Source organism: Streptomyces sp. NPDC107546 (assembly GCF_055639175.1).
In genome coordinates, this window is record NZ_JBVKBA010000046.1 from 1 (window position 1) to 42053 (window position 42053).

At 68.4% G+C, this 42053-nt stretch carries 39 protein-coding genes, 5 pseudogenes and 1 other annotated feature; of the genes and pseudogenes, 23 read left to right on the plus strand and 21 right to left on the minus strand.

Annotated features, from left to right (window positions below):
• On the plus strand, positions 1-446 hold a 446-nt coding region (locus ACZ7L1_RS35695), incomplete at its 5' end, for an IS110 family transposase (RefSeq protein WP_471443392.1).
• 19 nt (positions 447-465) lie between these two features.
• Here the strand turns inward: ACZ7L1_RS35695 and ACZ7L1_RS35700 are convergent.
• The 4 genes from ACZ7L1_RS35700 to ACZ7L1_RS35715 form a co-directional block, all read right to left on the minus strand.
• Entirely contained in the window at positions 466-807 is a 342-nt protein-coding gene (locus tag ACZ7L1_RS35700; RefSeq protein WP_471443393.1) for a hypothetical protein, read from the minus strand.
• A gap of 326 nt (positions 808-1133) precedes the next feature.
• The gene (locus ACZ7L1_RS35705) at positions 1134-1454 is read right to left on the minus strand and encodes a hypothetical protein (RefSeq protein WP_471443395.1); all 321 of its coding nucleotides are present in this window, start codon (positions 1452-1454) and stop codon (positions 1134-1136) included.
• Between the two features lie 526 nt (positions 1455-1980).
• Complete coding sequence (locus ACZ7L1_RS35710; protein WP_471443397.1) at positions 1981-2304, minus strand: hypothetical protein; 324 nt, start codon at positions 2302-2304, stop codon at positions 1981-1983.
• Positions 2305-2371: 67 nt separating this feature from the next.
• Positions 2372-2662 carry a hypothetical protein gene (locus tag ACZ7L1_RS35715; RefSeq protein WP_471443399.1) on the minus strand — a complete coding sequence of 97 codons (291 nt, stop codon included), beginning with the start codon at positions 2660-2662 and terminating at the stop codon, positions 2372-2374.
• On the opposite strand from ACZ7L1_RS35715, the pseudogene ACZ7L1_RS35720 reads away from it, so the two are divergent.
• A pseudogene (locus ACZ7L1_RS35720) lies at positions 2661-3883 on the plus strand (IS3 family transposase). The gene ACZ7L1_RS35715 and the pseudogene ACZ7L1_RS35720 overlap by 2 nt on opposite strands.
• Positions 2939-3052 (plus strand) — a sequence feature (AL1L pseudoknot). (Overlaps the previous pseudogene by 114 nt.)
• A gap of 129 nt (positions 3884-4012) precedes the next feature.
• Here ACZ7L1_RS35720 and ACZ7L1_RS35725 read toward each other — a convergent pair.
• On the minus strand, positions 4013-4531 hold the full coding sequence (locus ACZ7L1_RS35725; RefSeq protein ID WP_471443401.1) for a YfbM family protein: 519 nt from the start codon (positions 4529-4531) through the stop codon (positions 4013-4015).
• A gap of 296 nt (positions 4532-4827) precedes the next feature.
• Between ACZ7L1_RS35725 and ACZ7L1_RS35730 the strand changes: the two genes are divergently transcribed.
• Complete coding sequence (locus ACZ7L1_RS35730; protein WP_471443402.1) at positions 4828-5016, plus strand: hypothetical protein; 189 nt, start codon at positions 4828-4830, stop codon at positions 5014-5016.
• Positions 5017-5240: 224 nt separating this feature from the next.
• On the plus strand, positions 5241-5555 hold the full coding sequence (locus tag ACZ7L1_RS35735) for a hypothetical protein (protein WP_471443405.1): 315 nt from the start codon (positions 5241-5243) through the stop codon (positions 5553-5555).
• Between the two features lie 445 nt (positions 5556-6000).
• Here ACZ7L1_RS35735 and ACZ7L1_RS35740 read toward each other — a convergent pair whose 3' ends face one another.
• The 4 genes from ACZ7L1_RS35740 to ACZ7L1_RS35755 all read right to left on the minus strand — a co-directional run bounded on the left by ACZ7L1_RS35740 (position 6001) and on the right by ACZ7L1_RS35755 (position 12223).
• Positions 6001-6390 (minus strand): XRE family transcriptional regulator, encoded by a 390-nt coding sequence (locus tag ACZ7L1_RS35740; RefSeq protein ID WP_471443407.1) that lies wholly within the window; start codon positions 6388-6390, stop codon positions 6001-6003.
• Between the two features lie 496 nt (positions 6391-6886).
• The gene (locus ACZ7L1_RS35745) at positions 6887-7567 is read right to left on the minus strand and encodes an RES domain-containing protein (protein ID WP_471443408.1); all 681 of its coding nucleotides are present in this window, start codon (positions 7565-7567) and stop codon (positions 6887-6889) included.
• Between the two features lie 269 nt (positions 7568-7836).
• Positions 7837-10116 carry a WD40 repeat domain-containing protein gene (locus tag ACZ7L1_RS35750; protein WP_471443409.1) on the minus strand — a complete coding sequence of 760 codons (2280 nt, stop codon included), beginning with the start codon at positions 10114-10116 and terminating at the stop codon, positions 7837-7839.
• Entirely contained in the window at positions 10109-12223 is a 2115-nt protein-coding gene (locus ACZ7L1_RS35755) for an AAA family ATPase (protein ID WP_471443411.1), read from the minus strand. Before ACZ7L1_RS35755 ends, ACZ7L1_RS35750 begins: the two co-directional genes overlap by 8 nt.
• Positions 12224-12241: 18 nt before the next feature.
• On the opposite strand from ACZ7L1_RS35755, the gene ACZ7L1_RS35760 reads away from it, so the two are divergent.
• From ACZ7L1_RS35760 to ACZ7L1_RS35770, 3 genes are all read left to right on the plus strand, one after another.
• Positions 12242-13729, plus strand: a complete 1488-nt coding sequence (locus ACZ7L1_RS35760; protein WP_471443413.1) for an esterase/lipase family protein — start codon at positions 12242-12244, stop codon at positions 13727-13729.
• Between the two features lie 33 nt (positions 13730-13762).
• Positions 13763-14630 (plus strand): IS5 family transposase gene (locus ACZ7L1_RS35765; protein ID WP_471443415.1). Its coding sequence is split into 2 segments (ribosomal slippage): positions 13763-14122 and positions 14124-14630, totalling 867 coding nucleotides; the frame shifts between segments, so codons are not numbered across the junction.
• Between the two features lie 17 nt (positions 14631-14647).
• Positions 14648-14794, plus strand: coding sequence for a hypothetical protein (locus tag ACZ7L1_RS35770; protein WP_471443416.1), 147 nt, complete (start codon positions 14648-14650; stop codon positions 14792-14794).
• Between the two features lie 76 nt (positions 14795-14870).
• Here ACZ7L1_RS35770 and ACZ7L1_RS35775 read toward each other — a convergent pair whose 3' ends face one another.
• The 5 genes and pseudogenes from ACZ7L1_RS35775 to ACZ7L1_RS35795 form a co-directional block, all read right to left on the minus strand.
• On the minus strand, positions 14871-15548 hold the full coding sequence (locus ACZ7L1_RS35775) for a hypothetical protein (protein WP_471443418.1): 678 nt from the start codon (positions 15546-15548) through the stop codon (positions 14871-14873).
• Between the two features lie 259 nt (positions 15549-15807).
• Positions 15808-16269, minus strand: a complete 462-nt coding sequence (locus ACZ7L1_RS35780; RefSeq protein WP_471443454.1) for a hypothetical protein — start codon at positions 16267-16269, stop codon at positions 15808-15810.
• A gap of 60 nt (positions 16270-16329) precedes the next feature.
• Positions 16330-16593: pseudogene (locus ACZ7L1_RS35785) on the minus strand (hypothetical protein); the annotation flags it as partial.
• Between the two features lie 353 nt (positions 16594-16946).
• Positions 16947-18263: a tetratricopeptide repeat protein gene (locus ACZ7L1_RS35790; protein WP_471443449.1), complete on the minus strand. Its 1317-nt coding sequence runs from the start codon at positions 18261-18263 to the stop codon at positions 16947-16949.
• 143 nt (positions 18264-18406) lie between these two features.
• On the minus strand, positions 18407-20107 hold the full coding sequence (locus ACZ7L1_RS35795; protein ID WP_471443420.1) for a hypothetical protein: 1701 nt from the start codon (positions 20105-20107) through the stop codon (positions 18407-18409).
• Positions 20108-20307: 200 nt separating this feature from the next.
• Between ACZ7L1_RS35795 and ACZ7L1_RS35800 the strand changes: the two genes are divergently transcribed.
• Positions 20308-20445 carry a hypothetical protein gene (locus ACZ7L1_RS35800; RefSeq protein ID WP_471443421.1) on the plus strand — a complete coding sequence of 46 codons (138 nt, stop codon included), beginning with the start codon at positions 20308-20310 and terminating at the stop codon, positions 20443-20445.
• 292 nt (positions 20446-20737) lie between these two features.
• Here the strand turns inward: ACZ7L1_RS35800 and ACZ7L1_RS35805 are convergent.
• Positions 20738-20961: pseudogene (locus tag ACZ7L1_RS35805) on the minus strand (transposase); the annotation flags it as partial.
• Between the two features lie 280 nt (positions 20962-21241).
• Between ACZ7L1_RS35805 and ACZ7L1_RS35810 the strand changes: the two are divergent.
• Positions 21242-21316, plus strand: a pseudogene (locus ACZ7L1_RS35810) (AbfB domain-containing protein); the annotation flags it as partial.
• An 87-nt stretch (positions 21317-21403) separates the two neighbouring features.
• On the opposite strand, the gene ACZ7L1_RS35815 reads toward ACZ7L1_RS35810, so the two are convergent.
• From ACZ7L1_RS35815 to ACZ7L1_RS35830, 4 genes are all read right to left on the minus strand, one after another.
• Positions 21404-22228, minus strand: coding sequence for a DciA family protein (locus ACZ7L1_RS35815; RefSeq protein WP_471443422.1), 825 nt, complete (start codon positions 22226-22228; stop codon positions 21404-21406).
• Complete coding sequence (locus tag ACZ7L1_RS35820) at positions 22228-23973, minus strand: hypothetical protein (protein WP_471443424.1); 1746 nt, start codon at positions 23971-23973, stop codon at positions 22228-22230. Before ACZ7L1_RS35820 ends, ACZ7L1_RS35815 begins: the two co-directional genes overlap by 1 nt.
• 1259 nt (positions 23974-25232) lie before the next feature.
• A complete protein-coding gene (locus ACZ7L1_RS35825; protein ID WP_471443426.1) occupies positions 25233-25919 on the minus strand; it encodes a YdcF family protein in 687 nt (228 codons plus the stop codon).
• Positions 25916-26710, minus strand: coding sequence for a GntR family transcriptional regulator (locus tag ACZ7L1_RS35830; protein ID WP_471443428.1), 795 nt, complete (start codon positions 26708-26710; stop codon positions 25916-25918). The genes ACZ7L1_RS35825 and ACZ7L1_RS35830 overlap by 4 nt, the downstream gene beginning before the upstream one ends.
• 373 nt (positions 26711-27083) lie before the next feature.
• On the opposite strand from ACZ7L1_RS35830, the gene ACZ7L1_RS35835 reads away from it, so the two are divergent.
• The 3 genes from ACZ7L1_RS35835 (at position 27084) to ACZ7L1_RS35845 (ending at position 28736) form a co-directional block, all read left to right on the plus strand.
• A complete protein-coding gene (locus tag ACZ7L1_RS35835; RefSeq protein WP_471443429.1) occupies positions 27084-27860 on the plus strand; it encodes a hypothetical protein in 777 nt (258 codons plus the stop codon).
• Positions 27861-28047: 187 nt separating this feature from the next.
• Positions 28048-28482, plus strand: a complete 435-nt coding sequence (locus ACZ7L1_RS35840) for a hypothetical protein (RefSeq protein WP_471443431.1) — start codon at positions 28048-28050, stop codon at positions 28480-28482.
• Entirely contained in the window at positions 28482-28736 is a 255-nt protein-coding gene (locus tag ACZ7L1_RS35845; protein WP_471443433.1) for a WhiB family transcriptional regulator, read from the plus strand. The genes ACZ7L1_RS35840 and ACZ7L1_RS35845 overlap by 1 nt, the downstream gene beginning before the upstream one ends.
• Before the next feature lie 51 nt (positions 28737-28787).
• Here ACZ7L1_RS35845 and ACZ7L1_RS35850 read toward each other — a convergent pair whose 3' ends face one another.
• Entirely contained in the window at positions 28788-29807 is a 1020-nt protein-coding gene (locus tag ACZ7L1_RS35850; protein WP_471443434.1) for a hypothetical protein, read from the minus strand.
• Positions 29808-29859: 52 nt separating this feature from the next.
• Between ACZ7L1_RS35850 and ACZ7L1_RS35855 the strand changes: the two genes are divergently transcribed.
• The 10 genes and pseudogenes from ACZ7L1_RS35855 to ACZ7L1_RS35900 all read left to right on the plus strand — a co-directional run bounded on the left by ACZ7L1_RS35855 (position 29860) and on the right by ACZ7L1_RS35900 (position 40663).
• Positions 29860-30648: a tyrosine-type recombinase/integrase gene (locus tag ACZ7L1_RS35855; RefSeq protein WP_471443436.1), complete on the plus strand. Its 789-nt coding sequence runs from the start codon at positions 29860-29862 to the stop codon at positions 30646-30648.
• Between the two features lie 760 nt (positions 30649-31408).
• A pseudogene (locus tag ACZ7L1_RS35860) lies at positions 31409-31654 on the plus strand (DUF5999 family protein); the annotation flags it as partial.
• A gap of 328 nt (positions 31655-31982) precedes the next feature.
• Positions 31983-33665 carry a DUF2637 domain-containing protein gene (locus ACZ7L1_RS35865; protein WP_471443438.1) on the plus strand — a complete coding sequence of 561 codons (1683 nt, stop codon included), beginning with the start codon at positions 31983-31985 and terminating at the stop codon, positions 33663-33665.
• Positions 33666-33812: 147 nt separating this feature from the next.
• Complete coding sequence (locus ACZ7L1_RS35870; protein WP_471443440.1) at positions 33813-34322, plus strand: hypothetical protein; 510 nt, start codon at positions 33813-33815, stop codon at positions 34320-34322.
• The gene (locus ACZ7L1_RS35875) at positions 34322-34540 is read left to right on the plus strand and encodes a hypothetical protein (protein WP_263235254.1); all 219 of its coding nucleotides are present in this window, start codon (positions 34322-34324) and stop codon (positions 34538-34540) included. The genes ACZ7L1_RS35870 and ACZ7L1_RS35875 overlap by 1 nt, the downstream gene beginning before the upstream one ends.
• Positions 34541-34661: 121 nt before the next feature.
• Positions 34662-36761: a hypothetical protein gene (locus ACZ7L1_RS35880; protein WP_471443441.1), complete on the plus strand. Its 2100-nt coding sequence runs from the start codon at positions 34662-34664 to the stop codon at positions 36759-36761.
• Positions 36762-36782: 21 nt separating this feature from the next.
• Positions 36783-37187, plus strand: coding sequence for a hypothetical protein (locus ACZ7L1_RS35885; RefSeq protein WP_263235257.1), 405 nt, complete (start codon positions 36783-36785; stop codon positions 37185-37187).
• Positions 37188-37303: 116 nt separating this feature from the next.
• Positions 37304-39778 (plus strand): DNA translocase FtsK, encoded by a 2475-nt coding sequence (locus tag ACZ7L1_RS35890; RefSeq protein ID WP_471443451.1) that lies wholly within the window; start codon positions 37304-37306, stop codon positions 39776-39778.
• A 111-nt stretch (positions 39779-39889) separates the two neighbouring features.
• Positions 39890-40078, plus strand: coding sequence for a hypothetical protein (locus ACZ7L1_RS35895; RefSeq protein WP_471443444.1), 189 nt, complete (start codon positions 39890-39892; stop codon positions 40076-40078).
• Between the two features lie 21 nt (positions 40079-40099).
• Positions 40100-40663: a DUF6197 family protein gene (locus ACZ7L1_RS35900; RefSeq protein WP_471443446.1), complete on the plus strand. Its 564-nt coding sequence runs from the start codon at positions 40100-40102 to the stop codon at positions 40661-40663.
• A 16-nt stretch (positions 40664-40679) separates the two neighbouring features.
• Here ACZ7L1_RS35900 and ACZ7L1_RS35905 read toward each other — a convergent pair whose 3' ends face one another.
• Positions 40680-40853 (minus strand): hypothetical protein, encoded by a 174-nt coding sequence (locus tag ACZ7L1_RS35905; protein WP_471443447.1) that lies wholly within the window; start codon positions 40851-40853, stop codon positions 40680-40682.
• A 418-nt stretch (positions 40854-41271) separates the two neighbouring features.
• Between ACZ7L1_RS35905 and ACZ7L1_RS35910 the strand changes: the two genes are divergently transcribed.
• Complete coding sequence (locus ACZ7L1_RS35910) at positions 41272-41736, plus strand: hypothetical protein (RefSeq protein WP_471443453.1); 465 nt, start codon at positions 41272-41274, stop codon at positions 41734-41736.
• Positions 41737-42053 lie beyond the last annotated feature (317 nt).

Here is a 42053-nt window from a genome sequence, read left to right on the forward strand (position 1 = left end):
CCCCTGGCCAGGGCCCTCGCATCTGTCCCGTCATCCGCGACAGCAGACAAGAGGACAACTCGATGGTGACAGTGGGGATCGACCCGCACAAGCACATCCACGTCGCAGTGGCTGTCGACGCCGACGGCAGGCGGCTGACCAGGCCGTTGACCGTCAAGAACGACGCAAACCTGATCGGCGTTCTGCTCAAGTGGATCCGCACGATCGCCGACGGCGCCCCCGTCACCTGGGCCATCGAGGACGGCCGCGGCTTCGCCCGCCGCATGGCCGACGGCCTGCTGCTGACCGGCCACGAGGTGGTCTGGGTCCCCACCCGGCTGATGTCCGCCCACCGCAAGCTCCACGCCGCCACCGGCTCGAAGTCCGACCCCGTCGATGCCGCCGCGGTCGCCCACGCCGCGATCGCGACACTGACGGTGTGTCTGAACCGGCGCAGGCCAGGCTGAAAAGGCTCATTGTGTGCTGTCAGCCCGGGAACACGAGTGTCCCGTCCTGGTCGATGTGTGGGCCCACCGGCGAGTGCAGGCCCACCGCTTGCCACAGGGCATGGGCCGCCGCGAACTTCACATCCCCCGGGCCGGTGTCCGCGGCGCGCTCGACGATCTCGGTGATGACCACCCGCACGCACGGCAGTTGGTCGGCCAGGCGGTGCAGGGCATACCTACTGCCCTCGACCGCCTCGTTGCGAAGAGCGTTGTCACAGGGGCACTGCCATGCCTGCGGACCATACAAGGTGCGGCGCCAGCCGAACGTCTCAGCGCCGACCTCCACAAGGGTCTCCGGCGCCAGCGTCACGTGAACGGTCACGCGGGCGAAGCGAGCACACCTGCTCGTCTGTAGCCGAAGCTCGAAGGTCCCCTGCACAACACAAGTATCGTGCGGGACTTCACCTCGCTCGATAGCCGGTCCACCAAAGGAAGCGACCTGTTAGCGCCCTGATGCTCGCGGACTGGCACCGCAACGACATGAAATCTTCCGCAGCTGTGTTTGCGCTGTGGAGGACTTCCTTGTTTCATCCGGGTTGCTATGGGATGGACTCCGCAGAGCCCCGCTTACAACTGCCAGGGAGAGGTGCGTCTGCGCTGGCTGGCCGGGCTACTGACTCCCCGGCCAGGCAACTCTTGCAGCCAGCCCTACTTGCGGGCTGCGGCCTCGTACCGGTCCACCTGTTCACGCAAGAGCTTGGTGGCCGTGTCGGCTCCCGCGTCCGCGACGCCGCCGGTGCCAACGTTGATCAGGGTGGGACCGTCGAGGGTGAACTGCTGGAGTGCCGTGGCGCCGTCGCTGTCGATGCGTACACCCAGGGACCGGTCGCCAAGCTTGTACACGCTCATCGGCGAGTACTTCAGCACCGACCCCTGGTAGGTCTCCTGGTGACAGGACTCGAGTGCCTTCTCCATCGCAGTGAACGACGCGGCGGCATCTCTCGCGCTCGCGTACTGCCGAATGCCCACAGACGCTACCGTGGCCGTCAGCCCTCCGCCCTTTTGGAAGGTGTGAGAGACCTGAACCTGCGCCTTGTGCGGCTGGCGGTAGTTGCAGAACGTCTTGTCGCCTGTGCTGGAGCTGCTATCGGTTGACCAGCCAGCAGGCATCTGCGCCAGCGACAGCAGAGCTGATGTGAGCTGCGCCTTTGTGAGGAGCGCAGCCTGCGGAGTCGGAGAGGAGGATGCCGGGCTGGATGCGGCGACGCTAGGCGACGCGGCAGGCTTTGCAGCTGTGGGCGCGGCGGTGTTGCTGCAGGCAGCGAGGGCCACGGACATGGCAGCCGCGCCAAGCGCGCCGAAGTATTGTCGGTGAAACACGGAGATCGTTCTCCTGAGGGGTGTGAAGAAGCAGCGGAGAGTCCGGATGCTGTGTGAAGCTTATGCGCTCATGAAAGCTGCATTACTTCCCGGTGGGCCCTGGCAGGCAGGGTGACCGGGCCTCGACCAATGCACACACTGCCGAGTTGGTTACGGGGAGTAGCGGGCGGAGACCTCAGCGCACCATCTGCCCGTATGTCTCCGGGCCCGCTTCCTGAGGGAGGAGGTACAGCCCCAAGTGTTGGTGGAGAAAGCCCTCCAACCGTGGAAGCTCGATCGCGTCGGCCGGAAGGTCACCGCGACGGGGACGGTAGAACTCGACCAGCCGGGCCATCAACTCTTCGTTGAGCAACGGCACCTCATAACAATCAATCGTCCCCAAGTAGAACAACCAGCTGAACAGCCGGTTGGCCGGGCAGTGCCCTTGACCCGCGTGCAGGTTCTCCGGCTCGTGTTCGTCCCCCCAGGAACCGACGTACAGGTAGGAGGCGCGACGCAAGCCCTCATCCAGAGTCGGCGTCGGATCGTCCTTACAGCAGCTAACAGAATGGGTCCCGCAGGCTGACCTACAGAGATCCCGGCTCGCCGTCGGCGACGAACCGCTTCAGGGATCGCTCCAGCAGTTCCAGAAACTGCCGCAGGTCATCGGCCACCTTGTCGAGCTCCGGTTCGTCCAACGACGCTGTCCGCGTCCGGTGAACCGACCCATCAGGGCCCAAGACGTAGGACAGGCCGCCGCCGTTCGAGCCGATGACCAGACCCTGGACCTTCTGGTCCGCGCCGAGGTCGACAACGCCGTACTCCTGAACCGTTCCGGGTTCGGTAGAGGGCGCTGATCCTTGGAAGGATGCGTCCATGCCTGCCCAGCGGAAGTACCCACCGGAGCTGATCGAGCGAACGGTGCGGATGGTCGCAGAGAAGCAACGTGAGACCCCCGGGCGGCCGGGGATCATCCGCGAGGTCGGCGACTTGCTCGGCATTCATCCCGGAGCCTTGCGGCACTGGGTGAAGAAGCACGAGGCCCTGGCTGACCCGCAGGCTGCTGCCGCCGGTGATGGGTCCGAGCGGATCCGGCAGTTGGAGAGGGAGAACGCCGAGCTGCGGCGGGCGAACGAGATCCTCAAGGCTGCGGCTGCTTTTTTCGCAGCGGAACTCGACCCCCGACCGCCGCGCTGATCCGCTTCATCGACGCCCACCGCGACCGGTTCGGTGTCGAACCGATCTGCCGCACCCTGGCCATCGCCCCCTCGACGTACTACGCGGCCAAGCGCCGTCCGCCTGCGGCCCGGTCCGTGCGCGGCGCCGAGCTGACCGCCGAGATCCGGCGGATCCACCAGGCCAACTACGGGGTGTACGGGGCGCGCAAGGTCTGGCACCAGCTGCGGCGTGAGGGCATACCGGTGGCCCGTTGCACGGCCGAGCGCCTGATGCGGGCCGAGGGCCTGGCTGGAGCGGTGCGGGGCCGCAAGGTCCGCACCACCGTTCCCAGCCGGGACGGGCGACGGGCGGGTGACCTGGTCAATCGCGACTTCCATGCGGCGGGCCCGGACCGGCTGTGGGTGGCGGACTTCACCTACGTGCCCTGCTGGGCCAGCACCGTCTACGTCGCGTTCTGCGTCGATGCCTTCTCCCGGCGGATCCTGGGCTGGAAGGCATCGATGAGCAGGCACACGAGCTTGGTCCTGGACGTGGTCGAACAAGCCCTGTGGCAGCGAGGCTACCGGCCCAATGACCAGGTCACCGGGCTGGTGCACCACTAGGACGCGGGCAGCCAGTACACCTCGATCGCCTTCACCGAGCGCCTCGCTCAGGCCGGCATCGCCCCCTCGATCGGCACTGTCGCCGACGCGTACGACAACGCCCTCGCCGAGGCCACCATCGGTCTGTTCAAGACCGAGCTGATCAACCGCCGCGGGCCGTGGAAGACCTTCACGGACGTCGAGTTCGCCACCGCCGAGTGGATCGACTGGTACAACCACCGCCGACTCCACGGGGCTCTTGGCCACACATCACCAGCCGAGTACGAAACCGCCTACCATCACCACCACACCCGCGCCAACGAACCCGTCAGCGCGTGACATCCCAGCTCTCCACCGAACCCGGAACGGTTCAGACTGGAGACCCCTCCCTCGACCTCCCGAATCTTGGTCCCACACTTGTTTGACTCAGCCCACGCCGTCCTCCTGGTCGCCGACAGGCAGAGGCGATCAGTCGAGCCACACGAGCATGGCGTCATCCGCCGCCGCGGCAGCCTCGAAGAACTGCGTCAGGCCGTCGTACCAGTGACGCCCCCACTCAAGCGCTCCAGGCTCTTCCCACCCGAGGGGATACGCCCCGGCCAGGGGATACACATCAGCCTTGGTCAGATCGGCCGGATTCACGCCGCTAACGAGCTGGTCATACGGGGTGGCACGCAGCGTCCGCGCCGCAAGGCGCATCCGCTCTGAGCGCAGACACCTCGGCGGCCCGTAACCCCAGTCCTCATCTTCGGCAAACGGCTCCTCACCATGGATGACGTCCACCGGGAAGTCGGCACGCGTCAAGAGGAAGCCCAGCATGTCCCAGGTCTTGGACGTGCTGAAATGACGCGCTTCGGTCGGCGCAGGTTCTGACTCCTCCTCGGCGTCCTGGACCTCTTCGGCGAAATCCAGCGCCCAGTCCGGGTCCTGAATCGCCCGGTCGAGCTCAGCAGCCGTAACGCGCAGGTACTCACCGATCATGCTCATGGCCGGAGACTAGGCGAGGCCTCTGACAGCGGTGGGCGGGCAGACCGTCTCAGTTTCCGTCTCATCCAGCCCCGTTCAGCAATGTTCATGTGAGCCGTCGTACCGGTTCCGACCTGCTCGCGAGCCGCCCACGAACCCAGGTGAACGCCTCTGCATACACCCCGCCACCACAGTTGGAAAGCGTGTAGGCCGACAGTTGCATACTCTCTCGCCTGTCGGCCGAAGCCCACGTATGGTCATGCATCGGGACCGAGACGCTGAAGCACGGCACGATCGGCGCCGGGAACGGGGGGACCGTGAGCAGGAGACGCTACGTGGCCCGGGGTGTGCCAGGTGGCTACCGAGTCTGGGACAACCGAGGACGTCGGTGGTGGGGCGATCTGTACGAGTTGTGTCCTGACGATCTCGTGGCCGAGCTCAACGGCCAGGCGGACCACGCACGGATCACTGCCCTGATGAAGCGCTACAAGGCACAGAAGCGATAGGCGCCGCCGAAGCAGGGACGACGCATGCGCGCACACAAGCACACCCTATCGAGCGGAGAATAGCGAGGAATCACGGTGAAGGCAGCCAGCCCGACAAGGCGTAACCCCGACCGTTCGCCCACGCCTACAGGGCTGGCTCAACGCTGCTTGATTGCCAGCAAGGTCATGCAACGTCGATTGGGTCACGGCCGACCGCCGGCGGAGACGCCAGAGGGCCGACCGGCGTGAACGAAGTCGCCGTACTCGTCCTGGACAACGTTCTCGTTGACCCACCGGCCCCGCACGGCTCCAGTGCGCTGTTCGGCAACGACCAGCGCGGCCAGCGGGTCCTCAGCCGCGCCCAGGAGTTGGCCGAACTCGCCGGCCTCATCGTCAGGATCGAACGGCGGGAACTCACCCAGGTCCAGGAAGCTCTCGCTGCCGACATCCTCGACCGTGTGGAGATAGACCTCAAACGGTCCCTTCGTCGCACGAACCTCGACATAGCGCACACCAGGCCGTTCTGCCGAGCCGCACGACCCAAGGAACTGCTCGACTGAATGGCCCCGCCGCAAGGCCCCAAGAATGAACGACTCCGCCAAGTACCGCACCCGGCCACGATACGGCGCTCACCCCACCCGCGGGGCTTGACGATCAATAGGAGCAACCCGCGGAGACGAGGTGCCGGTGCCAACCGAGGGAAAAAGCATGGTGAGCGCGCCGAACGACGGCAGCGAACCGCGGGGACCACCCCCGCGGGTGCGGGGGGGCAGAATCTCAGCACTCCGCCTGGCCTCCAGGCCCCGGGACTAACCCCGCGGGTGTGGGGAGCAGCCCAACGGCGACGGCGCAGGAACGCGATATTCCGCGATTCGCCGTCGGCTGCGTTTGCGAACGGGAGCCGTCTCACGGCAGCAAGCCGCGGTTGCGAAGGCTCCGGCTCGATACAGAGACCGACTCGCGTCCGAATTCACACTGTTTGTCTGATGTCGGGGCCCGGAGGGTCTACAAGTCGCCGCGTTGGAAGGAGCGGGCTGCGGCCATGACTTCCTTGTAGCGTCCCTCGCGGATTGCCTCGATGGGCGAGTCGTCCTCGAGTTGCGGGTTCATGCCCATCATCCATGCCCGGGCAATGTGTGGGTTCTCGCAGCTTGCGATGAAGTTGAAGACTTGGCAGGCTGCGCGCAGGCGGACCTCGGAATCGATGCGGGGGGTGTTCTGTTCCTTTGCCCACCGGCCGACTTGCTTGTGGTCTTCTACGCCCGCGATGAAGGCGGCGACTCGCTGGCTGAACGTGTCCTGCAGGAAGCGGGCCATCTGGGCGGGCGTCTGCTCTGCGGTGTCACGGAGCGCGCGGGCCTCGGCTTCTGCGGTGGTCTCTCGCTGAGTCTGCATGGTCTCCTCGATTCCTCGCTGGCCAGCGGGCTGCAGCGAAGGACGGATCGCGCTCAACGCGCTAAGGCCTTGGGTGTGTTCATGCTCGGACGGAGACTTCGACGGCTGTGGACGGTGCCGTGGTTGCTCGTGTCCGGTTGGCTGCTCGGGGCAGCACACCACGTCGGCTTCGAGGAGGCGTTGACGATCGGGGACGTACTCGTTCCGCCTGGCTGGCGCCGGGGTGCTGATCCGCGTAAGAGCCGGTCTATGACTGGGGTGGCGGTGCTCAACATGCCTGCTCCTCCTGTGTGTTGCTGCCAGGGTACCCGTTTAAGGAGTGCTTACTCCACAGTTTTCCCCCTTAAAAACACCCTTAAATCCCACCTGCGGATGCTGTGGCAGTGCCGTGAGCTGCAGGTTCGCATCCGTGCACCAAGTTGCAAAAGCGTGACGTCAGCCGCAGCGAGACGACCTGAACGGGCGACAGTACGTACGGCCAGACGACCCAATTAGCTCACCTGATGGTCAGGCCGTACTCGAGGGCGACCTCACGAAGCGAGGGATCTTCGACTTGGATCGGGCGCCGCTCAACTTCCTTCAGCTCGGTGTCGCGCAGAATCGCCCAGCACCGGCGGCCGCCGTAACTGGAGCGATAGGTGATGCCCTGCACAAGCAGATGGCCGGCCTCATTGCGCTGAGCAACCGCCCACGCGGCGATCTGACGGGTGATGCGCCGGTCCTTGCCGCGGAGGTGCTCGTCCGTCAGTGGCCCCTCCACGCCGAAGGCGCGCAGTTCAGCGCGGAGATCCCTGGCCAATACATCACGGGTTTCTTCCGTTTCGACGTCGAGGAACTGCGCCTGATGCACGGGAACGAGACGAACCAGGATGCGGCTGTCGCGCCAGCTGGAGGCGATGTCCCTCAGCGCCATCTGCCCCGGGCCGATGGCAGCGCCCTCCATGAGCTCACGAACCTTGGGGGCGAGTCGGAAGGGGGCGAGCGCCTCGGCGTAGCACCCGGCCGGGGCAGAGGCGCAGTAGAGCATGCCGTAGGAGAACAGACTGAAGCGGCCGGCTGCTGAACCGTCGAAGGTTTCCGGCTCCACCTGGTTGTAACTGATGGCGTCTTCCGCCCATCCCAGACGCCACACGCCTTCCTTCGGGGCAGCCGTCAGGGTGACTGGTGGAACGGTCATCGCTGCTGCCCCTCCTGCACGCTGGTCCTGAATCTTCCGGACGGTGTGGTGTCCGCGGCCGGCAGACAACGGGCAGGTGGGGTGGGCGGGCTGGCTAACTCAGCAGTCATGAATCCTCGCTTTGCGCAGTGACAGGACAGTCAGGGCCCAGGGGCCTGACCGGCGTGACTGAAGATTCTCTCGTTACCGGCCTTGTCGTGCCCGCCGCCGTCGGCCGACTGGTGCGGCGCACGGATGGAGCGTTGAAGCACGTGGACGGCGCATGGCTCTCACAGCCGGTTGTGGTGCAGCCGGAAGGCCATGGTTCCTGCCTCGCCGGAGGCGAGCAGGATCGAGGACGCCACGTCATGAGGGTCCTGCACCGTCTTCAGGGAACGCAGCGGTGAACCGGTCACTATCTGCAGCAGCGGTCGCTCGGTTGTGGCGTCCCACAGGTGGATGCTGGTCTTTCCCGCTGCCGCGAGGGCTTTCCGCTCCAACGGCAGCCGCAAACCGGTGACCGATCCCAGTTCACCGTCGTTGCAGTCCAGGCTCCGCACCGGTCGCGCCGTCTGCACATCCCATAGCTTCAAGGTGCCGTCCTGCCCGGCCGCGGCGATGAGCACTCCGCCCTCGTCCGGGGCGATGAACGCCAGATCATTGATGATGTCCTGGTCGCATTTGATTGTGGTTCCGTACTGTCTGAGGGAGTCGGCATCCCAGATCCTGACGTTGCCATCGCTGCCGCCGGACGCGAGAAGGTTCACGCCGGCACCTTGGTAGGTGGCAAGGCACCGGACAGTGAGGTTGTGGTCACGGAACTGGGCCACAAGCTCTCCTGTGGACGGCTGCCACACGGAGACCCGGCCGTCGGCGCTGCCGCTTGCCAGCAGGTCACCTTGTGCGGAGGGCACGGTCACCAGCGCGCGGACAGGCAGGTAATGCCCCCTCATTACAGGGCTGGCCTTGTGTTTGGTGTCGGGGTCGACGCAGATAATCGTGTTGTCGTTCAGGGCTGCTGCCAGCAGGAGCCGTCCGCGGACACGCAGCCAGGCCAGAGCGGTGACGTTGTGGCCTTTGAGTAGCGTGCGCTGCCTGTTGCCCGTCAGGTCCTTCACGATGACCCGGGATGCCCGGGCTGCGGCAAGCAGGTGCGGCGGCGACGGGGACAGTGCACTGGCAGTGACCTGGTTCCACGCTTTGGACGGTTGCCCGAAGGTCTGCTGGTCGACGGTCCAGCTCCGCACGATGCGGTCCGCCCCACCGGACAGGACACGGTCGGGGTCGCCGCCACCCACACAGGTCATGGCAGTCACCGGGGCGGTATGCGCCGACAAGGCACCGTCGACGGGAGTCAATGCGGAAAGCAGCCAAAGCCGCAGGGTGCCGTCGCCTGCGGCAGACACGAGAGCCGGCCGCTGCTCGTAGGAAGTCAGCAGCAGCCCGGTGACAGGCGCCGCATGACGCGCCACTGCACTGACCGCCCCGGGGGCGGTCAGGTCGCACACGGAGACGTTGCCGCTCTCGTCGGCCACCGCGTACTGACCAGGGCGGGGCAGTGCCAGGACAGCACGCACACGCCCGGCGTGCTGGGAGTGCATGGATGCTGTCTGCCCGTCGAAGTAGTACACGGTGTCTTGCTCGGTGAAAAGCAGCCGGCAGCTTCCGTCGGGCATTTCAATCCCGCACAAGACTGCCGATCGGTCTCGCAGTGTCGGCAGCGGGATCTGATGTCGCAGGAATCGGCCGGCGTCGAACGCTTCGATCGTGCGGTCACTGAACGCTGCGAGCAGCAGCGGAAGCTGCCCGTTGGGCCGGTAGGAGGTCAGGGAGCTCACCCATGTCTGCTTCCGGCACACGATGACCTTGCGGACGAGTTTCCCGTTCACCGCGTTCACCGCAGCCACGCATCCGTCAGTGCCTGCGGTGATGACAAGACCGCCCTTCAAGGCGATCAGATGGGTGATGGCCCCTAAGTGGACGCTGATCGGGACGTGGGCCAGCCTGCCGTCCAGCCGCAGGATGCGCAGGGTGCCGGTGTTGTCGCCGGCCGCGATGGCGGTCGCCTCGCCGGCGGCGTTTTCCACTGTGGCCATCGACGTCACTGCTTCAGGGCTCGTCGTCCACGCGGGAGTCGGGGTGGCACAGTCGCTCCACAGCGGCGTCACCGGTGCCGTGCTGATCGGCTGTGGCGGAGTCGGCTCAGCACGAGACTGAGTCAGCGCGGCAAGGGTGTATCGGGCCAGCCGAAGGCTGGACAGACGCGAAACAGGGTCCGCGGTGCGGGCGAACGGCTCCAAAGCAGCCCATGCTTGCAGCCACTGCCTGCCTTCGGAGCCGGCAGCACCGGCCGCCAGGAGGCGCCGCACGTCTGAACTGCTCTCCCAAGCAAGCAGGGCCGGAGGCACATGCTCGTCATCCAGAACGTTGCCCTCCGCGGCATGCTCGGCAAGATGACGACGCAGGTAAGGATGCGGCGGAATGCTGGGATCACTGGGAACGAGTTCCGCTAGGGCAGCGGCGATCTGACGGTGGATCTCAGCGTGCCGACCGTCCGTCACGTCAGGCATGCAGACCCCCCGAGTCCAGCAGGTCCGCGTCCATGTCGAGCAGCACGTCGGCCAGCTCCTCATGCGCTGGCCGATAGACCCGCCTGTCGTCTTCCACTGCATGCGCCAAGTAGCCGCTCAGCCGACCCCTCAGCAGTCTTTCGATCATTCTGTCCCATTCCTCAGCACCCAGCCGCTCAGGAAGGAGGAACACGCCAGCGATAGTCGGCCACACCTCGCCCCACGGCACACCCTGCCCCTTCGCATAGGCGGCTGCCTTCAGCAGCGCCAAAGCGGCATCGGGTGGCAGTCCGTCGCTGCGGACCAGCTGCAGGTCCCGCTGCAGCAGACCCCGGATGCCGCGGGTGAGCGTGGTCTTGTACCACTCCTCACTACGCGCCAAAGCCAATGGATCTTTCGCACTGCGTAACTGATCTCCGGCCAGCCGAGCATCTATGAAAGACGGCCATACAGCCTTCACCACCAGCGGCACCACGTCCTCGACCGTGTCACCGTCGATCGTGTCCGCGATCAGGGCCTTTAGATAGAGCGCCATGTCCTCTTTGCTGGTGGTGCTGTCTGTGTGCTCCACCTGGGCCGTCGGGAAGACGTTCCACAGAGCGTGCAGCAGGCCCAGATCCTTATCAGATAACGCGCGCGGGGCATCGTCGGCGGTCCGGCTCGAGCGGGCTCCGATCAGCAGCCGCACCGCGGGAGGCACGTGATTACCGGGCTCGTCCTGACGCTGAGCCGGCACCGGCGGACCACAGAAGGCAGCGAGCGGAGCGAGCACATCACCGATGATCCGCGCTTGCTCATGCGCCTCGTCCAACCCGTCGACAACGATGGTCACTGTCTTGCCGCAGGTCCGCACATAGTCCTGGATCTGCTGCGACCACACTGCCACCCTGTCACCAGTGGCACTCACTGACTTCGCGGGCACCCCCAACGCATCCAGCAGGTCAGCTGCCACCTGCGCGGCATCCAGGTGTCGGGCGAGTACCGCCGCGCTCACCGCATTCTCTGGCGGAATCGTGTCCACGGGCGAGACGCCCTGGGCTGCCTTGAACAGCGGATCCCTGCGGAACACCGGATCGCTCAACGTCACGGCCCGAGCCAGCACAGCCGACTTTCCGCTGCCCGCACACCCCGTCACCAGCAGCACGCCCCGTGTCGTCTCGGCGCCGAGGAAAGAAGCGACCTTCCGGTTCAGATCCTCGCGACCCCGGAAATACCAGCCCCTGTCACTCTCCTGCGGCCGCCCCGTAGCCCGGTCCAGCCAGTACTCCGCCGCCAGCGGCGCCTGCCGCTGGACCGCCCCGAGCAGCTCGGGCATGTGGACATACCCGGGATTGGGCAGACACGGAGACGGCTGGTAGTTGCCGCCCTGGATCAGATGGTGCAGCTTGAACCTTTGCTCGTCCTCCGCACGCAGGCCAAGCGCATACTGGGCCATGAAGTCCGGCACCGACAGGTGCGGGGTGGTGATGCCGGCAGTCCGGCGCAAACGCTCCAGCGCCGCCTGTAACAGCGTAGGAAACCGCAAGACCTCGATCTTGCTTTTGAGTCCGCAGGTGACCAGCACATCAAGCCGGCCTGAGGACTGACGACTGGTCCGGATCTCCTTGTGGACCGCCGCCAGATCGGATGCCATGTTCCCCGCGAAGCACGTGTTCACGATTACGAGGACGTTCTCCGCATGGGAGTCCAGAGCCGCAGCGACGATATCCGCCGTGCGCACTGCCGTCGCCAAAGGCCGCTTCTCCACCGAAGCCGGCAGCCGCAGAAAGTGGGTGTCGGACGACGCGGAGATTCCATGACCGGTGATGAACAGCACCAGCGCATGACCACGCAGCTCCCGGACATTCTGCGCGCGCAGGAAGTCCTCGACATCGTCCCGGTGTCTCAGTACGGGAGGGTCCACCTGCCGGAATGCCGGTAACGGCCCGGGTGTCTGCCACCACTCCCGCACCGCCTCCAACTGCCGGTCGATGCCCTCAGCGAACTCCTCCGCGGCCTCGTCGTCCTGATAGTCGCGCACCGCCATAGTCAGCAAGACCCGCTGCGCGGACTCCTCGCCTCCTGACAGCCAGCGACTCTGCTGGACTTCACCCCCCGTGTGCCGCATGTCACTAGTGTGACAGTCATGAACCAGCCTTGGGGCGGAACCCTTCCGAATTCGTCACCGCACCTCCCGCCCGGCCTGACACCGGCCGTCACCCACGACGCCGTCGTCATCGTTCCCGGCATCATGGGCAGCGAACTCGTCGACACCAGCACCGACCGGGTGATCTGGGGCTTAGCAAACGGCAGCTGGCTCGCCCGGGCCTGGCTGACCCGCAAGGGCCTCGCCCCACTCCAGCTCACACCCGACGAACTAGCCGGCGACTACGGCCGTGTTCAACCCACACGACTCCTGCAAACCCCGGCGTGGAGCCCGTTCCTGCGCGGCATCGAGCCCTACCACAAGCTCATCCGCACCGTCGAAGAAACCGTCGCCCATCCCGACGCGATCACGACTTTCCCCTACGACTGGCGCCTGCCAGTGGCCGTCAACGGCCGCAGACTCGCCCAAGCAGCCCGCCAGCACCTCCAACAGTGGCTCACGCACCCAGCCCACACCGCCGCCCGCAAACAAGCCGTCGACGAACGCCCCGCCCGCCTGGTGTTCATCGCCCACTCCATGGGCGGCCTGGTCACCTACGCCGCCCTCACTCACAGCGGCGACAACGACCTGCCGGCCGACACTCGCGGCGTCATGACCCTCGGCACCCCCTTCCGAGGCTCCGTGGTCGCCGCGAACATCCTCAACACCATCCAGGGCGGCCCCCTCCCCCTGCCGCACCGCCGCCTCGCAGCCGCCGCCACCACCATGCCGGCAGTCCACGAGCTCCTCCCCAGCTTCCTATGCCTGGAAGACGGCCAAGATGTCCGCTGCCTCACCCCATCCGACGTCGCCGACCTGGGCGGCGACAAGGACTTGTTCAAAGCAGCACAGGACTACTTCACCACCCTCTACACCCAGCCCCTCCCCCACCACCGGCCCGTCGTCGGCATCCGCCAGGCCACCGTCCAGTCGATGCAACTGATCAGCGGCATCGTCCACGCCTCCGAATACACCTTCCGCACAGACAGCGACGGCAAGATCAAACGCGACGACCACGGCCGACCGCGCCGCTACCCCGTCTGGGGAGACGGCACCGTCCACCGCGACTCAGCCTCCCTCACCCGCCGCACCAGCCCCGTGTTCGCCCAACACGGCGCCATCGCCAACGGACGCGAAGCCCGCCGCATCGTCTCCGACTTCCTCCTCGAAGACGACCATCTCGGACCCGACCAGGCGGAAGACGGCATCGGCCTCAACGTGCCCGACTACGTCACCCCTGGCACACCCTGGCATTGCATCGTTGCCGGCACCGACGACCCCGCACAGGTCGACTGCACCATCGCCGCCGCAGACGGAGACTGGCAGTCACACGTCCGACTTGAAACCGTCGACGACGACAAACTCGGCGCCTACATCGCCCTCCCGGAACCAGGCCTCTTCCGCATCACAGCCAGAGCCGACTACGGGCCGACGATCACCCAACTCGTCTTCTCGGGCCCCGACGTTCGGGACCCGATCGACGACTAGGGTCCGTCTTCAAAGATCACCTCGTGGTAGATCATGGTGGGCGTGATACGCCGCCATGAACTCACCGATCACGAGTGGGAGTTACTCGCTCCACTGATACCTCGAGCCCGGACGGGTCGGCCTCGCGTCGAGGACCGGAAGATCATCAACGGCATGGTCTACAAGATCCGTACCGGGATCTCCTGGCGCGACCTGCCGGCCCGTTACGGTCCGTGGAAGACGGTGTACACCCGCTTCCGCCGCTACGCCCTGGACGGTGTGTTCACCCGAGCCCTGCAGCAGATCCAGGCCCACGCCGACGCAGCCGGCGACATCGACTGGCTGGTCCAGATCGACTCCACCATCGTCCGCGCCCACCAGCACGCCGCCGGTGCCCGAAACGGGGCAGCAGCGGTCGGACGAACCGGACGATCACGCCCTCGACCGATCCCGAGGAGGACTGACCACCAAAATCCACCTCGCCTGCGACGGCAAAGGACGCCCGCTCGCCATCCTCCTGACACCGGGCCAACGCCACGACAGCATCTGCGCACGTCCTCTGCTGAAACGCATCCGCGTCCCCCGCATCGGCCCGGGCCGACCGCGCTGCAAGCCCGACCAGGTCGTCGCAGACAAGGCCTACAGCTCCCGCGGCTTCCGCGCCTACCTGCGTAAACGCGGCATCGCGCACGTCATCCCCGAGAAGACCGACCAGCGACGAAACCGACACAACCGCGGCCGCCACGGCGGCAGACCGCCAGGATTCGACCGGGAGACCTACCGCCGACGCAACATGATCGAGCGCTGCTTCAACCGGCTCAAAGGCTTCCGCGGCATCGCCACCAGATACGAAAAGACCGCCACCTCCTACGAAGCGGCGGTCACCCTCGCGTCATTCCTGCTCTGGGCAAGATCCGTTTGAAGACAGACCCTAATACCGTGGCCCGTCGTTCGCGGAGCTCGCCCACGGCCTTCGCCGAGGAAGCCGGCGGGTGGCCCGCGATCGAGCTGACCACGTCGAGCGATCCGGGTCGAGGCAAGTTCACCGACCGGGCACTGGCTGAGCGGTGGGGCAAGTACCACTAGGATCACGCGATCCTCGGGCTGCTGTTCTGCTGTCCTGCCGTCCTCGCAGGAGAACCTGCGCCGCCCACGCAGGTGACTAGCTCTGCTCCCTCATGTAATCCGGCCCCAGGTTGACCTGCCAGTCCTGCACGTTGGTGATCTGATCGAGAAGCTGGTCCAGCGCGGTGCACGCCTCACCCGCCCGGCGGGCGAACTCGGGGACGTCGACGTAGAGAGGGGCAGGGCGGGCCGGCACGGTCGTCCCGCCCTGCCCCTTGACCATGGTGTACCGCAGCGCCTGGCCACTCGGATCCAGGGCATGGACCTCGTCGCAGAGTGATGTGACGTCTTCCTGAAGGTGCATCCGGAACATCGGCGCGAGCTGGGCGAGGTAGTCGGTCAAGACGCTGAGCTGATGAGTCTGGGCGAGCTTCGTGCCGACCTTCTCCACAATCTCGGGCAGTTCGTCTCCCGGCGCGACCTCGAACTTGATGCTGTCGACCAGGGCGCGCAGCACCACTTTGAGCGCCAGTTCGAGAGCGTGCCGGTAGTTGTACAGCACAACCAGCACCAAAGAATCGTCCGCGCTGTCGTCGTGCCAGTGTTCGGCCAGAACGTCGGCGGCGGTGCGGAACGCGAATGCGAGCTCCGCATCGGTCTCCGCCTCCGGCTCAGCGCCCCTGGAGGAAGAGGCGGCAGGCCGGCCGCCGAGGACTGCATAGTCCTCTGTCCAGGGGCTCGGGCACGAATGGGAGAACACGGCACGATTCGTCATGGGATCATCTTGGAGTCCCGGGCGACGGTGTGGGAGCGATTAAAGAGCAGAGAGCACTTCCAGGACGTGGCCGGCGTCGTCTCCTGGTGTTCCCTGGACGTGCTTCCAGGCCGACCGCCCCGGTCGCGGGCGAGCCCGGCGAGAGGCAGTTGCTCGTCTGAGGGCCCAGCGTGGGGAATCCGCAACCACCCGCCTCGGACGACGCTGTGGAAGTGCAGTTCTTGCTGCTCGGGCGGCCAGTGCGGCAACGGCACCGTGGTCATGACGAGGTTCCTCTCCCTGGCGTCTCGTCAGTGGGTTCGCAGACGGGTGTCTCCACATCTGCCTCGGGAAGCAGCCCCGGGATCGGCGCGTTGGCCTTCGCTACGTTCCACTCCATGAGGAACCGGGCGGGCAACTCACGCCGGTCGATCACGCGGATCGCGACGGGGTCGATGTAAACGCTGTCCTTGCCTGCCCGCTCGAGGAACCCTCGTGCGGTGAGCCGCTCGACGGCTTCGCCGACCTCGCCCACGGTCAGGAAGTTGAGCGGCATGAGGATCACCGCCAGCCCGAAGTTGTTCATCTTCGGGCCGCCAGGCCGGAGCACCTCCGCCTGCTTCAGAGCCAGCCACAGCAGGGCGGCAGCCTCGTACGGATAAGCCGCCAAAGCATCGAGGACGTCCTTGTGCCAGGACACCACCAGCGTGTCAGCGTCGTTCGAGTCCAGCTCCATGTACATGCGGTCCGTCTCCGGCGGCAGCATCCGGTGGGGCGGCATGGGCTCCAGTGCGCGGCGGGCGTCTGAGATCCTCCCGCGGTGCATCTGGGAGCGGCCAGCCCGATCGGGCGCGCACTTCTCCCCCGGCCTGGCCCGGCAGTTCGGGCAACTCCTGGCGCGGGCCACCTCACGGACGGCCGGCGGCACTGCTCGCCTCACCACTACCTCCCGAGCAGCCCCCAGGGGCACATTCGCCTGGCGGGCACGGTAGGACAACGTGGGCGATGTGCTCAGGTCACCGGGGGTTCGGCCAACCGGGTACCACCCGGCCTTCTTCCCGGGCACATTGCGAAGCGCGGTGCGACGCCACCAGGCTGATGCTCGGAGCTTGGTGCCGTACCCCTACCACGTGGTCGGCGGCCCTGGCTCAGGGGTCAGTCGCGCTGGGCGTGCACGGTACTGAGTCCGGCCGGTCGGGGTGGTGAGACGGGCTGCCATTTCCTGCTGGCCGGCGGGTGCCTGTTGGCGTTTCGCAGGGAAGCCCGCCTGGTGGGCTTCGCTGGTGGACGAAAAAGTCAACGAACCCACGACCCCGTCGCACAGGTTAAAGATCAAGATAGACGGGTCGGGCGGTGACGCGTCAACGCCTGCGCTTCCTGGCCGGTCGAGACTTGGCCCTGCGTACCGGAGCCGCAGGTTCACAGGCCCCTGCCGATTGCCCCCCGCGTGGAGGCGGAGGCAGCGGCTCGCTGTGCCGCCTGGGCCTGTGGGGTCTGTCCGGCAGCGGTGTGCACTTCCGCCAACATGCACCATGTGACTGCCTCAAGTTCCGTGTCGCCAATGTCCTTGCAGGCGGCCAGCGCTTCCCGGTACGCGGTCACGGCCTCACCGGTCTGCCCGGTCATGGCCAGGGCCGTGGCGAGGAGAGTGTACGCCCCTGCTGCTTCACGGCGGTTGCCCAGTTCCCGATACGCCTCGCAGGCCTGCAGGGCGATTGCCACACACTTGTCAAGTCGTGCGGTGAGCAGTAGCGCGCTGCCGAGGTTGAAGCACGCTTGGGCTTCCTTTGCACGGTCTCCGAGCTGCCGGTGGAGGTCACGGGCGCGTTCATATGCCAGGATCGCCGTGTCGAGCCTGTCCGCGTCCTGGAGGGCCTGTCCCAGGACGAAACATGTGTCGGCCTCCTTACAGCGGTCGCCCAGCTCGGCGAAAGTGTCGTGGGCGCGTTCGCACATGCTGACGGCTTCAGCGGGTCGGCCCGCCTGCTGGAAGCCCTGGGCCAGGTTGCCCAGCGCGGCGGCTTCACCATGCCGGTCCCCCAGATCGCAGAACATCACCCGGGCGCGCTCGGCGGCGGCTATGCCGTCGTCGTGACGGTCGGCGAGCAGCAGGAACCCCCCGAGGTTCAGCCATGCACCAGCCTCCCGCCAGTGGTCGCCGAGCTCGTGGTAGATGTCGCGGGCTTGCTCGCAGGCAGCGATGGACTCGCTGTCCCAGCCAGCCCCGCGTAAGGTTGCGGCGAGGTTGTGCAGTGCCATGGCCTCGCCGTGGCGGTTCCGCAGTTCCCGGTGTATCTCCAGAGCCCGGCGGTGAGCTGCGATCGCCTTCTCGAACCGCCCCGCCTCACCGAGGGCGTTGCCGAGGCCGTCCCAGATGGAGCTTTCGTGATGGCGGTCACCGAAGGCCTGCGAGGTGTCGAGGGCGCAGGTGTAGGCCTCGACCGCCTCGTCGAAGCGCTGCACCTTCACGAGGACGCTGCCGAGGTTCATGTACGCCGTGGCTTCCTGCCGGTGGTCACCCACCTGGTGATAGAGGCGCTGGGCCAGCGCATGGGCGGCGATCGCGGCCTCGAAGGAGAGTGCCTCCTGCAATGCACCGCCGAGGTTGTTGCACGCCACCGCCTCTCCATGGAGGTCGCCGAGTTCCCGGTAGGTATCGAGAGCCTTGCGGTTCGCATCGATCGCCTCCGGGAACCGCCGCACGTGTCTCAGGGCCTCGCCGAGGTTGGTCCACATCGGCGCTTCACGTTCGCGGTCGCCCAGTGCGGCGAAGGCATCGCGGGCACGCTCGGAGGCACGGACCGCCTCCTCGAACCGCCGTGCCTCTTTGAGAGCCAGACCCAGGTCGTTCCAGGCGTTGGCCGCGCCGCGGCGATCGCCTAGCGCCTCCGCCGTGTCGCGGGCGATGGTGGCGAGGGCGATGCCGTCCTCGTGATACCGCCGTCGGCGCAGAAACGCCGCCAGGACCAGCGGCAGGTCGATAGCGCCCCGGGGCAGACCCGTCTGCTCTGCGACGTGCACCGCGGCCACCAGGTTGACACGTTCGGCGTCCAACCAGGCCAACGCCGCTGCCTCAAACGGGCGGCAACGAGCCGGCCGGGCAGGGCGTCCAGATGGGAGTCGGCCGCCGCAGCCGTCACCGTGTAGTGGTCCAGCAGGCGGGCGACCGCCGTGTCGCGGCCGTTGCAGTCGGCTTGGGCGCGGCCGTGCTCGTCGGCAAACAGGCGAACGCGGTCGTGCATCGACCACCGGTCCGGGCCGCCGGAGGCCTGGAGCAGATGCGCCCGGGCCAGGTCGGCCAGCAGCCGGCGCGCGGCGGGTCGGTCGACCAGGATGGCTGCGGCGGCCGTCGAGACATCCGTACCCGGGGCGGCGGCAAGCAGGCGGAAGGCGCGGGCCTGCTCATCCGTCAGGTGGCGGTAGGAGAGTTCGAACGTCGCCCGGACCGCCAGCGGGCGGCCTTGGTCGTCGACGTCGTCGTGGTGCAGGGCGTCCAGGCGCGTACGAGTATCCGCCAGGTCGGCGATCTGGTCGGCCAGCGTCCGCTGTGGCTCGACGCGCAGGAGGGCGGCGATGATCTGCAGCGCCAGCGGGAGGTGTCCGCACAGTTCGGCCAGGTGCCTCGCTGCGGCCAGCTCACCGGTGACCCGGTCGTCCTCGGTGCCGCCCGCCTGCAGGGCCTTGTCGAGGAGGTCCAGGGCGTCGTCCAGGCAGAGAGGGGCCAGGTCGATCGGGTGGGCAGGCAGCGAGGACAAGGTATGGCGGGAGGTGACCAGTGCCCGGTGCGGGGGGCCGGGCAGCAACGGGGCGACCTGGCCGACGGTCCGGGCGGTGTCCAGTACCATCAACAGCGGTTGCTCCCGTGCGGCCAGTACCGCCAGGTGAATGCGCCAGGCGTCCAGCTTTTCCCCCAGTGTGGGCGGCAGGTCCCTCGCCTTCACTCCGAGGGCGCGCAGGAACTGGTCGGCGACCGCTCCGGTGTCCAGCGGCGCCTGGAGGCTGTGGCCGCGCAGGTCCACGAAGAGGACGCCACCGGGGAACCAGCCCCGGGACTGCGCATGGTGACCGGCGGTCAGGGCCAGCGCGGTCTTGCCGACCCCGCCCATGCCCGCGACGGCTGAGACGACCACGGCCGACTCCGTCCGCTGGTGCGCCGGGTCGAGCCAGTCGAGGACCTCGTGCAGCGGCCCGCTCCGTCCGGTGAAACCGGCCGGGGGCGGCGGCAGCGTCACCGGCCCGGCCGATGGTGCGACGGGCCGGGCGGTACGTGGCCGCCCGCCATGGGGCCTCTCCTCCCGGGCAGCGCGCAGCCGCTGCTCCCACGCCCCCTCCGGTTGGGTGGCGTACGTGCTGCCCCGTTTCTTCGCCTCCGTCTGCAGGAACCGCACCATCTGCAGGAAGAACAGAGTGTGCTCGCCGGAAGGCACGGAGGGGCCCTTCAGCCACCCGTGGATCGCGGAAAGGGTGACCTTGTGGCTCTGTTCCTTGGCGAGCGCCGTCAGTCTGGCCAATTTGGGGCTGCCCGCCTCCTTGTAGAGCGTCTCGAGCTCCGCCCGCAGACGGTCGGTCGCCGTCCCCATCCCCGCCCCCTCGCCCTCTCCCGGCCCCCATGCCCCTTTTGTAGAGCACAAGCCGCCGGAAAAGTCCCTTCACCCGATCCGGCCAGGCTAGTGAAGTGCGCGGAGCCTGGGAGGCCTTCGCCGGAAACCCTTCGGAAGAGGCGTGATGGCGATATGCCCGGCCACACCTCAGGAGCCGGAGCGCACGCGAGGAGCGCAGCATGCGACAGGTCCCGTTCATGTCCGGCAGGCCCGGCGGCAACCGACGCCGCTACCTGCTCGTCCTCACCATGCAGCTGGCCGCAGGCGCCGCGTCCGGTGGCGCAGCGACCCTCATCACCTGGTTCCTCGGGCACTGAGCCTGGCGGCAGGTCCCCGCTCCGACGGCGGCCGTCGGAGCGGGGCTGCCTGCTCTACGAGCTGAGACCCGGGCCGAGCAGCGCTCGCACGCCGTCGCCCTCACCGTGCCCGCCTGCGCCTACCTCACGGCCCCGGCAGCATCGCCGATCGCCACCGGAGCGCGATGCGTGCCCTGTTGGCCCTGCTGTACACCAGCCCTCGGGCCAGGGCTTCTGGCCTGGGCAGAAGTTGGACGGGCGCCGGCCGACAGCGGCTACCGCGCCCTGCCCGACCCGCGCCGCCTGCTGGGGCCAGCCGACGCCAGCAGGTCATGCCCGAACCGAAGCCCAGCTCCTGGGGCAGGTATACCCACTGGATGCCGGTGTGCGGCACGAACAGGATCCCGCGCAACGCCTGCCGGTCCGGCACCCGCGGCCTTCCCTCGACCAGCTTCGGCCCGGCTCGGGCAGCAACAGCTTGATCAGGGACCACAGTTCATCCGACCCGAGCCACGGCCGCGACTGACGCTTCCCCACGACCAGACCAACGAGCGGATAGACAACAGTCACATGATCAGCCACTTCTGTTAGGACCTCTACAACGGGTCGCGCAGGCCCATGGCGCCCTCGGTGGGGGTGACGACGGCCGGAGTGCGATCGAGTGGACCGAGGCGACGTGGAACCCGACCACGGGATGCGAGCAGCAGATCGTTCATCCTGCTGCCCGGCTCCGTGCCCGTCCCCGAGCCGACTGACGTCGCCTCCGCTGCCCCATGCCGCGCCGAGTTCACGTCCAGCTGGAGCGCGTAGTTGTAGTACCGACTCCCAGTGGAAGCTGGTGCCCGGCCTGGCCGACAGCTCCGGGGTCTCCTTCCAGTCGGTGAGCTTCCCGGTCGGAGCAGGTACCGGGGACGCCGCCGTGGCCCTGCGCTCGCGCAGTGGGGCCGAGGTCGTCGCGGTCATTGCTTCTCCGGGCCGTTCATGCGGTGGATCGCAGTGCCGCTGTCGGCATTGAGGCCACAACCTCGGATTGCCGCTCGACGCGCTCGGCTCGGGCCCGTCGTAGTGCGGCGGCCTCGGTAGCCGTGGCCTGCCGACGGCGCTGGGCGCGGGCCGCCTCGATCCCAGAGGGCGCATCCTCTGGCACAGTCTTTGGAGCGGGGAACGCCCGGCGACTGTGCTCGCGCATCGCTCGGTTCTGCTGGTCAAGCGCCTGCGCGATGGCCGGGTCCACTTGACGCGGCGCAGCCGCTTCCCGGTGGGCGGCGAGCGCGCGACGGTAGCCGGCTGACGCGGTCTCCCTGGTGTTCACCGGGCTCGTCGGCGCGGCTGGGGCAGCGGGGGCGACGTCAGCCGGCTCGGGGACGGACACGGAGCCGGGCGGCAGGATGCGCAGGGAGCTTACGACCGTGCGGCCCGCCGTCTTGTTGGCGGCCGCGATGACGCGGGCCTGCTCCAGGCGCGTCTTCGTCGCCCAGGCCGTGGATTCCGGGCGCACGGTGAGGCGGCCGGATTCGGCGTCGTACCCGACGGCTGCGACGCGCCCAGCGAACTCTGGGGCGATGGCTGCCCACCGCTCGCGCAGCGTGGCGCCGGCGGCCGGGATCTGCCAGGTCCGCTCGGTGACCAGCGCACCGAGCACGTCGCCTAGGCCCATCGGGTCGCGCCCGTCCCGCCGGACCGGTGTCCCGGCATGGGGCTTCGGCTTTGCCGCGCGGCCGCCGTTCTTGCGAGCCTCTTCCTTCGCGGCGCGGAGTGCGACGCGCGCCAAGTCGACGCCGCTGGGCTGCGTGTTGTGGGGCATCAGGCCACCTCCTCGGCGAGCTCCTGGACCAGGTGGCGGGCACACACGCTGCGGGTCGGCAGAGCCTCACGGCCGCACGGGACATCGCCGTCGCGGCCCGAGCAGACCGGCCTCACGGCCGCAGCCGCGGATGAGAGCGCGGGCGCGTCGGCAGCGGCTTCCTCGCGGCACAGCTTGCACAGCCCGTCCTGGAGCGCGGGGCCGATCAGCATAATCCGCGCGCCGCAGTCGCCGCAGGAACCGCGCGGCGGACCCTCCAGCACGCGCGGGACCGGGACGGGAGCGGGTTGGCGGATCGCGTCGTCCAGCTCGCACGCCGCGCAGCGCCCCGAAGCGCCGGGGCGAGTGCCGTGCTCGGGGCACAGGCCCTCGGCGACGCGATGGGCGCGCTTCCGGGCGGCGGCCTTGTCCTGGACGATCTCCGTGCAGATCTCGCAGGCCGCACCGGTCCGCCAGATCACGCCGGACTCGCAGTCTTGGCAGCCGCAGCCCCAGCGGGGCAGGGCCACCCCGAGCAGCCAGCGGCCCGGGTCGCGGATGTCGGAGAGCATCACCTTGGCCAGCCGGGTGGTCAGCCGGTGCTGCAGCCGCTCCGGAGCAGTGCCTTCGCGCAGCTGGCGGCCCACCTCTCGGGCGATCTTCCGCACCACGAAGTCGCTGTTCACCCGCTCCAGCAGCACCCGCACCGGCTCCAGCACGGTGTAGATCTGCGCGCTCATCGCCAGCTGCGGGCCATCGTACGAAGGCCGGGAGACGGCTCCGTTCCGGCTACTGCTGTTCTTCGGCTTCGCGGGGGAGGGCTGGTTCTGTCCATCCGCGCGAAGCGCGAGACCACCGTCACCACCCAGCAGCGCAGCTTCGCCGTCGGCCGGGTTTTCCACGGGCGAAGCACCCTTACCTACCGGTACCTCGCCTACGGCGGGTGAGAGGAGTGCACGTGCGTCATCTGGTGAGTCAGTCGTAGGTGATTCCCTATTCGCGAGGGATCCCTCACCAACCGGGGGACCCGATCCCTCACCAACTTGGGAACTGGATGTCCCCTCAGGACCGGCAGTCACAGCGGTCTCCGTCGCCCCGCCGGTCATGGGACCGGCACCCGCCGGACGGGCCGCCGGGGCAATGTCGTGCGCCACGTACCGGTGGCGCCCCCGCTCCCCCGCACGGCGCTGCACCGTCACCCAGCGCGCCGCCTCCACCTCGTCCACGACCATCGACGCTGCCGTCACCGACAACGCCTGCCCGGCCCGCTTACCCGAGTGATGGCGCAGCCCGGTCGCCAGCTCCGCTTCCGTCAGCGCGATCCCCCGCACCTGCGCATACGCGATCAGCGCGTACGCCCGCAGCTGCCGGGGCGTGAGGTCCTCTGCGGCCGCCACCGGCACCCACACGAACGCCTCCGTAGGCGACATCGTCCGCACTCTCCGGACCGCGGACTGCCCCTGGCCGCCCGGCAGCGTCCGACGATCCGAGTGCAGCTCTACCACGCCATCCGATCCTGGACGGCGAAGCTGCGTCATCCCGCGCTCCACCGACGCCGGCGACAGCCCCAGGTACGAAGCGATCGTCTCCGTCTTCGCCTGGCACCCCTCCGGGCGCGAAGCCAGCGCCTTCACCTTCACATAGACCGACAACGCCACGTCCTGGTAATGCGGCGACCAGACAAGACGCATAGGCACCCGAACCCGCTGCCGCCGAACCAGCCCACCACCCACAGGCGCGGCCATCGCCTCCGTGACGGCGCTCATCGGGCCGCCCGGAGAGAAGTCAGAACAAGATCGAGCCGGTGACCATGGATCAGATCACCTGCGGACAGATTCCGGCGACCGCCGATGTGGCTGTGGACAACCAAGGGCTGGACCCATGCGAGGGGGCGTCCCGCCCCGTGAAATGCGCAGCGGTCCTGCTGCACGGCAAGACTTACCGGACGAATCGGGCTGTGAAATCGGTCAAGGTGGGATTTCACAGGGACGCATATGGGGATGAAACGGGCGTATCCTGGCTGGCGCAAGCCCAAAAGGTCGTGCAGAATGACGACGTCCCTCTCTGCGAGAGTGGATATGACGAAGAGCCCTTGTGGCGCTTCGGGTTCTGGCAGAACCGAGTTCGAACCGCTCGCAGCCGGGTGGCACCGGGGCGGGCAGCTCCTCCAAGAGGCGGCAACCTCACGGAGAGCAGATGGGCTCACGTCCTGGTGACGGCAATCACCAGTGACCGAGGCCCGGGGCGGCCAGAAGTCCTGCTGAGCAGGCGCCGCCCCCGGGAGACCTACGTCATGACCGCCCCCTCAGCGATAGGGGTGCGGGACGTCTGAGACAGCACGAGCACCCCGCCGAAGGGCCAGCCCGCGCTCATGCACTGCTGGCACCACGGCGGGGTGCTGTGTGCTCGGGGCAGGGTGCGGGTACCCTGAACCACGTCGATCACCTTCCCGGTACTTAACGGTGGTCGGCAGGCCTCAGGAACCCGGCCAAAGGGTCCCTCGGCCATTGCCCCCTCGACTTGCCTAAGGTCGTGGGGGCCATTCTCTTTATTGATCAATGTGGAGGACACGATACTCTCCCCTCGTGATCGACGAGACCGCCAGGGCTACGTGTCACAAAGGGCTCTGACATGATGTCAATTCATCCCGTGCTTCGAGTGCATGAGAAGCCGAACACGCAGGTGAACCGGCAAGTCTCGTAATTCGATCAGATCCTGGCCTCAGATAAAAGGCGTCCTGCCTAGGAGGTCCTGCGAATCCCAATGGGCGGTACATGACTTGCGCGAGTAGTCCGTCATGCGGGAGGCGAACGAATCGACCCCAGGAGGGCAGCGGTCACGGCAACACCGCTCGGTCGCCCGTCAAGCCGACGCAGCCGCCTCCGTGTTCGTGACCCGACTCGCACCGGATGACGTTGCGCTAGCACCGTGTGTGCCCAGATGAACTTCAAGTTGTGAGAGGGGACTGCCTGATGCAGATGTCACGTGTCCTCCGTCAAGTCGGGTAGGTGGCACGCTCTGGCGATTACGGAGCGAGTGGGCCAGTCTCCCCGGAAGTTGCCACCGCTGGTACAAGTCGCCCGGTAAATCCGGCGTTCCGTAGACGTTCGTAGGCAGCCACTACAGCCTCGGGAACGGGCAGCGCGACCATGAACCCCTGCTGGGGGTAGATCAGGAGACGCTGGAGCGAGCCGGCCAGCATTTCGATGACGAGACGCGGGTTGCCGATCGAGTTGATGTACTCCTCGAAGGACATGGGCGTGGATGTACTGATGATCTCGACTTCCGGCCACAGCTTGCGAGCCGTCGCATAGGCGCGGCGTTCTTCGTACGGCTTGCTGACGAGGAGTACAGAGGAGACGTCGATTCCGGCTGCTGCCAGCAACTGCTTCGAGTAGGTGATGTTCTGTCCGGTGTTTCGGGCGTGAGGCTCGACAAGGATCGCGGAGTCCGGGACGCCAAGCTCCAGAGCCCGTTCGCGGTAGTGCTCGGCTTCGCCGTGAGGCATCACCGTCTGAGTGGTGCTACTGGTGGCACCAGTGAAGAGGACCATGGGTACCAAACCCCGGTGGTACAGAGCGGACGTCGTGTCTGCAACCCCAAGGTCATGGCTCCCAAGCCCTACGGCAACGGAGCAAGGTCGCAACTCGTGGTGCATCAGCTGGAAATCCCAGAGCAGACGGGCGTCCGTCCAGGATTGGGCGTCGATCACTGCTGTCCCCTCCTGTCATTGGCCGAATCTGGGACTTTGAAGGTGTACTCCCAGGCGAACCGCGAGGCGGCATGAACGCCGATCGCGAATTCCACCAGCGTGTCGTCTGCTGTGTAGGTGCGGCGGTGCAGTTCGACGACCCACTCACCGGACGGAAGCTGGAGCAATGTGCTCTCGCTTGCCGTGGCCGGTCGTGCGAACAGGTGCTCACTCATGTGGTCGATCTCGTAACCAGCGTCGTAGAGAACGCGGAACCCTCCGCCACGGCCAGCAGGGCCTGGAGTGGGGTCGACGAGCCGGGTTCCCTCGACGATCGCTGGCAGGTAGTAGCTGGTGAGCGTGTGAGTCGGCTGGTCGCCTTCTTTGACGAGGCGCGCTCGCGCGTACACCTCTGTATCGCTAGGCAGGCCATATGCGGCGGCGACGGTCGGCGGAGCAATGACTCGGCTGACAGTCTGGGTCTGCTCATTCCGGCGGTAGGTACGCCCCGAGGCCACACGGTCGGCGATGAAGGCCACCTCGTCACCATCGCGCCACTTGGCCTTGTCGTAGCGCTCGATTCCGAGACGTTTAAGAGGGGCGGGGGGGCGTACGACCGTGCCGTGCCCTCGCGAGGAGGTGACAAGGCCCTCGGCTTCGAGCGCCTTGTAGGCAGCGTGGACTGTCGACTTCGAGCCTTCCCCTGCCTCTACCAGCTCACGGATGTGGGGCAGCTGCTGACCGGGGGCGTACTCCCCGCTTCTGATCTTCGCGGCGATCTGGTCCGCGAGTTCCCGCCACTTCGGCGCCATGCTCACCCCTTTCGGTTGGCACAAGTGAAACATAGTCCTGGGACTGTTGACAGTCCCAGGACTGTGAGAGCACAGTCTTCATAGCACTCCGCAGTCCCAGGACAGCGTAGTGTGCGGCTGCCGCATAAGTGCAGGAACTGCCCTCGGGCGGTGCCGGATGAGGGAGCCGGACCCACGGTCCCTCCCAATCAACTTCATACGTCGGGCTGACCGCCGCTTCCAAGCGCGGCCGGGGTGACGAGCACGACGAGGTCCCTCGGAGCACAGCCAGGTGAGCCACCCGCAGCTATTGCGCTGCCCGCCGGCCAGGAAACCGGGCCCCGCCCGGCTCCTGGCTGAAGGAGAACGCAATCGCTACCCAGGGAGACACTCGATGCGCCACAACGGCCGCGCCCCCATCAAGGCCAGCAGCCTTCGCCCCGAGAACCTCAACCTCCGCGAGGGCGAGACCCGCATGGTCGTCTGCCCCGACTGCAACACCTGGCGCCGGCTGACCCGGTCGATGATCCACCCGCACCGTGACGGCGTTGAACAGCCGAAGCCCGAGGGCAGCTGCTACCGCGACGCCTCCGTTAAGGCCAAGCCGTCCAACGGCCGCCGCTGCCCCGGTAGCGCGCAGCGCATCGAAATCGACATCACCACCGAGCAGTGGACCGAGCGGCTGCTCGCCGCTGAGAGCACGGCATCCAGCCGGCGCACTACCAACCCGGTGCGCAAGTTCCGCCCCCAGGCTCCGCCTGCCACTGTCCAGATGAACTCCGCTGCTCGGGGCCCACGCGAGCAGCTTGCCGAGCACCTCCAGGACGACTGCTCGCAGTGCCGCCTCGGGCACTGCGCCACGGTGATCGAGCTGCGCAGGCTGATCAGCCGCATCGCGCAGACCAAGGTCCCCGCTCTGTACGGGCAGCTGCGCACGGCTCTGCAGCAGCACCGTGCCACCTGCTCGACGTGCAAGGCGGGCACGCCATGCGAGGTTGGCCGCCGACTCGCCGCTCGGATGTCCGGGCTCGCACAGGACCAGATGCGCAGCACCCGTTCCGACCTGTACCGCACCACCCGCCAGGTCCCGACAGTCCGCCTCACCCGCAATGGCTTCGTCGTCCGGACCGCGACCGTCGCTTCGGGCGGCCGCGACGCCGAACGGGGATGAGGCCCCGCACGAACTTCATCGCGACGAACGACCGAGGTGGCCCCCACCCGACACGCCGGTGGGGGCCGCCTTGGCTGCTCGTACAGCCGCCAACGGCCCCGCAGGGGCCGGGATGCGACGAACCCCAGTGATTGCGCCCCTGGGGTTCTCAGTCGCAGGCCACCCTTCGCAGAGAGGATCAACCTGCATGCCCAGCATGATGACACTGCCCGCCGCTATGAGCGACAAGCCCTTGCTGCCATTGCGGCCCACCCCGCATGAGCGCGACGGCCGGCAGCCCTCAGACCCTGGCGGCCGCCCCCACTCCGGCCAGCACGTTCCGGCCGACTCGACGACCCTTGACGCGCTGCTCCGAGTCATCGACGAGCAGATTGGCCCGCAGCAGCCGGGCGCCATCTACCAGAACTCCGACGGCGCCTTCGAGGTGATCGCGCTCATCCGCGACCCCAAGAAGGCCCGCGAGTTGCTGAAGCGCCGCTGTGCCCAGTGGATGCTGATCGTGAAGGATGTTTTGCGTCCGGGCGCGGAGCCGTTCGTGATCGGCTCTGTGTGGACGGTGTCCGACTACCTGGTCCGTGAGGGCAAGGCCGCCGCAACCAGCGCTGTTGGGGGGATGCACTGATGGACTGGCGCCACCAGGCCTCGTGCCGCGAAGAGGACCCCGAGCTGTTCTTCCCGATCGGCGACACGGGACCGGTCCTGCTGCAGGTCCAGGAAGCCAAGGCCGTGTGCCGCCGCTGCCCGGTCATCGGGCAGTGCCTGCAGTGGGCCCTGGAGTTCGGCCAGGAGTTCGGCGTCTGGGGCGGCCTGAGTGAGGCGGAGCGGCGGGCGATGAAGCGCCGTGCCGCGCGCAATCGCGTCCGGAACGGGGGGTGACGGACATGTCGGAGGCCGATAAGAAGCGCCTGGAGGACGCGGTCCGCCGGGTCAACCAGCAGTCCAGGAACGATCAGCGTGCCCGGGGCGGTCGTGGCTGACAGTTTGTACGACCGCTACATGGCCGCCGACCGGGCGCACCGTGAGCACGAGCGGCAGTGCACGAGCTGTTCGCCGGGGACGCGGTGCGAGACCGGGCGGCGCCTGTACGAATCGCTCGCGCGGCTCCAGGACGCGTACCTCAACCGGCTCCGCAAAGATCGCGGTCAGCTCACCGTCACCCAGCTCGTCGACCGCTACCCCATCCAGCACCAGGGCGTCCGCCAGCTGCTGATCGACTACCTGACCCGGCGCCGGGCCGGGACCGACTACACCACCCTCACGGCCCTGACCCGCCAGCTCGCGAACACGTTCTGGGCCAAGATCGAGAAGATCAACCCGGGACAGCAGGACCTGGCGCTGAGCCCCGAGGTCTATGACCAGTGGCGCGAGGCCATCAAGCGGTGGGACCGCGACGAGCGGCGGACCCGCGCGGACGATTCCGGCATCCTCCTGGCCGTCCGCTCCCTCTATCTCGACCTGCACAGCTGGGCCATCGACGAGCCTGAACGGTGGGCTCAGTGGGTCGTGCCCTGTCCGATCCGGCCGAAGGAGCTCAAGGTGTTCGCCAAGCGCAAGCGGGAGATCCACCAGAGGATGTCCGACCGCATCCGGGTCCGTCAGCCGCTGCTGCCCACCCTGGTCGCGCACGTCGAAGGCCGCTACGAGCACCTGACCGGCTTGCTCAAGAAGGCGCGAGCGGTTGAGCTCGGAACGGTCTTCGACCACGACGGGCACTCCTACCGGCGCACGGACAGCGGTCGCGATCGCAGCTGGGCCAAGAGCCAGGACGAACCACCCGTCCGTGTCACCGACGAGGACGGCCAGGTCCTCAACGTCACGCTCACCGAGGACACCGCGTTCTGGGAATGGGCCAGCCTGGAGATCCTGCGGCACAGCGGCATCCGCGTCGAAGAGCTCTGCGAACTCACCCAGCATCCGCCAGTATCGGCGCCCGAACGGCGAGGTCATCGCCCTGCTCGTCATCGCCCCGTCCAAGAGCGAGCGCGAGCGCGTCATCCCGATGTCCGCGGACCTGTTCCACGCGGTCGCCCAGATCATCCGCCGCCTGACCCCCGACGGCCGGCCGGTCTGCCTGCTCAACCGCTACGACCAGCACGAGAAGACTTGGTCAGAGCCCATGCCGTTCCTCATGCAACGGCAGAACGGCACACAGCGATCAGTGATCTCCCCAACCACGTTCATCCACATATTCGCCCGCAGCTGCGAGGAACTCGCCGAGACCCACCGAGCCTTCGCCGACATGACCTTCACGCCGCACGACTTCCGGCGGCTCTTCGCCACCGAGATCATCAACGGCGGCCTGCCCATCCACATCGGCGCCGCCCTGCTCGGCCACCTGAACCTCCAGACCCTGCAGGGCTACGTCGCGGTCTTTGCCGAGGACATCGTCACCAACTACCAGCGGTTCCTGAACCACCGCCGATCGCTCCGACCCGAGATCGAATACCCCGAGGTCACGCCCGAGGAGTGGGCCGACTTCGAGGAGCACTTCGACAAGCGCAAGGTCGAACTCGGTAACTGCGCCCGCCCCTACGGCACCCCCTGCAACCACGAACACGCCTGCATCCGCTGCCCGATGCTCCAGGTCAACCCGAAGATGCTGCCTCGCCTCGCGGAGATCGAGAAGGACCTCCTCCTGCGCCGCAAGCGAGCCCAGGAAGAACACTGGCTCGGCGAGGTCGAAGGCATCGACTCGACCCTGACCTTCCTCCGCGCCAAACAGGCCGAAGCCGCCCGCCTCACCAAGAGACCCACCACCAACCTCGGCATCCCACGTCCTCGCCCCTAGGAGACCCAGTGATCCCCAACGAACCCCGATCGAGCGAAGTGCAGAGAACCGTCGGGCGGTGAAATCGAGGGCATCGGCCTCACCCTCACTTTCCTCCGGGCCAAGAGAGATGCGTCCGAGCGTCTCGTCCGCCGGCCCATCGTCCACCTCGGCATTCCAACCCAACGAACCACCAAGCCATCGAAGGGAGAATCTGGATGACCGATCCCGACATACCCACTGACCGCATCCCCTCGGCGCCCGTCACTTCTACGTGCATCCTGCCCAGGTTCAGCGCGTGGGAGATCGCCTCCATCGGCTACCGGCCGGTCAGGCGCCGATGCCACCAACCTGCGCCGAGCCTCAAGGGCGACAGTGGATCCGGCAGCGTCCGCCGCTCGAACTCCTCGTCAAGCTTCACGACGATCCGTCTCAGCTCACGGCGAGCGCGCTGAGGCAGGGCAGCCAGCATCGCTTCCACGTTGTCGCGACCGGCCAAAGGATCGTGGCACGGGCAGTCCGCGAGTGGCACATACAGCCAGCGCCCCGGACTTCGAAGGAACTGTTCAAACTGGTCGAGGGACTCGCGCAGGCAACCTGGATAGAACCTGTCGGCTTCCAAGCGCCGGACAGCAGCTTGAGCACTACGCCCAAGTCCCGAGATCTGACTGAACTGTCGGGAATCACCCCGACTCAACCGCTTCTGGGCGCGCAACGCGCCGGGCGACCTACGCGGCATCGCCCTTTCGGATCAGAGTCACGCCGTCATCATGCCACGCGCGCAGACTCCGCCCGCCCCCGTTTCCCAAGCAGGCTAGCCAAGCGCCCACACACCCGATCGAGTGAAGTGCAGAGAAGGAGTCTGCTGTGCAACGGCGTGCTGGTCTTCGAGGACGCCGGCGAGCTGCTGCCCGACGGGCGGATCGTCGCCCCGCACCGGCCCGCCCCCTCCGCTGGCGAGAACGACCTGTTCGTTCAGCTGCAGGAGCACTACGAGGCCACGCAACGCGGTCTTGCCACCGCCTGACCCGGGCTGACGGTTGCCTGATCCGCCCGCACCGACGCGCCGAATCCGGCGTGCCGGTTCGAGCGGTGACGCGGAGTCGGACAGTCCCACTTCGATCCACCTGGCGGGAGCGGCGGGCAGTTTCGCGCCCACCCCTCAGCATTCCCCCGGACCGGCCGCCCGCCTCACGGGCAGCCGGCCTTTCGGAACGGCCAACTCCGGGAAGGCACCGCCCACTCGGGGCCCATTTCGGCTCCGCCGACCGCCATTTCGGGAGCAGCCGCCCGCGTTTCGGGAGCGGCCCCCACCGTTTCGCGCACACCTTGAACCGCTCCTGCCGGAGGCCCCGATGACGATCACAGAGACGCCGCAGAACGCGGCACCCGACACCCCTGTTTCGCGCCCACCGAACCCCGTTTCGAACGCACCCGAGAAGGCTTCGGGAGCGGCCGGAGGCGTTTCGGGGACGCAGAAGCGGAAGACGATCAAGCCCAAGCGCGACCGCCAGATGACCGCCCTGTCGTTCACCGCCGCGATCGGCGGGACGCTGGTCGGCATCATCGGATTCGCCATGTCCTACAGCACCCTGGCAAAGGTGGCCCTGAGCTGGGGATTCAGCGAGCGGCTGGCGCCGTGGTTCCCGGTCGGCGTGGACGCGAGCATCATCGCGTTCCTTGCGCTGGACCTGTACCTGATCCGCAAGGACACCCCGTGGCCGCTGCTCCGGCTTGCCGCGCATGCGATGACCGGCGCCACGATTTGGTTCAACGCCTCCTCGCAGGGCCACATCGCCGCCGACCCGGTCAAGGCTGCCAGCCACGGCGTCATGCCGCTGCTCTTCGTGATCGGCGTGGAGGCCGCGCGGCGGCTGTTCATCAAAAAGGCGCAGCTGGAAGCCGGTACACATACGGACCGGATCCCGCTGCACCGCTGGATTCTCTCCCCCGTCGCCACGGGGCGGATCTACCGCCGGATGCGGCTGTGGGGGGTCAACTCCTACCCGGAGATGATCCGCCGCGACCAGGAGCTCATCGCCTACAAGCAGTGGCTCAAGCGCAAGCACAACGGCGACCTCTCCCAGGCCACCGAAGACGAGCGGCTGCCGATGACGATGGCCCCCTACGGATACACCGTCTCGGAGGCTCTAGCGCTGCCTGAGCAGCAGGAATGCGAGGCGGAGAAGCGGACGGAGGAAGCCGAGCGCCGACGCCTGGACACGGAGACGCGCCGAGAGATCGCGCAGAAGAAGGCCGAAGCCGACCGGCTGGAGGCCGACGGCGACCTGGAGGCCGTCCGCGCCCGGGTGGAAGGCCAAAAGGCAGAAGCCCGCGCCCGCGCCAAGGCCCAGGCCAGCGCTGCTGAACGGGCTGCTGAGCTGGAGGAAAAGGCGCTGGAGACGGCACTCATGGCCGAAGCCCGCGCCCGCCAGGCCGAAGCGGAGCGCAAGGAGTCCGAAGAGCGCGAGGCGAAGGCCGCCGCGGACGTCCGGGCAGCCGAGCTGGAGCGCCAAGCGGCGCAGAAGCGGAAGGAAGCGGCGGAGGTCGAGCGGGTCGCCGCGGCGGAGGACCGGGCGATCGAGACGGCCGAGATCGCGGAGGCCCGGAAGCGCGCTGCCGAAGCCGATCGGGTCGCCGCCGAAACGGAGGAGGCTGCTGCCGAAGCCCGCCGCCGTGCTGCCGAAGCTGACCGGCTCGCGGCGGAGGAAGCCGAGCGGAAGGCGGTCGCCGACGCCAACACGCAGGAGGCCCGCAGGCGGGAGGCCGAAATCGAGTTCGCCGCTGCTGAAAGGCGGCTGGCCGCTGCCGAAATCGAGCGGCGCGCGGTCGAAATGGAGGACGTCGCGAAGCTGAGCCCGCGCGAGCGGGCGGTCCGCAAGGTCGCCCGGATGGTCCTCGCGACCGCCGCCGGCATCGCCCACCAGCTGCCGCTCGCCGACATCCAGCGCGAGCTGGAGGTCTCTCCGGGCACCGCCTCCGAGTACCGGCAGGAGGCCGCCGAGCTGATCGCAGGCGGCTACCGCCCCGAGCAGTGACCTGCACCAGCGGACTGATTCGACGGTTCCGCCGGTCCCCGAGCTGCTGATGACAACTCGGGGACACGGCGAAGGCGCCGAAGACGCCACCCGCACCTTTCCACCGATCCGGATCGCACCACCACCCCTCTTGAGGAGAAACCCCTGATGAGCAAGGACATCGCCACCCGCGTCACCACGGGCGTGCAGGCCCTGGCCCTGCCCGGGCAGCGCGAGGGCTGGCAGGCCCAGCACCGCGGCAGCCTGCTGAACGACGCCCAGGCCTACGACGCCATCGCCGACGCCCTCCAGGCTGACCTCAAGACCCGCCGCGTGGCCGGTGACCTGCCCTGGGGTCTGTCTGCGTCGATGCGGGCCCGCAAGCGGGTCAAGCCGCTGCGGGACGCCGCGAAGGCCATGCGCAAGGCCGCCAAGGCCATCAATGCCACCGTGGCGGCCTACGAGGAGACCCAGCCGGAAGTGGTCGTCCAGCGGCGCGAGGACAAGGCTCTGAAGAAGGCCCAGCGTAAGCAGCAGCTGCAGGCCGCCGCGCACAACAGCGCGCAGCAGACACTGCAGCGGCTCGCCCCGGCCGACGCCGACGACGGCCCGGCGGGCCAGCCGAAGCTGCTGGGTGACTTTTTCGGCCCGAACAGCCAGCAGCGGCGGGGCGCCTGATGGCCGCGCAGCTGTCTCCGAGGAAGGCCGCCTACTGGAACAGCAGATTTGAACAGGCCCGCGCTCAGGGCGAGCGCGGGCCTGAGGAGTTCTTCCGGGTCTGGCTCGACCTGGTGAAGGTCTCCGCGGTCCAGAAGGTCCGCCGCACCGGCGACCACAGCGTCTTCAACACGTTGTCGGCGGAGCTGGAGCGGATCTACCGGGATCACTGCCAGTAATCGTCATCGTCATTATCATCACCGCCGGAATGGGGGTTGACGGGGGTCCCAACTACGCGTACGCGTACGCGTGCGAGGCGGCCCCCTCCCGTCACCGGCAGTCACCAGGAAGGGAGGGCGCGTGTCCGACGACGACAGCCCGGACAACGTGGTCTCACTGCCCCGGATCGGCTCCCCGCCACCTCCGCCCGTCCCGCCCCGGCCGGACCTGAACGGCACCGGCGACGCCCCCGATGCGGGGCCGGGGCATGTTCGGATTTCCGCTTTCGACGCGCCCGAAGTACCCCACGCGCCGCGCACCCCTCAAATGGTGCCGGCGCCGCTGCGCAGCGAGGGCCTGCTCGACGGGCTGGCCCCCGATGCGGGACCGCCGCGCACCGGCGCCCTGTCGCTGGCGGCCATCCTCGCCATCGCCCTTGCGGCGTTCGAGGGGCTGCAGACCTGGATCCAGGAGTCCGGGCCCCGCCGCGCAGAGGCGGCCGCGCACCAGCGGGAGTTGGAACTGCTCGCGGCGAAGGCCACTGCGGACGCCACCCGGCACGCCGCGGAAGCGACCGCTGCGCGCGCCCGGGCACGCCGGGTCCCCTCGAGCCACGAATACGGCCGCAGCACCCTTGGGCGGGGCTCTGGCGGCCCCGCTCGTGGCGGTGGCGGCATCGGTCCGAACAGGTCGGGAATGGGCCGTAGTGGGCCGCTTAGCGGCTTGGCGCAGGGGCGGTCGACCGGGCCGTCCGGACGCTCCGCGTGGGGCCGAGGCGGCAGCGGCGGGACGGGCTCCGGCAGCGCCTGGAGCCGAAGCGGCGGATCCCGCGGCCGAACTGACCAAGGCTCTGCCCGAAACGGCGGGCCCTCCGCCCGAAACGGCGGGTCCTCCGCCCGAAACGGCACCGGCTGGGGCCGAAACGGCGGGCCATCAGGCAGCGGTGGCTCCGGTAGCTCTGGCGGCCGCGGAGGGTCGGGTGGCGGCTCGCAGGCCTCCCGGTCGGGCGCGCGCCGGTCGCCGCGCCAGGCCCTCGCCGACTGGTGGAACAAGGGCAAGAAGAACGCCGGCGGCACGGGCGCAACCCCGGCCCCCAAGAACTCCGGCAGCGCGGCGGATACTGGCGCGGCGGCCACGAAGGCCGCGGTCCGGCAAGCGGTCAAGAAAGCCCGCTCCGGGCCCACATTCTGGGAGGCTGCCGGGGAGCGGCTGCAGGACCGGTGGAAGGCCCGCCGGTCCGCTACCGGCACCCCGGGCGCAGCCAAGGGCGGTGGTGGCCTGCGGTCGGCTTCCAGTGGTGGCACCAGGGGCGCGCAGCCCGTCACCAACGGCAACGGATGGACGGCGCCCGGCGACAGGGTCGGCTTCTGGGACGCCGTATACGAGACCGCGCACGACCGCTGGAAAAAACGCCGCGACCACTGGAAGGCCAACGGCGGCCCCCGCCACCGCCCCACCACCGGCAAAGGCTCTTCCGGCAAAGGATCCGCCTCCAACCGCGGCACAGGGCGCGGCGCCGGTACGGGCGCCGGTGGATCAGGGCCCGGCTACGGGCCGAGGACATCTCCCTTCGACACCGACCCATCCGGCCCCACCGTCACGATCACCGTGGAGCAGGTCGACCCGCCCGGCACACACGCCAAGCGCTGGGAGCCGACCGCGATCGACACCGGACAGCGGCAGCTGCCCCGCCAGGGGCCGCCTGCACTGCCACGCGCCCCGCAGCGCCCGGCCGGGCAGCGGCCCGGCACCACTCGCAGAAAGGACCCCATCCCCATGCCCGCTGCTCCCGCAAGGACCGCAGCCGTCTCCGCACCCGTCGCAGCGTCAGTGCCGGCGCCGGGCGGCATGGCCGTACAGCACGCCACCGAAATCCGGCTCGATGACGCACTGAAGGCCCTGACACTCCTGACCACGGCCGGTATGGAGACACACGACGAGTGCGCGGAACTCGCCCGGCAGGCCCGTCGGCTGATGAGCGAGCTGGAGACGATGGCGCACGACCTGGCGGCGAACCACAACGTCAGCGGGCCACGCACCCTGCGGGCCGTGGCGGTGCTGATGGAGACCGTCGGCCAGCTGGTGGTGCAGGCCGAACGCATGGCCAAGGCCTCCCTGGACGCCGCCGAGACTGCCGAAGCCGAAGAGACCTCGATGGCGCGCGACTACCGGCCCACCCAGGCCGCCACCATCGACGCCGGTCTCGCCACGCCCAGCGCCCGCATCCACAACGAGAACTGACCAGCAATAAGGAGGCGCCCCGTGGGGCAGATCGCACCCGCCGTCGGCGCGGACGGAGCCGCCAACGGCTACACCGCCCTCGTCGCCAAGTTCACCGCTCTCCAGCACGCCGCAGCCCAGCTGCTTGAAGAAGCCGAGCACGTGGCGCAACGCATGCGCGACAACGCGAACGCGGCCGTCACCGTCGCCGAGCTGTGCGCGGCCGCAGAAGTCGACCCCCATCATGTCGCCGCCGTCGCCGACGTCGGCGAGGCCTTCGGCCGGGTGGTCGGCGGCTGCAAGCAGCTGCAGTCCGCAGCCGAGTCGATGCACCAGGCCGCAGGCCACCTCAAGGACGAGCACCAAGCGGAGTACGGCGGCATCCACGCCGCCGCCACCTCCTCCAAGGCCCGCCAAGCCAAGCCCGGCTTCTACAGGCCGCTCTGAACACGTCGCACAACGCACCACCTCGTGGGGCCGCGCCCGATCCCGGGCGCGGCCCCACCGCATTCCACCCCACCATCCCTACCCCGTCGTGATCAGGAAGGACCGAAGTCGTCGTGATGCGCAGGATGCCCGCACGGGCGAAAGCGGAACTGGCCGCCTACGGGGCATCCGCCGCCGCCCTCACCGTCGTGCCCTCCATGGACCTGCTGCCCGCCCACGCCACCGTCGCCGCCGTGAGCGGCGGCTGCGTGTGGTGGCTGTACCGCAAGGTCAAAACCCGCGACTTCCGCAAGGCGATCAAGACCGCGCAGAAAGTCCTGGGCCCGGTCACGGGCGGCGCCGTCTACGCCGTCTCCGCCTACACGCCGGGCCGCCCGTGGTGGGAGCCGGTGCTCGCGCTCGGCTGGGGCGCCGGCATGGCCGCCGCGCTGCCCGTCACCCGCGCCCACTGGAGCCCGGCCAGCGCAACGACGGCGGCCGCGGCCTACCCTCCCGGATTCACCGGCCTGGTGATGCGGCTGTGGGCCGAAGCCGAGGTCGCCCCCGGCACCTGGCTGGAGAACATCGAGCAGCTCATCTCCCCCGCCCACCCCGACTTCGCCGCCGACATCGTCGCCCCGGCCGGCAAGCCCGTCCCGCGCATCGACCTCGTCGACGCCGCCGCGGCGTTCGGGGTGCCCACCGCGTGCGTGGACGTACAGGAAAAGCCGAACACCGGCCCGGGCAGGGTGCAGCTGACGGTGACGCCGACCCGGGTGCGCAGCGGCGGCCTGGAAAGCGTCTGGGCAGAACGCGTCGCCCAAGCGGGCGGCGCGTTCCCCGGCAGCAGCATCGTGCGCGTCGAACGGCACGAAGCCCACGGGCAGATCCCGGCACGCGGCATGATCCTCGCCGAGGTTCCGCCCGGGCAGGTCGCCCGCGTCAACCACGCCCAGCTGTGCACCGCGTTCGGCGTCAAAGCCTCCGAACTGCGGCTGGTCGCCGAATCCGACGGCGGCTCACAGGTCCTGGTCACCCTCTACGAGAACTCCCCGCTGACCGGCATGCGCCCGGCCACCCGCGAGCTCCTCACCCCCGACACGGACGGCTACTGGGTGCTAGGCACCGCACACGACGGCACCGACGTCGAAGCCCGCCTCTTCGACGAAAAGGGCGCCGTGCACGGCTACGTCGTCGGCGTCACCGGCTCCGGCAAGACCGTGGTGATCGTGCTGGGGCTGGCCGCCCAGGCCAACGCCGGCGCCGTCTCCTGGCTCGCCTCCCTGGACCCGGACGCCCAGCTGGCCGCCGCCGGGCAGTACATCGACCGACAGGGCGCCGGCCGCGCCTACGCCGCGCGCGCCACCCGGGCCGCAGTCGCGCTGATGACGATCCGCGGCGAGATCAACAAGGAAGTCGGGCACGACTTCTCCCCCGCCTCCCCCTACCCGCTGCTCGTGCTGAACCTGGACGAGTTCAACGGGCTGTGCGACGACTCCCCCGCCGGGCAGGAAATCGCCCAGAACGCCGTCTACATCGCCGAACGCGGCCGCAAGTACGGCGTCGGCATCCTGTTCGCCGGTCAGATGCTCGACCTGGCCCGCATCGGCGGCGACCGGTCCCTGCGCGAGCAGACCCGCTCCGGCACCGGCGTGGTACTGCGCACGGTCTCCGGCATCTCCGACCGGCAGGCCACCGAAGGCATGCTCCCCGAAGGCGTCACGCTGCCCACGATCCCCACCGTGGTCGGCGGTGGCCTGTCACTGGAAGACCGCATGAACGGCGTCACCGTCGCCGCCCGCGGCCAGTCCACGGCCGGCATGGGCCACGTCCTGACCGGCGGCTCCGCACCGCGCATGATGCGCGCCCTGTACGTGCATCTGCCCAAGGACGGCAGCGGCCACAACCTCCAGGAGATCTTCCCGGAAGGCGGCACGATCAACACGCTCACCCACCGCGAGATCGAAGCCCTGGCCACGATGGGCGACCTGTACAGCGACTGGGACTCCCCCGTCGACGACTACGCCACCGACGGCCAAGGCAGCCGGGGCAACGACGGCATGCCGACGATCCCCACCTTCCTCGCCCCTGCCCCCGCGCCTGCGGCCAAGCCGAAGAAGACCACGGTGAAGGACCAAATCCTGGCCGTGGTCGACCGGGAGATGACGGCCAAAGAGATCCGCGAGCAGGTCGACGCGGCCGCCGGCACCGTCCGCAACGCCCTCAGCGACCTGGTCGCCGAAGGCAAGCTCACCCAGGTCGACCACGGCCTGTACGCGCCCGCCGGCCGGGACACTCAGGTGGCAGTCGAGCAGGATGTCCAGCAGCCGCGCCCGGGCAACGGTCAGCTGCCGGACGGGGTCAGCGGCGAACTCGTCGTCCAGGCCGCCGACCTCATCATCACCACCCAGTTCGGATCGCACTCGATGCTGCAGCGCAAGCTCCGCATCGGCTTCGCCCTCGCCGGTCGCGTGATGGACGCGCTGGAGCAGCTCGGCATCGTCGGCCCCGCCGACGGCAGCAAAGCCCGAGACGTACTGGTCAAGCCGGACACAGCAGACGACGTCCTGCGCGAACTACGCGCCGACTTCGCCCTGGCCGCCGACGATTGATCAACCGCCCCCCACCCCCGCGCGGGCCCCGGCTATCTGCCGAGGCCCGCACTGTCGCTGCCCAGGCTCGCCCGCCCGGGCGCTCCTCCTCACCCCTTGGAAGGACACCCCGTGATCGTCTCCGTCTCCGCTGCCCTGCTGCTGTTCATCGTGGTGGTCATGCTGCTGCGGCAGGGCTACGTGCGCATGGGATCCGCCCTCGCCTGCAGCACATTCGGCTTCTTCCTCGCCTCCACCGGCATCGCGCCCGCGATCACCGCCCTGCTGCGCACCGTCGCCCAGCTCACCTCGCTCCACTGACCAGCCGAACGGAGGCCTGCCATGCCCGCTTCCCTGCACACCGACCACGCCACACGGCAGGCCCCGCCCACGGACACCGCTCAGGCTGCCAGCCCCCGAAGCGACCTGAGCCTGGAGGCACGGCTGGCCGCCGTGGACGCGGCCATGTCCGTACGCCTGGACGAAGCCGCCGTCGCCTACGAGGTGCGCACCGCCCATATCCCTACCGGGCCGGTTGACGTCGCCGACGTCGTCACCGTCCCGCTCACCCCAACCCTGGCCCCGCTGGCACCACAGACCTACAGCACGCCGGTCGCAGCGCTCCTGGAGCGGGCCCACCGCCGGATGGAGGCTGACGGATGGTGCGCCGGCGCCCTGGTCGACGAGGACGGCGCGGTCTGCCTACTGGGAGCTATCCGGGCGGAAGCGGCAGGCGACCGCGGCCTGGAAGCCGACGCCGCCCGCGTCGTCCTGGAGGCGATCCGCCGACGCTTCGGAGACGACGTCGAGTCTGTACCGGCCTTCAACGACGCCTTCGGAAGCGGACGCGCACCGCTGCGGATGCTCGACGAGGCCGCGTCACTGGCCGACGCCAAGAGACTGTGACCGCTGTCGCCGGTGGTCAGTCGCCCAGTTCGATGACGAGGCGCCCGTAGTCGTCCACCCAGGCCGGATACACGTATCCGCCCACGATGGCCCGGTTGACGAAGACCTCGACGTCGGCGTCGGTGTCGATGACCAGCACGCCGTCCTCGTCGGTGTACGCCTGCCACGTCACACCATCGGTGTCGATCACTGCATCGAAATCCACAACCGGCGGATCGCTGCGAAACAAGCCCATCACCACTCCCCCAACTCCCGTCGGCCACCAGCGTGACGCACGCCGACCCCGCGCAACAGCCCACGAGCCGGATCACCTGCCTCGCAGCCGAACGCCACCCGCATCCGAGTGGGAGTCGGCTGTGGCGCAGGCCTTCCGGCCCCAGCACCATCCCCGATCGCATCCGAAGGAGACTCCCCCGTGGCAAAGGGCCCCGCCGTCATAGGTGTCCTGACCGAGCCACCCCAGCCCACCTGGTGGGCGGCCAACCGGCACAAGGTGCCCGTCGCCGACGTCGCGTCATACAGCCGCGGACGCGGCTGGGTTTTCGGAGTTCGGTTAGCGCGCTTGTCCCGAAGGCCTGGTCACCCGGCGGCAGTTACGAGAGAAGGGGCTGAGCCCCGGCGGACACGGCCCGGTGGCGGTGCTGCGCTGCAAGGCGTGCTCCTACCGGCCCGACCGGGCGTGCCTCCATCCCACCCGGGCCTGGCTCTACAGCGTGGAACTCGCCCGGCCGAAGCGGACACCGACGCTCGCGCAGGAATGGGCGCTGGACTGGGCGATGGCCGCGAGGTCCACCCACCCCCCGGTGCAAGCGTCGGTACTACTTCTGCCTCCCGCTGCGCATCCAGGGCTGCTGCGACCCCTGCGACAAGGGCTACGAGCCCAGCCCCAACACCTACATGACCTCCCCGGCCCCGGCCGGCCACCGGCTGGCCGCCTGGTCAACGACCCTCCCGAAGGAGAAGTCACCGCATGGCAACAGAGGTTCTTGATCGGCGGGTCGTTGCCCGGTTTCGCCGCCGACGGCTGGATGGCCAGCTTCCCAGACGGCAGCGAGCTCAACACCGCGTGGTAGGAGGAGGTCCGGACCGCCGGCCGTCTCGCGGAGCTCGCCGACCAAGCGGCCCGCGACGGCATCAGCGCACTGGCCTCGCCGCAGTGATCGCCGACAACGGCAAGGTGGCTGCTACTTCACCGCGCCAACACGAACACCGCAGACGAGGCGTGGGAGCTACCGGGCGGCGCCGTCGAAACCGGCGAAGGCCTTCACGACGCATGGGTGATGTTCACGAGTTTCGGTTCTGGTCCAACTTCTGTGGTGTGCCTACTCCCTGTGACTGTTGATCTTGCTGGTAGATCTCGCGAGATCGTCTGGAAACTGCTGGTGGCGAC

Bases quoted from the DNA above. Each gene is read 5' to 3' on its own strand.
- ACZ7L1_RS35845 (WP_471443433.1), top strand. From the start codon at position 28,482: ATGGACTGGCGCCACCAGGCCTCGTGCCGCGAAGAGGACCCCGAGCTG.
- ACZ7L1_RS35830 (WP_471443428.1), bottom strand. From the start codon at position 26,710: ATGGCGCCGAAGTGGCGGGAACTCGCGGACCAGATCGCCGCGAAGATC.
- ACZ7L1_RS35815 (WP_471443422.1), bottom strand. From the start codon at position 22,228: ATGCCCCACAACACGCAGCCCAGCGGCGTCGACTTGGCGCGCGTCGCA.
- ACZ7L1_RS35870 (WP_471443440.1), top strand. From the start codon at position 33,813: ATGAGCAAGGACATCGCCACCCGCGTCACCACGGGCGTGCAGGCCCTG.
- ACZ7L1_RS35865 (WP_471443438.1), top strand. From the start codon at position 31,983: ATGACGATCACAGAGACGCCGCAGAACGCGGCACCCGACACCCCTGTT.
- ACZ7L1_RS35890 (WP_471443451.1), top strand. From the start codon at position 37,304: ATGCGCAGGATGCCCGCACGGGCGAAAGCGGAACTGGCCGCCTACGGG.
- ACZ7L1_RS35755 (WP_471443411.1), bottom strand. From the start codon at position 12,223: ATGCGGCACACGGGGGGTGAAGTCCAGCAGAGTCGCTGGCTGTCAGGA.
- ACZ7L1_RS35745 (WP_471443408.1), bottom strand. From the start codon at position 7,567: ATGACCGTTCCACCAGTCACCCTGACGGCTGCCCCGAAGGAAGGCGTG.
- ACZ7L1_RS35795 (WP_471443420.1), bottom strand. From the start codon at position 20,107: ATGGGGACGGCGACCGACCGTCTGCGGGCGGAGCTCGAGACGCTCTAC.
- ACZ7L1_RS35855 (WP_471443436.1), top strand. From the start codon at position 29,860: ATGTCCGCGGACCTGTTCCACGCGGTCGCCCAGATCATCCGCCGCCTG.
- ACZ7L1_RS35715 (WP_471443399.1), bottom strand. From the start codon at position 2,662: ATGGACGCATCCTTCCAAGGATCAGCGCCCTCTACCGAACCCGGAACG.
- ACZ7L1_RS35790 (WP_471443449.1), bottom strand. From the start codon at position 18,263: ATGTGGACCAACCTCGGCGAGGCCCTGAGACACGTGCGGCGGTTCCCG.
- ACZ7L1_RS35780 (WP_471443454.1), bottom strand. From the start codon at position 16,269: ATGTACATGGAGCTGGACTCGAACGACGCTGACACGCTGGTGGTGTCC.
- ACZ7L1_RS35820 (WP_471443424.1), bottom strand. From the start codon at position 23,973: ATGAGCGCCGTCACGGAGGCGATGGCCGCGCCTGTGGGTGGTGGGCTG.
- ACZ7L1_RS35900 (WP_471443446.1), top strand. From the start codon at position 40,100: ATGCCCGCTTCCCTGCACACCGACCACGCCACACGGCAGGCCCCGCCC.
- ACZ7L1_RS35840 (WP_471443431.1), top strand. From the start codon at position 28,048: ATGCCCAGCATGATGACACTGCCCGCCGCTATGAGCGACAAGCCCTTG.
- ACZ7L1_RS35875 (WP_263235254.1), top strand. From the start codon at position 34,322: ATGGCCGCGCAGCTGTCTCCGAGGAAGGCCGCCTACTGGAACAGCAGA.
- ACZ7L1_RS35760 (WP_471443413.1), top strand. From the start codon at position 12,242: ATGAACCAGCCTTGGGGCGGAACCCTTCCGAATTCGTCACCGCACCTC.
- ACZ7L1_RS35750 (WP_471443409.1), bottom strand. From the start codon at position 10,116: ATGCCTGACGTGACGGACGGTCGGCACGCTGAGATCCACCGTCAGATC.
- ACZ7L1_RS35775 (WP_471443418.1), bottom strand. From the start codon at position 15,548: ATGACGAATCGTGCCGTGTTCTCCCATTCGTGCCCGAGCCCCTGGACA.
- ACZ7L1_RS35835 (WP_471443429.1), top strand. From the start codon at position 27,084: ATGCGCCACAACGGCCGCGCCCCCATCAAGGCCAGCAGCCTTCGCCCC.
- ACZ7L1_RS35850 (WP_471443434.1), bottom strand. From the start codon at position 29,807: ATGACCTCGCCGTTCGGGCGCCGATACTGGCGGATGCTGGGTGAGTTC.
- ACZ7L1_RS35725 (WP_471443401.1), bottom strand. From the start codon at position 4,531: ATGAGCATGATCGGTGAGTACCTGCGCGTTACGGCTGCTGAGCTCGAC.
- ACZ7L1_RS35740 (WP_471443407.1), bottom strand. From the start codon at position 6,390: ATGCAGACTCAGCGAGAGACCACCGCAGAAGCCGAGGCCCGCGCGCTC.
- ACZ7L1_RS35800 (WP_471443421.1), top strand. From the start codon at position 20,308: ATGCGACAGGTCCCGTTCATGTCCGGCAGGCCCGGCGGCAACCGACGC.